The sequence below is a fragment of the Jannaschia sp. S6380 genome, from assembly GCF_023015695.1.
Lineage (GTDB): Bacteria > Pseudomonadota > Alphaproteobacteria > Rhodobacterales > Rhodobacteraceae > Jannaschia.
Genome location: NZ_JALKAS010000002.1, coordinates 782,188 through 838,107, shown reverse-complemented (window position 1 = coordinate 838,107; position 55,920 = coordinate 782,188). Strand labels below are relative to the sequence as shown.

Genomic DNA, 55,920 nt, shown 5'->3' with positions numbered 1-55,920 from the left:
ATGCGCCCCGACCGCATCATCGTCGGCGAGACGCGCGGCGAGGAAGTCATCGACATGCTTCAGGCCATGAACACCGGCCACGACGGTTCGATGACCACGATCCACGCCAACAACGCGCGCGACGGCATCAGCCGTCTGGAGAACATGATCGCCATGGCCGGGATCGAGATGCCGCTGAAGGCGGTGCGCGCCCAGATCTCCTCGGCCGTGAACCTGATCGTGCAGGCCTCGCGCCTGCAAGACGGCTCACGCCGGATGGTGTCGATCACCGAGGTGACGGGGATGGAGGGCGAGGTCATCACCCTGCAGGAAGTGTTCCGCTACGAGCGTCTGGGGCTGGAGCCCGACGGCACGATCATCGGACGCTTTACCGCGACAGGCATCCGCAGCCACTACTCCGACCGCTTCAAGGCCTGGGGCTACGACCTGCCGGCATCCATCTACGAACCGGCAGGGAGCCGCTGACATGGAACTGTCAATCGAGCCATTGATCTACATCGCCGTCTTCGGCGCGGTCTTCGTGTCGATCGGCGCCATCTACGGCCTGATCTTCGGCAAGTCGATCAAGCTGAACAACCGCGTGAACCGCCGCCTTGCGCTCCTGGAATCCGGGCAGACCCGCGACGAGGTGATGGCGCAGCTCCGCAAGGAGATGTCGCAGCACGACAGTGCCAAGAGGATTCCGCTCTATTCGCTTCTCGCCGAGAAGGCGCAGAAGGCAAACCTGGCCTTTACGCCCGGCATGCTGATGGGCGTGATGGCGTTGATGGTGGTCATGTCGTTCTTTCTGATGACTTTCCTGACCGGCGCGTCCCTGCCCATCCGGGTGGTCATGTCGCTCGCCATCGGCGTGGGCGGCGTCTATTTCTGGGTCAACAAGCAGGCCAAGAAGCGCCTCGCCCTGATGGAGGAGCAGCTGCCGGACGCGATCGAACTGATCGTGCGGTCGCTGCGCGTCGGCCATCCGCTGAACTCCGCCATCGGTATCGTCGCCAAGGAGGTCGCCGATCCGCTGGGATCGGAGATGGGCTTCATCGCCGACGAGGCCGCCTACGGGCGCGACGTGCCCGACGCGTTGCGCGCCCTGGCCGAACGGGTGGAATTGCAGGATCTCCGCTTCCTCGCCGTGGCCGTCGCCATCCAGCAGAAATCGGGGGGCAACCTGGCCGAGATCCTGGAAGGTCTGTCGAACGTCGTCCGCGCCCGGTTCAAGCTGTTCCGCAAGGTCAAGGCCATCACCGCCGAGGCGCGCTGGTCCGGCATCTTCCTGTCGGCCTTCCCGATCCTGGCGGCCGTGGGCATCAACGTGATGAAACCGGACTACTACTCCGAGGTCGTCGAGAGCCCGTATTTCATCCCCGCCGCCGCCGTGGTGGTCGTGTTCCTGATCGTGAACGTGATCTTCATGCGGATGATGGTCAACATTAAGGTCTGAGGCTCGACATGCTCGAAATGCTGAACACGCTGGTGGTCGACAACCTCGGACCGGACGGCTGGATCTACATCGCCGGCGGTGCCGGTCTGGTGATGATCCTGATGATGCTGCCCCTCGTGCTCAACAAGAAGGTCGAGCCGATGGACCGCATCGCCCGCGAGCGGAAGGGCGTCGCTCTCGAGGATGACAACCAGCGCCTGTCGCGCCACGGTGACCGAAACGAGCATCTGGCGAAATACGCCCAGTATCTCGACATCCAGGACGAGGAGGAGATGAGCAAGACGCGCACCCTTCTCATCCGCGCGGGCTATACGCACAAGGACGCGGTGCGCACGCTGGCCGCCGCCCAGATCCTGCTGGGCCTTGGCCTGCTGGTCCTGGGGGCGATCTACGGCTTCCTGCTGGCAGGCGACATCGCCTTCTTTCAGAAGATCGGCTACATGATCGTGCCCGGCGCGGTCGGCTACTACCTTCCCAAGTACTGGGTGGGCAAGCGCGTGGCCAAGCGCCAGCAGGAAATCCAGGACGGCTTTCCCGACGCGCTGGACCTGCTTCTGGTCTGCGTCGAGGCCGGGCAATCGCTCGACCAGTCCATCATCCGAATGGCCACCGAGATCGAGCCGTCCTACCCCGCGCTGGCTGGCGAATTCCTGATGGTCGCGCAGGAGATGAAGGCCGGCAAGGATAAGCCGGACGTGCTGCGTTCCATGGCGGACCGCTGCGACATCAACGACATCACCAGTTTCGTCACCGTGCTGATCCAGTCCGCGACCTTCGGTACCTCGATCGCCGATGCGCTGCGCGTCTATGCGTCCGAAATGCGCGACAAGCGCGTCATGCGTGCCGAGGAGAAGGCCAACGTGCTGCCCACGAAACTGACGGTCGGAACCATGATGTTTTGCGTGCCGCCGCTTCTCATCATCCTGATCGGGCCTTCGCTGCACGGCATAGCGGGTGCGCTTTCGGGCACGGGGCAGTTCTGATGCGGGCCCCGGCATTCCTTCTCCTGGCCGCCGTGGCCCTCGCCGGATGCGCCGGCGACGTGGCGGAGCGTGGCCTGGTCGCCGACGACCCGCTCGCCGCGCCGGGCAGCGCCGGGGGCACCGATCTGGTCGATCCGCTGATCGTGGGAGACCGGTTGCTCGACGCAGGCGAGCCGGAACTGGCGCTGGCCAGCTATCTGCGCGCAGCCGGCGGAACCGAGGGAATGACACCGACGGTGATGCACGCCATGGCGCGCGCCAACATCGCGATGGGTCGTCTGCACCAAGCCGAGCGCCTTCTGCGCGATGTGGTCGAGGCGGAGCCGCGGAACGCGCGCGCGCTCAACAATCTCGGGGTCGTCCTGCTGGAGCTCGACCGCACCGGCGAAGCGCATCGCGTGTTCCGGACTGCGTTCGCGCTGCAACCATCGCCTGAAATTCGCGACAATCTTCGCGTTTCGGGTGCAAAGATGGAAAACGCCATCTACCCTGAGCCCGCAGATGACGCCTTTACGCTGACGCGGCGCACCAACGGCTCCTACGGCCTGCACGCGCCCGAACAGTTTCCGTGAGAGAAGAGGCACCGAGCAGAAAAGGACGCAAAATGCGCCAACCTGTCTTCAAGATCCTCCTGGTGGGGGGCATCTTCGCCCTGTCGGCCTGCGGCGAGGCCGGCAAGACCGACGTGACCCGCGCCGTCAGCAACGCCGCCGCCGCCGAGGCCGAGAGCATACGCGAGATCATGCTGACCGTCGCCGAGCCGCGGGAAGCCGTCGCCTATTTCCAGCGCCAGCAGGAGATCGAGCCCGACGAGATCGACCATCAGCGCGGCATCGCCACCAGCCTCGTCCGCGCCGGACGGCAAGCGGAATCCGTGCTCGCCTGGCAGAAGGTCGTCGATCACCCCGACAGCGGGAACGAGGATCTCGTCTTCCTGGCCGATGCCATGATCCGCAGTTCGGACTGGGCCGCCGCCAAGATCGTGCTGGATACGATCCCCCCCACCCACGAGACCTTCGCCCGCTACCGGCTGGAGGCGATGGTCGCCGACAGCAACCGGCAGTGGGATCGCGCCGACAGCTTCTACGAGACCGCCGTCGACCTGACCACGACGCCCGCCGGCGTCATGAACAACTGGGGCTATTCCAAGCTCACGCGCGGCGACACCGACGCCGCCGAGCGTCTGTTCACCGAGGCGATCACCTACGATCCCAAGATGTTCACGGCCAAGAACAACCTCGTCCTCGCCCGCGCGCAGCGTCGCAACTACGCGCTGCCCATCGTGCCGATGACGCAGGAGGAACGGGCACAGCTTCTGCACACCGCGGGGCTGGCGGCCGTCAAGCAGGGTGACCTGGACGTCGGGCGCAGCCTGCTGACCGACGCGATCGACACCCATCCGCGCCATTTCGAGGCGGCGGTGCGCGCGTTGCAGACGCTGGGCTGATCCGATGGAAGGCATCACGACCCAAGTCCTGGCCGCCACGCCGATGCAGGGCATCGTCTTCGGCCTGCTGTCGATTCCGGTCTGCCTCTGGGTGGCCTATACCGACCTGAGCGAGATGAAGATCCGCAACGAGGCCGTGCTGGCGCTGTTCGCGATCTTCGCGGTCGCGGGGCCCTTCCTGATGCCGTTCGACGTCTACCTGTCGCGCTATCTGCACCTGCTGGCGATCCTGATGCTGGGCTTCGGGCTGGCCACGATCGGTGCGATGGGCGCGGGCGACGCGAAGTTCGCCGCGGCGATGGCGCCCTTCGTGGCCTTCGGTGACGTGGCCGAGATCATGGTGCTGTTCGCGGTGCTGCTGGTGCTGACCTGGACGCTCCATCGCTCGGCGCGCATGGTCGAACCCGTTCGGAACCTCGCCCCCGGCTGGAAAAGCTGGGCCGAGCCCAAGGCCTTTCCGATGGGCATCACGCTGGCGTCGACGCAGCTGAGCTATCTGGCGATGGCGGCGCTGCTGTGACCGGCCCCGATTCAGGCTTTCTCAACTTTCCCGTGTCAGCACGGAGCAAACGGACGAGGACCGACAGATGAACATGCGTCTCGACCCGGCCGAGGTGGGCGTCCCCGCCCCAACCCAGCCGCGCACATTGATCGACACGGGCCTGAGTGGCGTCATGCTGCGCGACGTGCTGCTCAAGACGATCTTCCGCAAGTCGGTCGAGACCGCGCGCGAGATTTCCGAGGCGATCTGCCTAACCACCGGCCTGACGCAACAACTGATCGATCAGGCGCGCGATGCCGGGCTGCTACAGGCCACGGGCACGATGCATGCCGGTTCGTCGGGCGAGATGGGGTTCCAGCTGACCGATGCCGGCAAGTCCCGCGCCGCAGACGCGCTGGCACAGTCCGAATATTACGGCCCCATGCCCGTCCCGCTGGAACGGTACAAGGAACAGGTCAGGGCGCAGTCGGTCAAGAATATCCGCATCACCCGCGAGCGGCTGATGAAATCCATGGGCCATCTGATCCTGCCCGAAGGTCTGGTCGATCAGCTCGGCCCTGCGGTCGGCTCCGGCCGTTCGGTCCTGCTCTACGGGCCGCCGGGCAACGGCAAGTCGTCCATCGCCGAGGGCATCCGCGCCGCGCTGGGCGACAACATCTGGATCCCGCATGCGATCGAATATGCAGGCCAGGTCATCACGCTCTATGATCCGATCGTGCACACCCGCGTGGCCCAGGCCGCCGACCCGAGCGAGCTGCGCAAGGCCAACAACCGTGTCGACCAGCGTTATCTGCTCTGCCAGCGACCGACCGTGATGACCGGCGGCGAACTCTCGCTGGAAATGCTGGACCTCAACTACAACGCGGTGGCCCGCACCTATCAGGCCTCGCTGCAACTGAAATCGTCGGGCGGCGTCTTCATCGTCGACGACCTTGGCCGTCAGGCGGAACCACCGCAGAAGATCATCAACCGCTGGATCGTTCCGATGGAGATGGGCTACGACATCCTGGCGCTGCAATCGGGCGAAAAGTTCGAGGTTCCGTTCGACACGCTGGTGGTTTTCTCGACCAACTTCCACCCCAATAAGATCTTCGACGTCGCGGCCCTGCGCCGGATCTTCTTCAAGGTGTTGATCGACGGTCCGACACAGGCCGAGTTCCTCAAGATCTTCGCACTCGTCGCCAAGAAGAAGAAGTTCGAGCTGGACGAGGCATCCCTGGTCCACCTCCTGAAGAACAAATACCCCGAGATCGACAACATCTACGCCAACTTCCACGGCGTATTCCTGATCGACCAGATGATCGCCGCCTGCAACTTTGAGAGCATCCCCTATCGCATGACGCCGGAACTGGTCGACCGTGCCTGGGCGAACCTGTTCGTGGAAGAGGCCGAGATCGTCCACTGACACCGGGCCGGCACGTCACCGGCAATGATACGTGAATCGATTGCGTGGCCGGGAAACCGGCTTCGCATGGACGCGGGAAATCCGTCGGATCCTCGCCCGGATTGTCGCGCAGATTGAACCGGTGGAAGGGCCAGCGCCCTGCCCCTCGCTTCGGGTCCTGTAGGAAACGAAGGCCAATCGGAATTCCGCGGCCGTCCGGCCAAAAGTCACCGCCATCGGCGCGACCATCGCCGCCACTGCCACCATCGCGGCATTCATCATGGCGGGCCCCGTGCCAAGACCGACCGCTTCGAAGGGGGCGAACGCGTCCTTGCCTGCCAAGACCGATTTCGTGCCGGTCGACTTCGCCGACATGACCGTGGCCGCCGCGATCACCAAGGCCCGCAGGACTGCGGGTTGTCGGATCAAGGATCTGCATCCGAGTGTCGTCGACCATGCCGTGTCGATGTCTCATGCGCAACGCGAAGCCGCGCGCCGGCCGCAGACGCGGCTGATCACTGAAAGGCTGCGCAAGCTCGAAGCTGCGTCCAAAGGGGCCGATGCCCCGTATCGTGCCGCCCTCGAACTCGCCGCGGCGTCCCGGATCGCGTATCTTTACGACACAAGGCTCAGGACGCTTGCGCAGGATTGAAACGATGCGGCGGGTGCGGCTCGTCGGTCGCACCCTGCCCGATTTGCGCCCGAATTGGGCCATAGGCTCGAACCACAAAAAGATGCGCGAAAAGCGTGGGCAGTGTACGAGGTCGATATGTCGGGATTCAGTGACGAAGCCGTCCGGTTGGGACGCGCCACGATGTTCGTGATCCCCGCCGCCGTGCTCGGCGGGGTGTTGGCGACGGCGGTGGTGGTTCTGGGCGACATGCGCCAGACCCCGACGATCTATCAAACGATCTCGCCCGACAGCATCCAGAATATCGAGTTCGTGATCCGCGCCACCGACGCGCTGGGTCCGTCGCTTCGAGATGCCTGCGACGTCACGGGATGCGACGCGGCCGACCTGCATCCGATGATCACCGCATCGGTCGCGGCGATGACCGAGGCGGAGCTGCAGGAGGCGCTGGACGCACAGGCACGGATCGTGATGGCCGGCCATGCAGGGTTTACCGCGGCCGACCCCAACTTCGCCGATCGTCGCAGCGCCGCGCTCGAGTTCGCGGCTGCCAACCGGTTGGCCGATTTCTATCGGGCGGAGCTGCTGGCCCGCTGACGCCCTTTCCCTTCCGCCGCGGGACGCTACCGTGGCGCGGATGGATCACGCCGCGCAACCCACCGACCTGCCGCCCGCGTTGGCCGACTTCTTCACGCGGCGGCACTGGTCGCTGCACCCGCATCAGACCCAGATGCTCGCGCGCAAGGACGCACCCGCGCTCCTGCTGATCGCGCCCACGGGCGGCGGCAAGACGCTGGCCGGGTTCCTGCCCACGCTTGTCGAGCTGTCGGACGGGGCGCATGATGGGCTGCACACGCTCTACGTCTCGCCGCTCAAGGCGCTTGCCAACGACATCAAGCGCAATCTGCGCACCCCGATCGAGGAAGCTGGCCTTCCCATTCGCGTCGAGGACCGCACAGGCGACACCGGCCAGACGCAACGCAAGCGCCAGCGCGCCGACCCGCCGCATATCCTGCTGACGACGCCGGAATCGCTCGCGCTGATGATCTCCTACCCCGATGCGGCACGCACCTTCGCCGGGCTGAAGCGCGTCGTCCTCGACGAGATCCACGCGCTCGCCGAGAACAAGCGCGGCGATCAACTGATGCTCGCCCTCTCCCGCCTGCAGACGCTCGCCCCCGGCCTGCGCCGCGTCGGCCTGTCGGCCACCGTCGACGACCCCGCCGTCATCGCGCATTACCTCGCACGCCATCCCGACCCCTGCCCCATCCTGCATGCCGATCCCGGCCCCGCCCCCGACATCGCGATCCTGCCGACGACCGAGGCCCCGCCCTGGGCCGGCGCGGGCGGGCGCTACGCCATCCCCGACGTCCTGGCCGAGGTCCGGCGCCACAACACCACGCTGATCTTCCACAACACCCGCGCCCAGGCGGAGATCTTCTTCCACAACCTCTGGCTCGCCAACGAGGACGACCTGCCCATCGGCATTCATCACGGCGCGCTGTCGAAGGAAGCCCGCCAACGGGTCGAGGCGGCCATGGTCGCGGGCGACCTCAAGGCCATCGTCGCCACCGGATCGCTCGATCTCGGCATCGACTGGGGCGACGTGGACCTCGTGATCCAGGTCGGCGCCCCGAAGAAGGTCAAGCAACTGGTCCAGCGGATCGGCCGCGCCAACCACCGCTACAACGCGCCCTCCAAGGCTCGCCTGATCCCCGCCAACCGGTTCGAGGTCATCGAATGCGTCGCGGCCCTCGACGCGGTGCGGGCGGGCGAACTCGACGGCGATCTGCGCCTCGACGGGCCGCGCGACGTCTTGTGCCAGCACATCGCCTGCGTGGCCTGCGCCGGCGATTTCCGGGCCGACACGCTCTTCGCCGAAGTGAAGACCGTCGGTCCCTACTCGACCCTGACCCGCGCGGCCTTCGACGAATGCCTCGAATTCGTGGCCACCGGCGGCTACGCCCTGCGCGCCTATGACCGGTATCAACGTTTGAAGGAACGCGAACCCGGCCTCTGGGGCCTGCGCGATCCGCGCGCGGCGCGTCAGATCCGAATGAACCTGGGCACGATCATCGACACCGACATGCTCAAGGTGCGCTTCAAGGGCCGCGGCGGTTTCCCCCTGGGCGAGATCGAGGAGGGGTTCGCCAACACCCTCTCCTCCGGCGACACCTTCCTGATGGCCGGTCAGGTCGTCCGCTTCGAGAACCTGCGCGAGATGATCGTCGAGGTCAGCCCCCGGCCCAACAAGGAACCAAGGATCGCGACCTATATCGGCTATAAGTGGGCGACCTCGGTGCAGCTCGCCGACCGGATCCAGCGGCTGTTGCACGACCGCGCGTTCGACGGCCTGCCCGACCACACCCGCGACTGGCTGGAATTGCAGGACGCGCGCTCCCGCATGCCCGAACCCGGCCGCCTGCTGGTCGAAACGTTCCCCCGCGACGGACGCCATCACCTTTGCTTCTACGGCTTCGCGGGCCGGAACGCGCACCAGACCCTGTCGCTCCTGATCACGAAGGGGATGGAGGAGGCGGGGTTGGAGCCGCTGACCTTCGTCTGCACCGACTACGCCGCGCTGATCACGGGGCTGAAGCCGGTCCGCGACATCCGCCCGTTCCTGCAACATGACGGCCTGCACGAGGCGCTCGAAAGCTGGCTGGCCGGCAATGCCGTGATGAAGCGCACCTTCCGCAACGCCGCGATCATCGCCGGCTTGATCGACCGCAATTTCCCCGGCAAGCGCAGCAGCGGCAAGCAGGCGACCTTCTCCTCCGACATCCTCTACGACACGCTGCACCGCTACGACCCCGGCCACCTGATGCTCAAGATCACGGAGGAGGAGGCGATGCGCGGCCATATCGACTTCGGCCGGGTGGACCTGCTGCTGGAAACGGTGGGCGACCGGATCGACCAGGTGCATCTGGATCGCGTGACCCCGCTCGCGGCACCCCTGTTCCTCGAACGGGGCATCGTGCCGATCAAGGGTCGCGCCGAATCCCGCCTGATCGAGGAGGAGGCCGCGAAGCTGCTGGCCGAGGCGGGCCTCGACCCCGAATGAGGCGCCTGCCCCATGCCGTCTTGCATCCGGCGGGCGGGCGTGATTCATCCGAACGCAACATGAACGGGCATGCCTTCACATTCGCCGGCGAACGGCTGGTCGCGCGGCCCTCGGGCGCGCTGCACTGGCCCGCCGCCGGGTTGCTGGTCGTCAGCGACCTGCATCTGGGCAAGTCCGAACGCATGGCGCGTCGCGGCGGCGCCCTTCTGCCGCCCTACGAGGTGCTGGACACGCTGACCCGGCTCGACGCCGACATCGCCGCGACCGAACCCGCCGCCGTGATCTCGCTGGGCGACGCCTTCGACGACATGGAGGCCGCCGCCGCGCTCGATCCGTCCTTCCGCGACTGGATCGCGCGGATGGTGGCCGGGCGCGACTGGACCTGGGTCACCGGCAACCACGACCCCGCGCCCACCGGCCTCGGCGGGCATGCGGCCGACGGTGTGACCTGCGGTGCGCTGACCTTCCGCCACATTGCCACCGACGACGGCACGTTCGAGGTGTCGGGCCACTACCATCCCAAGGCGTCGCTGTCGGTGCGCGGCCGCCCGGTTTCGCGCCCCTGCTTCCTGCGCGATCAACGGCGGCTGATCATGCCGGCCTACGGCACCTATACCGGGGGCCTGCGGTCGCGCGACCGCGCGCTGTCCGACCTCATGGGCGCCGGCGCGCGCGCGATCCTCGCCGGAATGCCGATGGTCGAGATCCCGATGCCGCGCTAGGGTTGCGCAATGCGCGTGCCGTTCATCCTGCTTTGTCTCGCCGCCTGCACCCAAGGCCCCGTGCCCGAGCCGGGTCGCACTTTCCGCGACCCGGCCGCCGTGATCGCATCCAAGGCCGATCTCGACCCCGCACGTCTCGCCGGCCCCTGGTACGAGGTCGCGCGCTTCCCCCCGGCCGCGCCCTGCACCACGCCGCGCGTCGCGATCCGGCCGAACGGCAAGGGCTTCGCCTTCGACGGACCCTGCGACGCCGGGTCGGTGGGTGCCACGATCACCGGGCCCGGGCGGCTGACCTTCGATGATGGGTCGGCCCGCTGGGTCCTGTGGACGGATGCCGGTTATCGCACCGCGATCTTGGCCGCCCCCGACGGGTCGGCGGGGCGAATTCTGAACCGGGATCCCGCCCTTCCGGTCGACCGGTTGCGCGCCGCGCTGGAGGTTCTCGACTTCAACGGCTTCCAGACCGATGCGCTAATTTTCGCCGGTCCTCCGTAACTGACAGATTTCTCTTACATTCGGAAAAAACTTTCCGTTTGGGCGAATCAGCTGTTGATCTGCGAATCACCTATGGGCTATCAAGTTCTCACGGTCTGGCAGTGACCGAAGATAAACAAAAACAATAACATATCTTGAGGTGGGCATGTTGGGGACATGTGCGGGGGCACAGGTCATTTCCACGGTTCAGGCGCGGGTGGATGGCGATATTCCGTCCACCCGCACGCCCTTTCCCACCGGTTCGATCTTCCGCTGGTTCGGTGCGCCGCTGCGTCTGGACGGCGCCCGCGCGGCCCTGCTGCTCAGCGACGTGCAGGGCCGAACGGCGCTTCGCACACGCCCGCCCCGCGCCGCCGGGCGCCTCAGGCGGGCCCGCAATGCCGTGCCACGACCGCACGTCGCATTCGCCGACGAAGACGACGAACACGACCCTTCCGCGCTCATCCTCGCATCCGGGCAGAACCGGTGGTCGGCGCGGGCCGTACGCACCGCGGCGGGCGAGGTGTTGCTGGTCTTCGACGCGGGCGTGCCGCCGCCGAATACCGAGCTCGAGGTCCTGCAATCGCCTGCGCTTCCTCCGGTGCGCACGGATCGCAAGACGGTCTGCTTCACCCAGGGCACGCGCATCGACACCCCCGAAGGGCCCCGCCCGGTCGAGGACCTGTCGCCCGGCGCCCATGTCCTGACCCGCGATGGCGCCGCGCAGGAGGTTCTCTGGACCGGCAGGCGCGCCATCTCGGGCGCGCGTCTGTTCGCGATGCCGTCGCTGCGCCCGGTTCGCCTGCGCGCGGGCACCGTGGGCAATGCGGTCGATCTGCGCGTCTCGCCGGGGCACCTGATCCTGTGGTCCGGCACGGGAGTCCGCGCCCTCTGGTCCGAGCCCGAGGTGCTGGTCCGCGCGCAGGACCTCGTCGACGACCGCAGCGTCACCATCGATCACGTCGCGACCGAGGTCACCTATCACCACATCCTGTTGCGCGATCACGGTCTGGTTCGCGCCGACGGGGCCTGGTGCGAGAGCTTTCATCCCGGCGACGCGGATCTCGACCATCTCGCGCCGGCCGACCTGCGTGCCCTACTCGGCCACGTGCCGGGCATCGACGCCGATCCAAGCGCCTACGGCCCGCATGCCCGCCGCTGCCTTTCGGCCGCCGAACTGGCCATCACCCGGCACCAGGGGGCGCCGCGCTACCTCGCTTGACACCCGCCCGGACGGCTTCTAGACGGCGGCTTCCATTGGTGTTGGTGGCCCCCGCAAGGGGATGCCTGTCGCGGCCCCGGCCGTAAGGACAACGCCCTTCACGGCCCTTCGGGGCATCCAAGAAGGAGATCAGACGGTGACCAAACGCACCTCTGCCAAGTACAAGCTCGACCGCCGCATGGGCGAGAACATCTGGGGCCGCTCGAAATCCCCGGTCAACCGCCGCGAATACGGCCCCGGCCAGCACGGTCAGCGCCGCAAGGGCAAGATGTCCGATTTCGGCCTGCAGCTGCGCGCCAAGCAAAAGCTGAAGGGCTACTACGGCGACCTGACCGAAAAGCAGTTCAAGCGCATCTTCGCCGAGGCCGCCCGCGTCAAGGGCGACACCGGCGAGAACCTGATCGGCCTGCTGGAGCGCCGCCTGGACGCCGTCGTCTATCGCGCGAAGTTCGTGCCGACCGTATTCGCCGCCCGCCAGTTCGTGAACCACGGCCACGTCACGGTGAACGGCCAGCGCGTGAACATCGCCTCCTACCGCGTTCGCGAGGGCGACGTGATCGCCGTCCGCGACAAGTCCAAGCAGCTTGCCATGGTGCTCGAAGCCTCGCAGATGGCCGAACGCGACGTCCCCGATTATCTCGACGTCGACCATTCCAAGATGACGGCCACCTTCGTGCGCACCCCGGGCCTATCCGACGTGCCCTACGCCGTGATGATGGAGCCGAACCTGGTCATCGAATACTACGCGCAGAACTGATCCGGTTCGCGCCGACATCAGGGGCCGTTCCGAAAGGGGCGGCCCCTTTCCTGTTTCTCAACCCGATCGCTTCCTGGCCAGATAACCCCGGCTCGTCCGCGAGGGCGGGCCGGACGGAAACGCGTAGCCATCCTCCAGGTCGAACCCGGCGGCGTCCAGCAGGCGCGCGACCCGGTCCGGGTCGTAGGTCCGGTGACGCCATTGCAGCCATATGATCGCGTTGCACCAATGGGGTTTCGATACGACCAGCCAGAGTTGCCCGCCGGGCCGGAGCAATGTCGCCATGTCCCGCAGCGCGGCGACCGGATCGGCGAAATGCTCGATCACGTGGGCGGCCAGGACCGCATCCTGCGGCGCCACCATCAACGGCGAGAGAGGCGCGGCGATGCGCCGGACCTCGATGCCGCGACGCCCGAGCGCGAAAGCCCCGCTCGCCAGCATCGAGGCGGATGGATCGATCAACGTCAGGTCGACATCCGGCCCGTTCACCGCCGTCCAGGCTTCCGCCATCGCACCCGTGCCAGCCCCCACATCCGCGACCGACCGGATATCGGCGGCGCGGCCCGCCCAGTGCGACAGGAATCCCAGATACGCGTCGTAATAGCCAAGTAGCCGCATCTTGTCGGCCCAGAGGGTCGAGGCCGCGTCATAGCGCAGCGTCAGCGGATCGGCGGGTTCGGTGGACATCGATGCAGGATGCCACGACCGCCTGCCCCCGACAACGTCTTGCACCCCGGCGACGCGTCGGGCATCCCCGACCGCGTCGCTCACCTACCGCGAGAACGTCCCCCATGTCCGACCACCCGATCCATGCAAGCATCTCCGGCGCCGTCGTGATGATCGGGTTCGGCTCCATCGGGCGCGGTACGCTGCCGCTGATCGAACGGCATTTCGATTTCGACCGCGACCGCCTGCTTGTCATCGACCCCGCCGACCGCGCCTGCGCCGAGTTGGAGGATCGCGGCATCCCCCACCGCCAGGTCGCGCTGACGCCCGAGAACTACCGCGACGTGCTGGGCGAGGTGCTGACCCCCGGCGAAGGGTTTTGCGTCAATCTCTCGGTCGACACCTCGTCGCTCGACCTGATGCGCTACTGCCGCGAGATCGGCGTGCCCTATATCGACACCGTCGTCGAACCCTGGGCGGGCTTCTATTTCGATACGGAATCCAATGCGCAGCGCACGAACTACGCCCTGCGCCAGGCGGTGCGGGACGAAAAGGCCCGCAACCCCGGCGGCACCACGGCCGTCTCCTGCTGCGGCGCCAATCCCGGCATGGTCAGCTGGTTCGTCAAGGCAGCACTCCTGCGTCTGGCGCAGGACACCGGCGGCCGCGTCGAGACGCCCACCACGCGCGAAGCCTGGGCCAAGCTGATGCAGCGCCTCGGGGTGAGGGGCATCCACATCGCCGAACGCGACACCCAGGCGCGTCGGGCGCCACGCCCCCGCGACGTCTTCGTCAACACCTGGTCGGTCGAGGGCTTTATCGCCGAAGGGTTCCAGCCGGCGGAGTTGGGCTGGGGCACGCATGAGACATGGTTCCCCGAGAACGCCCGCCGCCACGGCACCGGCTGTCAGGCCGCGATCTGGCTGAACCGCCCCGGCGCGATCACCCGGGTCCATTCCTGGTGCCCGACGCCGGGGCCGCAATTCGGCTTCCTCGTCACCCATAACGAGGCCATCAGCATCTCCGACTACTACACCGTCGGGTCCGGTCCCGGGCCAGCATACCGCCCCACCTGCCACTATGCCTACCATCCCTGCGACGACGCGGTCCTCTCGTTGCACGAGATGTTCGGCTCCGGCCAACAACAGGACACTCACCACATCCTGACCGAGGATGAGATCGTCACCGGTATCGACGAGTTGGGCGTGCTTCTCTTCGGCCACGAAAGGAACGCCCTCTGGTACGGCTCGCGCCTGTCGAACGAGGAGGCGAAGCGCCTCGCCCCCGACCAGAACGCGACCGCGCTACAGGTGTCGAGCGCGGTCCTGGCCGGGATGGTCTGGGCGCTGGAGAACCCCGGCGCCGGCATCGTCGAGACCGACGAGATGGACCATGCCCGCTGCCTCGAGATCCAGTCGCCCTATCTCGGCCCGGTCGAGGCGCATTACACCGACTGGACCCCCCTCCAGGATCGCTGGCAGCACTTCCCCGAGAACCTCGACGAAAGCGATCCCTGGCTGTTCCGGAACGTGCTGGCGACCTGACGCCATGCGCCTTCCTGTCATAGGCCCGACCCAAGACCTCGACCGGGCGCAGCTGCGCGACGCGGCCCGGCTGTCGCTACAGGCCGCGACGGGGGCGCTGCTGACCTGGCTGGCGTTGCGCGGATTCCTGGCCGACGAACTCTTCGTGGGCATCCTCGCGGCGGTGTTGATCGTTCAGCCCTCCATCGGCGGAACGATGGGCGCGGCGGGCACGCGACTGACGGCCTCGCTCGTGGGATGCGCGGTCGGGGCCGCCTGCATTGCCATCTTTCCACCGGGCTGGGCGACGGCGGCGGGCCTCGTCACGTCGATGGCAATCCTGAACGCGGTCGCCGTGTTCCGCCCGGCCTGGACCTACGGCATCGTCTGCGCCGTCGCCCTGTCGCTGACCGAGGGCGATGCGATCTGGTGGTCGGCGCTGGAACGCATGGCCGCGATCGGCATCGGCGCCGTCATCGGCGTCGCGGTCGTCTGGATCGTCTGGCCCGACAGCGCCGAGCATCGCTTCCGCCGGCACATGCGCAGCACGCTCGACGCGATGGCCGACCTGGTGGACGAAGTGGCCGCCAGGACCGCGCGCAGCGAGGCGCCGCAGAACCGCGTGGACGACCGCGAGGTTGCCCGCCGCCTCGCCCTGGCCGAGGAGGCGGCCGACGCGCTCAAACTCGCCGATCGCGACCCCCTGCAGACTCGCCTGTCCGCCGCACGCGAGATGCGCGACGCGATCCGATTCCTCGACCGGGCGGCGGCAGTGCCGCGCGACCTCGGGCAGGATGCCGATCTGGCCGAACTCCTCGACCGGTTCCGCGCCGCCGTGGCCGACCGCCTGCGCGCCTTCGCCCGCGACGCGCAGCCCGATTTCGACGGCACCGTGACCCAGGCCCAGCGCGACGTCACCCGGCGGATCGAGGAGGGCCGCACCGACGACCCGCGCAGCGGCACCGTCCTCGCCTTCGCCATGGACGAGATCGACCGCGCCCTGGCCGCCCTGCGCGACGCCGGCGACCGCGGCGACACCCCCGACCGCGAACGCGCCTGACGCCCGCCGCCATGGACAGCCGCCGCCGGCGGGCGTAGCCCTGACCGCATGCGAACGCTCCCCCTCGCCGACGCGTCCGGCCTGCCGGCCTGGCGGCGCCCCCCCGCGCTTCTGATGCTGATGGCCTGCGCGATGCCGATCGCCTTCGCGACCTGGTCGGCGCTTCTGAACAACTTCACGGTCGAGGTGGCGGGCTTCCAAGGGGACGATATCGGCCTTCTGCACACCATACGCGAGATCCCCGGCTTCCTCGCCGTCGGCGTCATCGCCATCATCGTCTTCGTCCGCGAACAGGTCCTCGCCCTGATCGCCCTCATCCTCCTCGGCGTGGCCACCGCGCTGACGGCCCAGGTCCCCAGCCTCACCGGCATCCTCACCCTCACGCTGCTCAGCTCCATCGGCTTTCACTACTACGAGACCGTGAACCAGAGCCTGCAATTGCAATGGCTGCCGAAGGACCGCGCCCCCCGCATGCTGGGCATCCTGCTGGCCATCGGCAACGGCGCCACGTTCGTGGCCTACGGCCTGCTGGTCCTGACCTGGCGCGCCTTCGATCTGTCCTACAACTTCGTCTACGCCGTGGCCGGCGGCACCACCGTCCTGCTCGCCCTCGCCGCCTTCGCGCTCTACCCGCAATTCGAAAGCCCGCACCCCCAGACCAAGCGCATGATCCTGCGCCGCCGCTACTGGCTCTATTATCTGCTCCAGTTCATGTCCGGCGCCCGGCGTCAGATCTTCATCGTCTTCGCCGCTTTCATGATGGTCGAACGCTACGGCCTCGACGTCCACCAGATCACCGCACTCTTCATGGGCACCCTCGCCATCAACATGGCCACCGCGCCGCTCATCGGCCGCGCCGTCGGCCATTTCGGCGAACGCGCCGCCCTCATCCTCGAATATGCCGGCCTCGCGATCATCTTCGTCCTCTATGCCGGGCTCTACCATTTCGACTGGGGCGTCTGGGTCGCGGGCGCGCTCTACATGGCGAACCACGTGTTCTTCTCGCTCGCCCTCGCCATCAAGACCTACTTCCAGAAGATCGCCGCCCCCGGCGACATCGCCCCCACCGCCGCCGTCGCCTTCACCATCAACCACATCGCGGCCGTGTTCCTGCCGGCCGCGCTCGGCCTCCTTTGGCTGACGTCGCCGATGGCGGTCTTCGTGCTGGCCGCGGGCATGGCGCTGGTCTCGCTCGGCCTCTCGACCCTCGTGCCGCGCCACCCCGTCCCGGGGCAGGAGACGATCCTCGCCCGCCCCCTCGCCGTGGCCGAGTAGGAACCCTACATATTGGCGAAAGGAGACCCGACATGATGTTCTTCCAACGCAAGAAGGCCGAGATGGTGCCCGAGGCCGACGCGCTGCCCGGCCGTGCCGCGCCGATCCCCACCGCCGAGACGCACCACGTCTACGGCACCAAGCTCTCGAACGACGTCCCCGAGGGGATGGGGGAAGCGATGTTCGGCATGGGCTGCTTCTGGGGGGTGGAGCGGATGTTCTGGCAGCTTCCCGGCGTCCACATGACCCTCGTCGGCTATGCCGCCGGCTACACCCCGAACCCCACCTACGAGGAGGTCTGCTCCGGCCGCACCGGCCATAACGAGGTCGTGCGCGTCATCTACGACCCCGAGCGCACCACCTATGAAGACCTGCTCCGCACCTTCTGGGAAGGCCACGATCCGACCCAGGGCATGCGCCAGGGCAACGACGCGGGCACGCAATACCGCTCCGGCATCTACACCTACACCGACGCCCAGAAACAGGCCGCCGAAGACACCCGCGCCGCCATGCAACCCCGCCTGCACGACGCCGGATATGGCGAAATCACCACCGAAATCCTCGACGCGCCCGTGTTCTACGCGGCCGAGGACTACCACCAGCAATACCTCTCGAAGAACCCCGGCGGCTATTGCGGTATCGGTGGGACGGGCGTCACCTGTCCCGTGGGTGTCGGGGTCTAGGTGGACGGCCCATCTTCAAAGGCCGTTGAACGGAAATCCGTCGGATCGTGAGAACTTCCCGGTCGTGCCATGACGTGGACAGAAAGCTGTCCTCTTTGGTCGCTGCGGCGTCAGAGAGGACGGAAATCCATGGAAATCATAATACCCGTCATTCTCGTCCTTCTCATCTTCATGGTGGTGAACTCCGGGACCGAAACGAATGCAAAGGCAAAACGCAGTTTGCCGAAAAAGGCGACCGAGCCTGAACCGCCGGGACAACCCCGCCCCGAGAGCAGCGTTCAGAAACTTCGGGAATGCACGGTCAAGATTCGTCCCCTGATGAGCAAGGAACAGGCCACGGTCCATACGTTCCTTGAACGATACGCAACCGAGAACGACCTACTCCTGTCTAGCGAAGTCAGCATGTCCGCCATCTTCAGCGTATCGAACAAGGCGGATAGAAAGCTGGCTTTTGCGGCTTTTGCGACAGTTCGGCAGAAGTATGTCGATTTCCTCCTCACAGACAGAGATCATTGGCCCCTCTGCGGTGTGGAATATCACGGCTCGGGGCATTGGTCCGGAAATGCGGTCGAGCGTGACGCCACCAAACGCACGGCATTTGAATTGGCCGATCTTCCCCTGATCCATATCAGGAAGGGCGAACTTCCGAGCACGCTGATTGCCAGAATCGACCTCGCACGGGGTGTCGTTGCGAATGACTGCGCCAATTCGGCTATACCACATCCCGCCCACGCACGAGAAGCCGACGCCCGAACCTAGGTAAGCGGGGAGCGCCGTCTCTCCGCCCCCGCCCGCCATCAATCATTGAACACTTCCGCCAGGATCCTCATCTCCGCCACATCCTCCGGCGTCAGCAGCATCTGCGTGCCGTCCTCCGACGTCGCCTTCGCCATCAGTTCCTCCACGCGCTGAACCTGCCGTTGCATCCGCGCGATCTTGAGCAGCTCTTCCGCCCGGGTCGGCCGCGGCTTGCCCATCCACTCCTGATGATACTTCTCCGCCAGGTCGCCATGACGGATCAGACCGGCCAGCCGCGCCAGCATGAACGACCGCAGCACCGCGTTCATCCGCGGCCCGTGCCCCGCACCCATCTTCTTGAAGAACCGCAGCACATCGTCATCCAACCGCAGCGTCACCCGCGTCTTGGACGCGCCGCGCCCCTCCCAGATCTCGCGCCATTCGTCCGGCAGCCGGCCCTCGCGGGCCACGGTGTCGTGCATGTCCCATTCGAACCGCCGCATTGCGGCGATCATCTCGTTTTGCTGTTCACGCTGGCGCGCGCCCTTCCCGGCCATGTCCCGTCCCCCGATCCAAAGTCACGACCCGCGACCCTCGGGGCGAGCGATTAACGGTCGGTAAAGGACGCCGATGCGGCTGTACGGGGGGTGCACAGGGGGTGCACATGGGGTGCCTGTGACAATTCCGCCTCTCGCCAGTGACTTGCCGGCCACATCCGCAAATCTCGGGGCGACCGGCAACGAAAAAGGGCGCCCCGTTCCCGAGGCGCCCTCTCAGGCCGTCGCAAGCCCCCCTTGGGGGGCGATCGCGAATCAGGCCAGTTGCAGGTTCGTCGCGCTTTCGCGGCCGTCACGGCCGGGCTCGATATCGAACGTCACCTTCTGGTTGTCAGCCAGACCGGTCAGGCCCGCACGCTCGACAGCCGAGATATGCACGAACACATCCTTGCTGCCGCCGTCGGGCGCGATGAAGCCGAAGCCTTTGGTGGCGTTGAACCATTTGACGGTGCCAGTGGCCATCGTCTGTCTCCTTCGTTTGCTGCCCGCGGGATGCGGCAGTTCGGCAAAGTCATAACAAGTATCGAGAGTGACTGAGCCGTGAGGAGCAGGATCATCAATAGAAATAACGTCGCCGCCCCGTCGTGTAAAATTTCGGGCGCCAATGCAAGGGGGTTGCCCGCGACATGCCCGCGCATGGCAACGGCCCGCCAGTCAGGCCCCGTCCCACCCCGCGCGGATCAGCGCCGCCGCCTCGGGCGCGAAATAGGTCAGCACGCCGTCGCAACCGGCCCGGCGAAACGCCATCAGGCTCTCCATCATGGCCTTCTCGCCGTCGATCCACCCGTTCCCCGCCGCCGCGCGGATCATCGCGTATTCGCCCGACACCTGATATGCGAAGGTGGGCACGCAAAACCGCTCCTTCACCCGCGTGCAGATATCCAGATACGGCATTCCGGGTTTGACCATCACCATGTCCGCCCCCTCCGCCAGGTCACGCGCGACACAGCGCAGTCCTTCCTCGGCGTTGAACGGGTCGAGCTGATAGGTCTTCTTGTCGCCCTTCAGCGCCCCCGACGCACCGACCGCGTCACGGAACGGCCCGTAAAAGGCGCTGGCGTATTTCGCGGCATAGGACATGATCGTCGTGTGGATGTGACCCGCCGCCTCCAGCGCGTCGCGTATCGCCCCGATGCGGCCATCCATCATGTCCGACGGACCCAGGATGTCGGCCCCCGCCTCCGCCTGCGCCAGCGCCATGCGCACCAGGGCCTCGACGCTCTCGTCGTTGACGATCTGGCCGTCGCGGACGATCCCGTCATGGCCTTGCGCATTGTATGGGTCCAGCGCGACATCCGTCATCACCGCAATGTCGGGCACCTCGGCCTTGATCGCGCGGATGGCGCGGTTCGACAGGTTCTCGGGGTTCCAGGCCTCCTCGCACAGGTCGGATTTATGCGCGGCGTCGGTGTAGGGAAACAGGCAGATCGCCCGGATACCCGCCTCATGCGCGTCGGCAGCAGCCTCCACCGTCAGGTCTACCGAGCGGCGCAGGACGCCTGGCATCGACGCGACCTCCTGCGTTGCGCCCTCGCCGTCACACAGGAAGACCGGCCAGATCAGGTCGTCCGCCGACAACCGGTCCTCGCGCACAAGGGAACGCAGGGCCGGGGTCCGGCGCAGGCGACGAAGACGTGGGGCGGGCGGTTTCGGCATGATGCACCTATGCGACACTCGCTACCGGTCGCATGCCTCACGCCTTCGTTCAACCACCCCCATCTTGCCATCCCCCCACCCACCGGGCGACATGGCGCGGACGTGCAATCGGATCGGGCCACCCTTGGATTTCTTCTTCCTGCAACTGGCGTTCGAGGCGATCGACATGCGGTCGTTCTCGAACCTGTGGTTCTGGATCGCCCTTGCCGTGATGTGGTCGACCGCCGCGCATTGGGTCGTAGGCGTGCCGTTCGATATGGTCCGCCGCGCCGCCAAGGGGCACGAACAGTCGATGTCGGACATGCAGGTGCTGGCCAGCATCCAGGCCCGCCGATTGCTGTTCATCGCCGATGCGACCGGCCTTCTGTCGACGGCGTTCAGCTTCTTCGCGATCACGGCGCTTTCGCTCCTCGGCTTCCTCTACGGGGTGGAATTCGCGCAGGCGATCCTGCTGCTGTTCCTGCCGATGACACTGGTCGCCTGGGTCACGCTGCGGGCCGCGCGACGGGTCGATGGGTCGTCCGCCGAGGAGCTGGGCAACCTTTTGTTCCGTACGCGGCGCGTGATCCAGGGCATTGGCATCGTGTCGATCTTCGTGACCTCGATGTGGGGCATGTGGGTGAACCTGAACGCGAACGTCCTGGGCGGCTGACGACGGTTGACACCGGCCCCGCCGCCGTTACCTGCACCATCCATGTCTGACGCCCCCAACCCGCTGCCCCCGGGCCATATCCGCGTCGGCGGCGCGCCCGAAGGGTTCGACGCCCGCGTCCTGTTGCGCGAGTTGGAGAAGGGTCAGCCGGTCGTCCATGTCGCGCGCGACGACAAGCGGGCCGAGGCGATGGCCGCCGCCCTGCGCGTCCATCAGGCCGGGATCACGGTGCTGCGCCTGCCGGCCTGGGACTGCCTGCCCTATGACCGCGTCTCGCCCGCCGCCGAGGTCTCGGCCACGCGGATGGCGACGCTGACGGCGTTGGCCCATGGCCTGTCCGGCAAGTTCATCCTTCTGACCACACTGTCGGCGATCACGCAGCGCATCCCGGCCCGGGCGACGTTGAAGGGCGCGGGTTTTGCCGCCCGCATCGACCAGCGGATCGACGAGGGCGCCCTGCGCGACTTCCTAGTCCGCATGGGGTTCACCCAGACCCCCACGGTGATGGAGCCGGGCGACTGGTCCCCCCGTGGCGGCATCATCGACATCTGGCCGCCGGGGCAGCCGCAGCCGGTACGGCTCGACCTTTTCGGCGACACGCTGGACGGGCTGCGTCGGTTCGATCCAGTCACGCAGCGCACGACCGAGCAGTTGAAGCTGATCGAACTGGCCCCCGTCTCCGAGGTCATCCTCGACGGGCCCGCCATCACTCGCTTTCGGCAGACCTACCGCATCGAATTCGGGGCCGCCGGCACCGACGATCCGCTCTACGAAGCGGTCAGCGCGGGCAAGAAGGCGCAGGGGATGGAGCACTGGCTGCCTTTCTTCCACGACACGCTCGAAACGCTGCCCGACTATCTGCCGGGCGCGACCTTCGTGATGGATGACGCGACCCCCGCGCATCACGCCGAACGCTGGACGCAAATCACCGACATGTACGACAACCGGCGCGAGGCGATGATGGCCAAGGGCCGCGTCGACAGCGTCTACAAGCCCGCCCGTCCCGACACGCTCTACCTTTCGCCCGATGCGTTCGAGGCGACGCTGGAGGGCCGACGCGTCCTGCACCTGTCGTCCCTGCCCGCGGCACCCGGCCCCGGCGTAATCGACGCGGGCGGCCGCATCGGCCGCAGCTTCGCGCCCGAACGTCAGCTCGAAGACATCAACCTGTTCGAGGTTCTGGCCAGCCACATCGCCGACAGGCGCGGCGACGGCGGCGTCGTCATCGCCTCCTATTCCGGCGGGGCGCGCGAGCGGCTTCAAGGCCTGCTGGAGGATCAGGACGTCGCGGGTCTGAAGGCCGTGAAGCGGCTGGAGGAGGTGGCCAGGGGCGAGGTCGGGCTGGCGATCTGGGCGCTTGATCGCGGGTGGGAGGGGCCGGTGGGCAAGGGCCGCCTGACCGTCATTTCCGAACAGGATGTGCTGGGCGAACGCCTGATCCGCGGCAAGAAGAAGAAGCGCCGCGCCGAGAACTTCCTGACCGAGGCGCAGGCCCTCTCGGTCGGGGACCTCGTCGTCCATGTGGACCACGGCGTCGGCCGGTTCGTCGGGTTCGAGACGGTGACGGCCGCCGGCGCGCCGCATGAATGCCTGACGCTCGAATATGCCGGGGGCGACCGCCTGTTCCTGCCGGTCGAGAACATCGAACTGCTCAGCCGCTACGGGCAGGAGGAGGGTTTGCTCGACAAGCTCGGCGGTGGCGCTTGGCAGGCCCGCAAAGCCCGCCTGAAGGAGCGTATCCGCCAGATCGCCGAACGCCTGATGCGCATCGCCGCCGAGCGTGCCCTGCGCCGCGCCCCCATCCTGGAGCCGCCCCGCGACATGTGGGAAAGCTTCGCCGCCCGCTTCCCCTACGAGGAGACGGACGACCAGTTGCAGGCGATCGAGGACGTGGCGAACGACCTCGCCTCCGGTCAGCCCATGGACCGGCTGATCGTGGGCGATGTCGGTTTCGGCAAGACCGAGGTGGCGATGCGCGCCGCCTTCATCGCCGCCACCTCCGGCAAGCAGGTCGCCGTCATCGCACCCACCACCCTGCTGGCGCGGCAACATGCGAAGTCGTTTCAGGACCGGTTCCGCGGCCTGCCGATCACCGTGCGCCAACTGTCCCGCTTCGTCCCGGCCAAGCAGGCGGCGGAGACGCGCGCGGGCATCGCGGACGGCACCGTCGACATCGCCATCGGAACCCATGCCCTGCTGGCAAAGCAGGTCAAGTTCCGCGAACTCGGCCTTCTGGTCATCGACGAGGAGCAACATTTCGGCGTCACCCACAAGGAACGCCTGAAGGAGATACGGTCCGACGTCCATGTCCTGACGCTCTCGGCCACGCCGATCCCGCGCACGCTGCAGATGTCGCTGACCGGCGTGCGCGACCTCAGCATCATCGGCACGCCGCCCGTCGACCGGCTGGCGATCCGCACCTATGTCAGCGAGTTCGACGCCGTGCAGGTGCGCGAGGCGCTGCTGCGGGAGCATTACCGCGGCGGTCAGTCCTTCGTCGTCGTGCCCCGTATCAGCGATCTGAGCGAGATGGAGGCGTTCCTGCGCGAGCAGCTGCCCGAACTCAGCTACGTCATCGCGCACGGGCAGCTTGCCGCGGGCGATCTCGACGAGCGGATGAACGCCTTCTACGACGGCAAGTACGACGTGCTTCTGTCGACGACGATCATCGAATCCGGCATCGACATTCCGACCGCGAACACGATGGTCATCTGGCGCGCCGACATGTTCGGCCTATCGCAACTCTACCAGATCCGGGGCCGTGTCGGACGCTCGAAAACCCGCGCCTACGCCTTCCTGACGACGAAGCCGCGCGCGAAGCTGACGCCGAATGCCGAACGACGGCTCAAGGCACTCGGCTCGATCGACGCGCTCGGGGCAGGGTTCAACATCGCCAGCCAGGATCTCGACCTGCGCGGCGGCGGCAACATCATCGGCGAGGAACAGTCGGGCCAGATGCGCGAGGTCGGCCTCGAACTCTACCAGTCCATGCTTCAGGAGACGATCGACAAGCTGAAATCCGGCAGCGCCGATCTGCCGGACGCGCTTTCCGACGATTGGTCGCCTCAGATCAACCTGGGCGTGCCGGTCCTCATCCCCGAGGATTACGTGACCGATCTCGACCTGCGGCTGGGCCTCTATCGCCGCCTGTCGGGGCTGGACCGCAAGGTCGAACTCGAAGGCTTCGCCGCCGAACTCATCGACCGCTTCGGCCCGCTGCCGCGCGAGGTGAACGTCCTGCTGCGGATCGTGCGGATCAAGTCGATGTGCAAGGCCGCCGGGATCGAGAAGCTGAATGTCGGCGCCAAGGGCGCGACGGTCGAGTTCCACGGCAACCGCTTCGCCCGGCCCGAGGGGCTGGTCGACTACATCAAGGCACAGAACGGCGCTGCGAAGATCAAGGGTGACAAGCTGGTCGTCCTGGGCGATTTCGCGTCCGAGGCGGACCGCATCAAGGGCGGCTTCGCCATCGCCCGCGACTTGGCCGTACATGCCGGCGCGGCCAAGGCACGGGCGACCCCGTCGTCGAAAACCCGCGACGTCGCGACCTGACGGGCTAGGTCCCCCCCGATGTGGGGAACGATCGACGGGCGCGACGTAATCTATACCATCGTGGGGCTGGCCCTGTTCGGGCTGACCCTGCAACCGGCGTTGCAACGCTACAAGGTCTTCAACCTGCCGCTGCTCTACGTACTGATCGGGGCGGCCTTGTCCGCGGCGGGGATGCTGCATATCGACCCCCTGCGCGGCGGCTGGCAGTCGGGCGTGGTCGAACATGCCGCGGAACTGATCGTCATCATCTCGCTGGCCGGCGCGGGCCTTGCCATCGACACGCCGGCAAGCTGGCGGCGATGGAACCCGACCTGGCGCCTGCTGGTGGTGACGATGCCGCTGACGATCGGGGCCGTCGCGTTTCTCGGGTCGTCCTGGCTTGGCCTGTCGCTGCCGGCGGCGCTTCTGCTGGCGGCGGCGCTTGCGCCCACCGATCCGGTGCTGGCCCGGTCGGTCCAGGTCTCTCCGCCGGGCAAGGGGGAAACCGCGATGGAGGTCGCGCTGACCGCCGAGGCGGGCCTGAACGACGGCCTGGCCTTTCCGTTCATCTATCTGGCCATCCATGCCGCGACGCTGGGTGTGTCGCAGATGGTCGGCGGCGAGGCATGGCTATGGTCGTGGATCGGGTTCGACGTCCTTTATCGGGTGGCCGCGGGGGTCGTGGTCGGCATCGCCGTGGGCTGGCTCATCAGTCGGATCATCTTCAGCCCCATCGGCGACGGATCGCAGGGAGCCTGGAACGCGGTCGTCGTCATCCTGTCTGCCACGCTGATCAGCTACGGCGTGACGGAGGCGATCGACGGCTACGGCTTCCTCGCGGTCTTCTGCGCGACGCGGAGCGGACGTTCCCGTACCCGCAACACCGATGACGAAGGATACGAGAAATATGCCCACCACGGGGCCGAACAGCTGGAGGCGATCCTGCTGGCCATACTGCTGCTGTGGCTGGGCACCTTCGTCGGGGCGGGCGCCCTGTCGGGCCTGACCTGGCAGGAGGTGGCCTTCGCCCTCCTCCTGATCTTCATCCTGCGGCCGCTGGCGGGTCTGCTGGCCCTGATCGGGTTCGACTGCCCACGGTTCCAACGCAACAGCGTGGCGTTCTTCGGCATCCGCGGAATGGGTTCCGTCTTCTACATCGCCTATGCCCAGAACCATGCCGATTTCGGCGATATCGACATGGTCTGGCGGATTGCGGTGGTCGTGATCCTCGTGTCGATCCTGGTGCATGGCTATGCCGCCAACATCTTCCTCGGCGGCGAGGACCTCGTCGAAACCCACCCCTACAAGGAGGACACGCAGGACGGCTAGCGCACCTTCTGGCCCACGAAGGGGTCCTCGATCTGAACCGGCTCCTCCTGCAGGCGCGCGGCAATGGCCAGGGCTACCAGCAGGCTCAACGCGACGCCGGCCATGAGCGGGAACGGCGTGCCATCGAAAGCGAGGCCGATCGGGGCGGCGACGGCGACCGCGAGGATCGTGCTGATGGCCGAGATGACGGAAGACGCCATGCCCGCCAGATGGCCCATCGGCTGCATCGCGATGGCGTTCAGGTTGCCGATGGTCAGCCCAGCGAGCGCGAAGCTGCCGACTTGCCAGACGAAGAACAGCGGAAAGCGCAGCGACATGGGCACCATGTCCGCGAACCAGAGCGCGGCCAGCACCACCGACAGGCACATATGGCCGGCAACCGCCCGCCGGATCAGCCAGACCATGCCAACCCGAACGACGAGGCGCGCGTTCAGGAACGAGGCCGACCCCGAAAGCAGGGCGATCACGCCGAACCAGACCGGAAAGCTCTCGCCCATGCCGAACGCGATGTCGTAGATCGGCTGGACGCTGGTGATCGTGGCGAAGAGCGTGCCGAAGGTCAGCGTCTGCACGATGATGGCCCGGCGCACGTTCGCATGACCCAGCACCTCGCGCAGGGCCGCGATCAAGCGCGTCAGCCGGAGCGTCCGGCGGGCCTCCGGGCGTAGGGTCTCGGGCTGGCGCAAGGCAAGCCAGAGGGCCGATACCGTCGAGAAAAGGACAAAGGCCCAGAAGACCCCGCGCCATCCGAAGCCCGCGATTATGAATGCGCCCATCAGCGGCGCGATCGCCGGGACGAGCGTGAAGACCATCATGATGAAGCTGGACACGCGCGCCATGCCCCGCCCGGCATAGAGATCCCGTATCATCGCCTGGGCCACCACGCGCGGGCCGCTGGCCCCCAGACCCTGCAGGACGCGCGCCGCCAGTATCGTCTTCAGATCCGGGGCGAGCGTGCAGAGGATCGCGGCCACGCAATACACCACGGCCCCCCCGATCATCACCGGCTTGCGCCCCACCGCGTCCGAGAGCGGGCCGGAGAACAGCGTTCCGATCCCCATGCCGAAGACGAAAGCCACGATGACCAGTTGCGCGGCATTCGGGTCCGCCGGCGAAAGTTCCCGCCCGATTTCAGGCAGGGCCGGCAGCATCGCATCGATCGAAAACGCGATCGTCGCGGACAGCATCGCCATCAGCGCGACGAATTCCGGCAGCGAAAGCGCGGGACGAACCGCGGGGGCGGCCTTGGTCACGCGTCGTCCGCGGCGATCTGCGCGAGGATGTCGTCGATCACCTTCGCCCACAGTTCCGGCGGCTGTGCGCCGCGCAGGACATGCTGGTTGGCCAGGATGAAGGTCGGCACGCCGGTCACGCCCCGTTCGCGGGCATGGGCGTCCCGGGCGCGGATGTCCCGGGCATCGGCGTCGGTGGCGAACAGGCGGGTCAGCATGTCGCCGTCCATCCCGATCTGCGTTCCGATCGCAATCAGGGTCGCGATGTCGCCGATGTCGCGTCCCTTTTCGAAATAGGCCTCGAACAGGGCCTGGACGGCATGGGTCTGCTTCTGCTCAAGGCGCGCCCAGTGGATCAGCCGGTGGGCGTCCAGCGTGCTGGGCGTGCGCGCAATGCGGTCCAGGGCGACATCCAGTCCCGCCGCCTCGACCGCCTCCACGACGGGCGCATAGGCGCGCATCGCCCCATCCTTGCCGCCGAATTTCGCCTCCAGATAGGCGCGGCGGTCCATCCCGTCCGCAGGCATATCGGGGTTCAACTGAAACGGATGCCATTCCAGGATGAACGGGTGATCGGGAAGTTTTTGCAGGGCCCGGAAAAGATGCGTCTTTCCGATGTAGCACCAGGGGCAGATCGGATCGGACAGGATGTCGAGCTTGACCATGATTGCGCCCCTTTGCGGATTTCGACGACCCTAGGATGACCGGCGGTCGGGCGAAACCCCGCCCCCAGTCATGCCATCAGCCGAACAGATCATCCTTCCGCGTGGGGGCGTCCAGACCCAGATGGACCCATCCCTTGGCGGCGAGGGCCCGGCCCCGGGGCGTGCGCGCGATCAACCCCTGCTGCAGCAGGTAGGGCTCGATCACCTCTTCCACCGCGTCGCGGCTCTCCGACAGGGCGGCGGCGATCGTCTCGATCCCGACCGGGCCGCCGCCGTAGTTCTCGGCGATCAACCGCAGATAGCGCCGGTCGGAGGCGTCGAGCCCGAGATGATCGACGCCCAGCCGCGTCAGCGCAGAATCCGCGATGTCCTGGGTCACCGTTCCGTCGCCCTCGACCACGGCGAAGTCGACCACCCGGCGCAGCAGTCGCCCGGCAATGCGCGGCGTGCCCCTTGCGCGTCGCGCGATCTCCTGCGCGCCGTCCTTCGTGGCCGGCGCGCCGAGAAGACGTGCGCCGCGCGTCACGATGTGATGCAGCTCCGGCACGGTATAGAACTCCAGCCGCGTCGGGATGCCGAAGCGGTCACGCAGCGGCGTCGTCAACAGCCCCAGACGGGTCGTGGCACCGACGAGCGTGAACGGCTGCAAGTCGATCCGCACGGTCCGCGCGGCCGGCCCCTCGCCGATCACGAGGTCGAGGGCGAAATCCTCCAGCGCCGGATACAGCACCTCCTCCACGGCCGGGTTCAAACGGTGGATCTCGTCGATGAAGAGAACGTCCCGCGCTTCGAGGTTCGTCAGGATCGCTGCCAGGTCCCCCGCCCGCGCCAGCACCGGGCCGGAGGTCATGCGGAACCCAACGCCCAGTTCGCGCGCCATGATCTGCGCAAGGGTCGTCTTGCCCAGGCCGGGCGGGCCGTGGAACAAGACGTGGTCCATCGCCTCCTCGCGCCGACGGGCGCTTTCGATGAAGACCTTCAGGTTGGACCGGGCCTCGGCCTGGCCGATGAACTCGTCCAGGGTCTGCGGGCGCAGGGCCCGGTCATCCGGCACATCCTCGGGGGTCGCAGGGTCGAGCAGGGGATCGCGCATCGCGGGTTCAGTCCTTCGGGGCCAGTTCACGCAGCGCGGCGCGGATCAGATCGCTCGTGTCCGTGGCATCGCCCGCGACCGACGCCACGGCGCGGGCGGCATCCACCGGGGAATAGCCGAGATTGGCCAAGGCCGACAGCGCCTCCGCCCGGCCGGCCTGCGGCCCGCGCGCGGATGGCGGCGGGGCTTCCCCGTCGGAGACAGGAACGATGCCCCCCCCGGCATCGCCTTCTTCCATCATCATCATCGCGGGCGCCTTGCCCTTCAGTTCGAGAACGACCCGTTGCGCGATCTTCGGCCCGACCCCCGGCGCCGCCTTGACCGCATTGGCATCCCCGAGCGCGATCGCCTGCGCCACGCCATCCACGCCGAGCGTGCCGAGTATCGCCAGCGACCCCTTTGCCCCGATTCCCTGCACTCCGGTCAGCAGCCGATGCCATTCCCGTTCCTGGACGGTCAGGAAGCCGAAGAGCTGCAGCAGATCCTCGCGCACCAGGAGTTCCGTCCAGAGGGCGCAGGGCGACTTGACCGGCGGCAGGGCCGAGATCGTGCGATCCGAGCAGTAGACCAGATAGCCGACGCCGTTCACGTCGAGCAGTACGTGATCCGATGCCTTGTGATCCAGCCGTCCGGTCAGCCTGCCGATCATGTCCGCCCCTCAGGCCCGCATCGCGGCCGCGAGCCGACCGGAGGATTGCAGATGGAACGCATGACAAAGCGCGATGGCAAGCGCATCCGCCGCATCGTCGCTGTCGGGGACGCATCCGGGCAGTTGCATGCGGACCATGTGCTGCACCTGCGCCTTGTCGGCGTGACCGACGCCGACCACGGACTTCTTGACGGCATTGGGCGCATATTCCCCCACGGCCAACCCCGCCTGCGCCGGAACCAGCATCGCCACCCCGCGCGCCTGACCCAGTTTCAGCGTGCCCTGCCCGTTCGCGTTCACAAAGGTCTGTTCGACCGCGGCCGCGTCCGGACCGTAAGCGGCGACCACGGCGCCGAGGTCGCCGTGCAGTGACAGAAGGCGTTCGGCAAGGTCGGCGCCGGCGGGCCGGCAGGTGCCGCTGGCCACGTAGCGCAGCCGGGACCCGTCGCTGTCGACCACACCCCAGCCGCAGGCGCGAAGCCCCGGATCGATCCCCAAAATGCGCATCCTGCCAAGGCCCCGATGTTCTCGCTTTGATCCTAGCTAGCACAAGGATTTCCGCTGGGCCAGCGCCGCACAGACGTAGGCGGAACGGAACCCGCCAACGCCCCACGCAATTCTGGAGCTGCGCAATCGGATTTCTGCCATGCAGAAATCACATGTCAGGCATGCTTGCTCGATATTTGTGCAGTCTGCGAACGTGTCCTATCTGCCGAATGTCCGAAGCAGCCGATCGGCTGCATCCATCGCAGCCCATCCGCCCCCCAAGGAACACATCATGGCTACCTTCGACCAATTCCGCCCTGCCCGCCCGGCACCCGCCTTCGGTTTCATCTCCAACGTTCTGGGCATGCTCATCGCCTGGAACGATCGCCGCGTGACGCTCAAGCTGCTGAACGGCCTGACCGAGCGCGAACTCAACGACATCGGCCTCGAGCGTGCCGACCTGGTGAATTGGTCGCGTCGATAGAGACGATGCTTCGGTCGGGCTGAACGCCCGATGCGGGTCGCTCCTTCGGAGCGGCCCGTTTTCGTTCAGCGCCGCCGCAGCGTCAGCGTTGTCCAGTCGCCCAGGCTGCGCTGCCGGAAAAGGTCGAACCCCGCGGCGTCATAGGCTGCCACGACGTCATCGGCCTGCGGGTTCAGGATGCCCGACAGGATGGCATACCCCCCCGCGGCGCAATGGTTGGCCATTTCGGGGGCCAGATCCACCAGCGGGCCCTTGAGGATGTTCGCGAAGATCAGGCCGAACGGCGCGTCGGCGGCCAGGTCGGGATGTGCGAAGCCTGCCGCCTCGATACAGGTCAGCCGACCCGCCAGATCGTTCACCGCCGCGTTGGCGCGCGCCACGTCCACCGCGACCTCGTCGATATCCGACGCGATGATGGGCACGTCGCGCCAGACCTTGGCCGCGGCCATGGCCAGCACGGCCGTGCCCGCACCGATATCGGCAACAGAAACCGGAGCCAGCCCGTCCGCGAGCAGCTCCTCGAAGGCGAGAAGACATCCCTGGGTCGTGCCGTGATGACCGGTGCCGAACGCCATCGCCGCCTCGATCAGAAGCGCGATCCGACCGGCGGGAACGCGGTCCGCATCGTGGCTGCCGTAGACGAAGAACCGCCCCGCCTCGACTGGCTGCAATTCGCGGCGCACATGGGCGACCCAATCGGTGGGCGGCACCTCGGACACGACGAACGGCCTGGCATCGAAGGCCGCCGCCAGCAGGGCAAGCGCGGTCTGGTCCGGCGCCTCGGCGAAGTAGGCGCCGACCTCCCATAGGCCGGATCCATCCTCCATCTCGAAGACGCCGACACCGTCGGGCTCCATCGTTTCCTCCAGTGCCCGGCCCAATCCTTCGGCGGCCTGCCTGTCGGTCAAGATCGTCAGCGCCGTCCAGCTGGCGGGGGTTATGTCGGACATTCGCGGACGCTCCGGTTCTGGTCGGGCCGGGTTACGCCGAAGGCCCGGCCGGGTCCAGACCGGCTGGACGACCGCGCATCGACATGGCACCCCACGGGAATGACGTCCCTCTCCCCCGAAGCCGTCGAGGCGTTGTTCACCCGCAGCGACCGCTCATACCTCTTCGCCCGCTGGGGCAGGCCGATCGTGCCGGTCGTGTTCGGCGTGACGGATGCGACCGTTTCGATCCTGAAGGGCGCGATCGAGGCGCTCTGCGTGCTGACCGACCACCGGCTGGCCGAGACCGACGCCGAACTGGGCGCGAACCTGATGGTTTTCTTCGTCGCCGATTGGGGCGAGCTGACGGATACGCCCAACCTCGACAGATTAATCCCCGAACTGGATGCGCTCGTCGTCCGGCTGCGCGCGGCGGACGCGAACCAGTACCGGATTTTCCGGTTCGACGACGACGGGGCGATCAAAGCGTGCTTCAGCTTCGTGCGGATGGACGATCAACTGGCCGACGTCCCGGCCGAAACGCTTGCCCTGAACCAGATGGTTCAGGCGCTCCTGCTGTGGTCGGACACGGCGTTCACCGACCATTCGCCGTTGGCGCTGGCGGACGGCCGCGCGATCCTGCGGCCCGAGATCGCGGACGTGATGCGCGTGGCCTACGACCCCGTCCTGCCCGCGATGGCGCAGGACCCGAGCCACGCGCTGCGACTCTACGCGCGGCTGGGGCGGGCCCAGTGAGCCATCTCTGGCAGGTGCGCGTCTACTACGAGGATGTCGACCTGGCCGGCATCGTCTACTACGCGAACTACCTCAGATTCATCGAACGGGCCCGGTCGGAAATGGTCCGCGCGGCGGGCATCGACCAGGACGCGATGCGCGCTGCGGGGCACGTCTTCGCGGTGTCGCATGTGTCCGCCGACTATCTCAGTCCGGCGCGCTACGACGACCTTCTGGATATCGAGACGAAAGTGGCGGAACGCTCGGCCGCGCGGTTCACCCTGCGGCAGACGGTCGCCCGCGGGGGAATCGACCTGTTCCGGGCCCGCGTGACCATCGTCTGCATGGATCTTTCGGGGCGCCCCCGCCGACTGCCCCCGGCCATCGCGGAACTGGGCCGCTAGGCGTGCCCACCGGGCGGCCCGGGCATGCAGCACGGGACATCGCGTGGCCGCGAAAAGACGCGCGACGATCCGCGCATTGGCCGAAGCATCTCGCCAAGGTCATTCCCTTCTGCTAGAATCCCGCGCAGCACAAAGCGGTCGATAAACGACCCAAATTAAGGACGGGCGGTCCACATGGAAACCGAAGTACTGGCAGCTGCCAGCGAGATCGACTTTTCGATCTGGGCGCTGTTTCTGCGCGCGACCTTCATCGTGAAGGTGGTGATGATCATGCTGTTCGCGGCCTCGATCTGGGTCTGGGCGATCCTGATCCAGAAGGTGATGCAGTTCCGGCGCGCGCGCGGCCACGCCGCCGCCTTCGACCGAGCCTTCTGGTCGGGCGAGCCGCTGGACGAACTCTACGACCAGATCGGCGACCGGCCGCGATCGGCCTCGGAACGCATCTTCGCGTCGGCCATGCAGGAATGGTCGCGCAGTCATCGCGACGATGGCGGCCTGATCGCCGGGGCGCAGTCGCGCATCGACCGCACGATGGACGTGGCCATCGCCAAGGAACGCGACCGCCTGACCAGCGGGCTGACCTTCCTGGCCACGGTCGGGTCGACCGGCCCGTTCGTGGGCCTGTTCGGAACGGTCTGGGGCATCAAGCACGCGTTCGAGCAGATCGCGATCAGCCAGAACACCAACCTGGCCGTCGTGGCACCCGGCATCGCCGAGGCGCTGCTGGCGACGGGCCTGGGCCTGCTGGCCGCGATCCCGGCGGTCGTGTTCTACAACAAGCTGAGCCGCGATGCCGACCGCATCACCGGCAACTACGAAGCCTTCGCGGACGAGTTCGCGACCATCCTGTCGCGCCAGCTGGACGCTGCCTGAATGGGCGGGGGCATGATCCAGCCCGGTGGGGGCGCGAACACGCGCCGTCGCCGGGGGGCGCGTGGCAGCGCGCCCATGTCCGAGATCAACGTGACGCCCTTCGTCGACGTGATGCTGGTGCTGCTGATCATCTTCATGGTCGCCGCGCCCCTTCTGACGGCGGGCGTGCCGATCGAATTGCCCGAGACGGCTGCCGCTCCCCTGCCGCAGGAGCAGGAGGAGCCGCTCGCGCTGACCGTCGCCGCAGACGGACGCGTCCTGATCGGATCGACCGAGGTGCCCCGCGACGAGTTGCTGCCCCGCCTGCGCGCGATCGCCGGCGAAAGACAGGGCGACAAGGTGTTCCTGCGCGCCGACGGATCGGTCCCCTATTCCGAGGTCATGGTGATCATGGGCGCGCTCAACGCAGGCGGCTTCCGCAACATCGGCCTGGTGACCGATGCCGGCGGCCCGACCCTGGACGGGGCCGACGAGGCAGGCCGATAGGATGGAACGCCGCACGGCAGTCGCGCTCTCGGGCACGGCCCATGCGGGCGTCGTGGTCTGGGCCCTGATCGGCGGACTGTTCAACCCGGTCGAGGACGAGGAACGGCTGAGCGTCGCTGCCGTCTCGGTCGTGTCGTCGGCGGAGTTCGACGCCCTCGTCTCGAACGCGCCGGTGACGCCCGAGGCGCCGGCCCCCGAGGCTCCGGCGGCGCCGCAGCCCTCCGAACCGGTCGACGTGCCCACGCCCACAGAAGAGGCGCCGCCGCCGCGTCCCGCGCCCCAGCCCGAGACGCCGGAGCCCACGACGCCCGACCCGACGCCAGATACGAGCCAGCTGACCCCGCCGCCGCAGACCGAGGTCGTGCCGGAGGTGCCCGATGCCCCCTCCGCGCCGGCCGAGGCGCCGGATGCCCCGGTCTCGGATCGCCCCGCGCCGCGGCAGGCCGACATCGTGACCGCCACGCCGACCCCCGCACCGCCCCCTTTGACCGAGACGGCCCCCGTGGCCGAAGCCCCGGCCACGCCCACGCCCGCCGAACCCGACGAGCCGCTGGAGGAGGCGCCCGAGCCCGCCGCGCCCGAGGAAACCGCCCCCGTCATCGTGACCGAGGCCGACACCCCGTCGGCCGCGCCCGAACGGTCCATCCGGCCATCGCGCAAGCCGACGCCGCCGCAACCGGCCGTCGCCGCGGTCGAGGAGCCCGACGAAACCCCCGCCCCGACACCGGCAGCGGACGCGCCTGAAAGCGCGCCCGCGACCGAAACCGTGGATGATGCGCCGGCCGAGGAGGCGCCCGCCTTCGACGTCATGGCCGCCTTGACCGAGGCCAACGAGGGCGAAGGCAGCGCACCCCCCGCCCCGTCCGGCCCGCCCCTGACCCAGGGCGAGCGCGATGGCCTTCGTGTCGCGGTCAGCCGGTGCTGGAACCTCGGAAGCCTGTCGACCGAGGCGATGCGCACGACGGTCACGATCTCCATGGAAGTCGGCCGCGACGGGGTCCCGCGGACCGACAGTATCCGTTTCGACGGGTTCGAGGGCGGGTCCGAGGCGGCGGCGCGCCAAGCTTACGAGGCGGGACGACGCGCGATCCTGCAATGCGGACGCGACGGGTTCGACCTGCCGCCCGAGAAATACGAACAGTGGAAGGAAATCGAGATGACCTTCAATCCGGAACAGATGCGACAGCGCTGATGCAAAACGTGATCGCGAACCTTCGCCCCGCAGCAAGGAACCTTCGGAGAGGCATTGAGAAAATCCGGCGCTTTGGCGATACCCGGACTGACCCACGGATGGAAACGACGAGGTTTCGGGTGACACGACTGCTCAAGGCGCTTTGCGCCGCCCTTCTGCTCGCGACGCCCGCGATGGCGCAGGACGCGCCCGGCCCGCTTCGGATCGAGATCACCGACGGCGTGATCGAGCCGCTGCCCTTCGCGGTGCCGACCTTCGTCGCGCGCAACGATGCGGCGACCGAACTGGCCGAGGACCTCACCCGCGTGATCTCGGCCGACCTGACCAATACCGGCCTGTTCCGCGAGATCCCGAAGGATGCGCATATCGCCCGCGTCGGCAGCTTCGACGCGCCGATCCAGTTTTCGGACTGGAAGGCGATCAACGCGCAGGCGCTCATCACCGGCTCCGTCCTGGCCGAGCCGGACGGGCGGATCGTGGTGCAGTTCCGTCTCTACGACGTCTTCTCGGAGGCGCAGTTGGGCGAGGGCCTGCAATTCGTCGGCACGGCCGAAGGCTGGCGCCGGATGGCCCACAAGGTCGCCGACGCCGCCTATAGCCGCATCACCGGCGAGGACCCCTATTTCGACAGCCGGGTCGTCTTCGTGTCCGAACAGGGGCCCAAGGACGCGCGGCAGAAGCGCTTGGCCGTGATGGATTACGACGGCGCGAACGTGTCTTACCTGACGTCGTCGGACGCGATCGTCCTGGCGCCGCGCTTTTCGCCCGACGGCAGCCGGATCATCTATACCGGCTACGAGTCCGGCTTTCCCAAGGTGACCGTCATCGACGTGGCCACCCTGCAGAAGACGACCGTGGGCGGCGTCGACCAGAACATGAGCTTCGCACCCAGGTTCAGTCCCGACGGCGGCCGCGTCGTCTATTCGGCCGAAGTGGCGGGCAATACCGACCTCTACGTCCTCGACCTGAACTCGGGGGCGACCACGCGCCTGACCACGGCGCCGTCGATCGAGACCGCCCCCAGCTTCAGCCCCGACGGCAACCGCATCGTGTTCGAGAGCGACCGATCCGGCGCGCCGCAACTCTATATCATGCCGGCCGCCGGCGGCGAGGGCAGCCGCGTCAGCTTCGGCGAGGGGCGCTACGGCACCCCGGTCTGGAGCCCCAAGGGCGACTATATCGCGTTCACAAAGCAGAATGCGGGGCGTTTTCACATCGGCGTCATGCGCACCGACGGCAGCGAGGAGCGCCTGCTGACCGGCGCGTTCCTGGACGAGGGTCCGACCTGGGCCCCCAATGGCCGGGTCGTCATGTTCACCCGCGAGACGGCCGGGGCGCAGGGGGCACCGGCGCTCTATACCGTGGATATCACGGGACGAAATCTTCAACGCGCCGCGACCCCTGCGGCGGCTTCGGACCCTTCCTGGGGTCCCCTTCTGAACTAGAGGCAATGACATGAAAACGACAGCGATCATCCTGATGACGGCCCTGGCGTTGACCGGCTGCGGAAATCGCCTCGGCGGGGCCGATGGCGGAGCGGTCGACCTGAACGCGGGGGCGGCGGGCGCGGGCGGCATCGTTCCGGGCAGCGCGAACGACCCCACCTCCATCGCCTATTTCCAGCAGAATGTCGGTGACCGCGTCCTCTTCGCGGTCGACCAGTCGACCCTGTCCTCCGATGCGCAGGCGGTGCTGACGGGCCAGGCGCAATGGCTGAACAGCAACCCCGAATACACCGCGCTCGTCGAGGGCCACGCCGACGAACAGGGAACGCGCGAATACAACCTCGCGCTGGGCGGCCGCCGGGCCAACGCCGCGCGCGACTACCTGATCAGCCAGGGGGTCGCCGCCAGCCGTCTGCGCACCATCAGCTATGGCAAGGAGCGTCCGCTGCAGGTCTGCTCGACCGAGGCGTGCTATAGCCAGAACCGCCGCGCTGTGACGGTGCTTGCGGCGGGGGCGGGTGTGTGATGCGGCTGGCGCTGGCACTGACCCTTGCCCTGGCTTGGCCCGCGGCCGCGCAGCAGGACGAAACGCTGGCCGACATCCGGCAACAGCTCTCGGTCCTTCAGGTCGAGATGCAGAAGTTGCGCGGCGAGTTGAACACGACCGGCGGGCCCTCGGTGAGCGTCGGCGGCTCGACCGTGCTGGACCGCGTCAACGCGATCGAGTCCGAGTTGCAGCGTCTGACACAAGCCGCCGAGCGCATGGAGTTCCGGATCGAGAGCGTCTCGCGCGACGGGTCCGCACGGATCGAGGATCTGCGCTTCCAGCTTTGCGAGCTGACCGAAGATTGCGATCTGGCCGAGCTGCCCAACCCCGGCCCGCTGGGCGCCGAGACGGCCACGGAGGGGGGCGAGACCACCGAGGGCGCCGACACCGACACGGCGGCCTCGGGCGCGATCACACCGGCCGCGCCCGCGCCCGAGGGTGACGGCGCGGAACTGGCCGTGGGCGAACAGGCGGATTTCGACCGCGCGAAGACACTTCTCGACGCGGGTGACAACGCCGCGGCGGCCGAGGCTTTCGGCAAATTCCTCTCAACCTATCCAACAGGTCCGCTCTCGACGGATGCACAGTTCCACCGCGCCCAGGCCCTGGCCCGCGCCGGCAAGAACGCGGACGCCGCCCGGGCCTATCTGGAGACGTTTTCGGGCACCCCCGAGGGACCCCGCGCGCCCGAGGCGCTGGTCGGGCTCGGCCAGGCGCTCGCTGCCCTGGACCAGACCGACGAAGCCTGCCTGACCCTTGCCGAGGTGGTGATACGTTTCCCCGACTCGCCGACCGTGGCGCAGGCGAACTCGGCGCGGGCCGGCCTGAACTGCCAGTGAAGGATGGGGTCGAGGGCCGGCTCGGGGCGGCCCTCGACACGCTCTTCGATCTGCATGACCCGCGGGGTGACGGCCCCGTCGCCATCGCGATCTCGGGTGGGGGCGACTCGACCGCGCTGCTGCTCGCGGCACAGGATTGGAGCAAGCGGCATGGGCGTGCGATCCTGGCCGCGACGGTCGATCACGGGCTGCGGCCCGCTTCGGTCGACGAAGCGGATCACGTCGCGCGTATGTGCCGGTCGCGCGGCATCCCGCACGAGACACTGCGCCTGAACGGCCTGCATGACGGCCCGAACCTCCAGGCCCGCGCCCGCGCGGCGCGCTACGACGCGCTCTCGGATTGGGCCATCCGGGTTCGCTGCGACGTGGTCCTTCTGGGCCACACGGCCGATGACGCGGCCGAGACGCTGATCCTGCGCCTGAGACGCGGCGCCGGGATCGACGGGCTGGCGCGCATGTCGGAGTGGTTCGGCGACCGGCCGGCCTTCGCCCGCCCCTTCCTGGACGTGCCGCGCGCGATGTTGCACGAGATGCTGTCCGCCCGGGGTGTCACTCCGTTGCAGGATCCATCGAACGACGACCGACGCTTCGACCGCGTGGCCGTCCGTCAGGCAATCGCGGAACTGAGCCTGGACATCGGAAACCTGACCAAATCCGCCGAACGCCTCCGCGAAGCGCGGCAGAGCCTGGAGCGGCGCGCCTGCGACATCGCGGCCGCGATCGCTCGGGAGGATCGGGGGGACCTGCTGCTGGACTGGCGCGCCCTTTCCGATCTGATCGACCGGGAGCGGGAGCAGGCGCGGCGGATTTTGCTGGGCGCACTCCGCTGGGTCGGCGGCGATGCCTATCCGCCAAGGGGGTCGGAACTGATGACGCTGCTCCAATCCGTTCGACAGGGGCGGGACGGCACCTTGGCCGGTTGCCTGTTCCGCCACGAAGGCGACCGGTTGCGGATCGCCCGCGAACTCGCCGCAGCCGGCCCGCCCTGTGCCACGGACGCGCTCTGGGACGGTCGCTGGCGCGTCGCCGGCCCAGGCGGGCCCGGCCTTTCCGTCGGGGCGCTGGGTCACGACATCCGGCACACACCCTGGCGGAATTCCGGGCTGCCGCGCGCATCCGTCATGGCATCTCCGTCAATTCGCGGTAAGGAGGGGGAACTGATCGCCGCGCCCCTGGCCGGAATGCCCGCCGGATGGTCCGCAGAACCCTGCGTCCCGTTCACGCAGGTTCTGATCGACCGTTGAACCCCCTGCCGGGATGACTATCTTCCCGGTCAATGCCATGCGCGGCGGCTGATCGCGCCATTCGGAGGAACTTTCTTGGGAAACGCGCGCAACATCGCCTTCTGGGTGGTTCTCTTCGTCCTGGTGATGGCCCTGTTCCAGCTGTTTTCGAACGGCAGTTCGACGATGGCCGCGCGTGAGGTTCCCTATTCCGAGTTCATCGACCAGGTCGAGAACGGCGCCGTCTCGAACGTGACGCTCGACGGCGAGCGCATCATCTTCCAGGGCAGCGGCGGCGCCGAACAGGTGACGATCAAGCCGTCCGATGTCGATGTGACCGAGACGCTTCTCAACAATGACGTGACCATTGCCGCCGAGAGCCAGGAACAATCCGGGTTCTTCAGCGCACTGACGCTCTGGCTGCCGTTCCTGGTGCTGATCGGCATCTGGATCTTCTTCATGAACCGGATGCAGGGCGGCGGTAAGGGCGGTGCCATGGGCTTCGGCAAGTCCAAGGCCAAGATGCTGACCGAAAAGCACGGTCGCGTGACCTTCGACGATGTTGCGGGCATCGACGAAGCCAAGGAAGACCTCGAGGAGATCGTGGAGTTCCTGCGCAACCCGCAGAAGTTCTCGCGCCTCGGCGGCAAGATCCCCAAGGGCGCGCTGCTGGTCGGTCCTCCGGGCACCGGCAAGACGCTGCTGGCGCGGGCCGTGGCCGGCGAGGCGGGCGTGCCGTTCTTCACGATTTCCGGCTCCGACTTCGTGGAGATGTTCGTGGGCGTCGGCGCGTCGCGCGTGCGCGACATGTTCGAGCAGGCAAAGAAGAACGCGCCCTGCATCGTATTCATCGACGAGATCGACGCCGTGGGCCGGTCGCGCGGCGTGGGCTATGGCGGCGGCAACGACGAGCGCGAGCAGACGCTGAACCAGCTCCTGGTCGAGATGGACGGCTTCGAGGCGAACGAAGGCATCATCATCGTCGCGGCGACGAACCGCCCCGACGTACTCGACCCCGCGCTGCTGCGCCCGGGCCGCTTCGATCGGCAGGTCCAGGTGCCCAATCCCGACATCAAGGGCCGCGAAAAGATCCTGGGCGTCCATGCCCGCAAGGTGCCGCTGGGCGCCGATGTCGACCTGCGCATCATCGCGCGCGGCACGCCAGGCTTCTCGGGCGCGGACCTCGCCAACCTGGTCAACGAGGCCGCACTGATGGCCGCGCGGATCGGGCGCCGCGTGGTCACAATGGACGATTTCGAAAGCGCCAAGGACAAGGTCATGATGGGTGCCGAGCGTCGGTCCATGGTCATGACCGAGGATGAGAAGAAGCTGACCGCCTATCACGAGGCCGGGCATGCGATCGTCGGGCTGAACGTCCCGCAGCACGACCCGATCCACAAGGCGACGATCATTCCGCGTGGGCGCGCCCTGGGGCTGGTCCTGTCCCTGCCGGAGCGCGATCAACTGTCTGTCAGCTATCAGAAATACACGTCCAAGATCGCCATGGCGATGGGCGGGCGCGTGGCCGAGGAACTGATCTTCGGAGAAGAGAACGTGACCAGCGGCGCCGCGTCGGACATCCAGCAGGTCACGCGCATCGCCCGCGCGATGGTCACGCAGTTCGGGTACGACAAGGATCTAGGCTATATCGACTATGCCAACGAACAGCAGTCCCATCTGGGCGCCTACGGTGGCGGCACGACCCATTCGGGCATCACGCAGAAGACCATCGACGACAAGGTCAAGGCCTTGGTCGACGAGGGCTACGACACCGCCAAGCGCATCCTGACGGAGAAGCGTGACGACCTGGAACGTCTGGCGCAGGGCCTTCTGGAATACGAGACGCTGACCGGGCCGGAAATCATGAAGGTCATCAACGGCGAGCCTTTGGGCCGCGATGACGACGACAACTATCCCGATACCGGCGGCAGCAGCCTGACGGCCGTGCCGAAGACCAAGCCGCGCAAACCCAAAGCGCCCGATGTCGGGCCCGCGCCCGAACCCACGTCCTGATCCCGCGGGGTCCGTCCTTCGCGGGCGGACCCGTTGGCGGCGGTATGCATCGGCGTTCGATGGCGAAATCCCCCTATGTCCTGGCGACCCTGCTTTTCGCCCCCGCGCTTGTCGGGGCCACCATCGGTGCCCTGCTTCCGGTGACGCTCCTGAAAGAAGGCGGCCCGGTCGAAAGCGCGACCGCTATCCTTCTGTTCGGCCTTGCGATCGCTTTTGCGTTGCGTTGGCCCCGCGCCACGTTCGGCGCGCAGTGGCACCTGCCGATGATCCTGCTTCTGATGTGCGCGCGGGAGCTTGATTTCGACAAACGGTTCCTCGCGGAAGGCATGCTTCAACTGCGGCTCTATAGCGGTGACGCCCCCCCCTCGCACAAGGTTTTGGGCGGCCTTGTGGTCGTTCTGATCCTCTGGTGCGGTTGGCGGCTGCTGCGGCGCGACGGCCCGGTCTGGCTGACGGCGATCCGCGCCCGTGCCGGTTGGGCCTGGTGGGTGCTGGGTGGCGGTATGGCCGTCGTGCTGGCAAAGACGATCGACGGCGCCGGACGCAAGCTGGAGCCATTGGGCATCGACCTGCCGGCGGCAGTCAACGATGGTCTGGGGCAGTTGGAGGAGGGTATGGAACTCGGTTTCGCCTCGGCGCTCGCCATCGCGATGATCCTATTTCATTGCCGGGAAAGAACGCCATGCCGGCCCTGAGACCGACTTCGATCCGGGGCCGCATCGAATGGCTGGGAACGGTCAGGGATCGGGAGAGTGCATTGGCGTCCCAGCCCCTGACCGAACTGGCTCTGGGCTTCGCGGGCCCGGAGGGCGAAACGCATGGCGGTTTGACGCGGCCATCTTGCAGCCGCGTCCTGTCCCAGCACAGACGCGGCACTGAGATCCGAAACACGCGCCAGCTATCCGTCGTCTCCGCCGAGGAACTGGCACTGATCGCCGCAAGTATGCGCCTGAGTACCCTGGATCCGTCCTGGCTCGGTGCGACGCTGGTTCTGTCGGGAATCCCAGATCTGAGCCATTTGCCCCCTTCGTCCCGGCTTCAGGCCGAGGATGGCGCAACCATCGTCGTGGACATGGCGAACCGCCCTTGCAACCTGCCGGCCGCCGTGATCGCCGAGGCCTCGCCTCAGGCAGCCCGCCGGTTCAAACCGGCCGCCAAGGGCCGTCGCGGCGTCACGGCCTGGGTGGAACGGCCGGGCCGTTTGAAACTGGGGATGTGGATGACCCTGCACGTCCCGGATCAACGCCCGTGGAGCGTCGACCCGTTCGGCGATCGCGAGGTGTCAGGCCAGGGCCAGCCCGGTCAGGAGGGCGAGGGCGAGGCCGGACACGAAACCGGCGTGAATCAGGAGGCTGGAAGTGGTCATGCGGATCTCCGATAGTTGGATCGGCATCAATTTGCCGAGGGTGTAGGACGCTCTTGCCACCCCAACGATTAATCTGCGGTTACGGTTCCCCGATTCGGAATGACGTCGCGGCGCAAGCCGTCCGACCAACCGCCCTCCTGCCGCGCAGCGAACCCGGAATGTCGGTTTTCGCGGATGCCGCGCCCGTCGGGCCGATAGCAGTAGCACGGTAAGCCCCGCGACCCGAGGAGACCCGCGATGACCCACAAGACCGATATCGAGATCGCGCGGGCGGCCAGCAAGCGGCCCATTCAGGAGATCGGCGCGGGCATCGGGATCGGGTCCGACGACCTGCTGCCCTACGGCCACGACAAGGCCAAGGTGTCGCAATCCTTCATCGACGGGCTGCGCGACCGTCCGAACGGCAAGCTGATCCTCGTGACGGCCATCAACCCCACCCCGGCGGGCGAAGGCAAGACGACCACGACCGTGGGTCTGGGCGACGGGCTGAACGCCATCGGCAAGAAGGCGATGATCTGCATCCGCGAGGCGTCACTCGGGCCCAATTTCGGGATGAAGGGCGGCGCGGCCGGCGGGGGATATGCCCAGGTCGTCCCGATGGAGGAAATGAACCTCCATTTCACCGGCGACTTCCACGCCATCACCAGCGCGCACAGCCTGCTGTCGGCGATGATCGACAACCACATCTACTGGGGCAACGAGCTGGAGATCGACGTGCGCCGGGTCGTTTGGCGCCGGGTCGTCGACATGAACGACCGGGCCCTGCGCCAGATCACGGCCAGCCTGGGCGGTGTCAGCAACGGCTTCCCGCGCGAGGCCGGGTTCGACATCACCGTGGCATCGGAAGTCATGGCCTGCCTCTGCCTCGCGCGCGACCTGACCGATCTGGAGCGGCGTCTGGGCGACATGATCGTGGCCTATCGCCGCGACCGCACGCCGGTCCATTGCCGGGACATCAAGGCCGACGGGGCGATGACGGTGCTTCTGAAGGACGCGATGCAGCCGAACCTGGTGCAGACGCTGGAAAACAACCCGGCCTTCGTGCATGGCGGCCCCTTCGCCAACATCGCGCATGGCTGCAACTCGGTTATCGCAACCACGACCGCGCTGAAGCTGGCCGATTTCGTCGTGACGGAGGCCGGGTTCGGCGCCGATCTGGGCGCCGAGAAATTCATGAACATCAAGTGCCGCAAGGCCGGGATCGCGCCCGACTGCGTGGTGCTGGTGGCGACGGTGCGGGCGATGAAGATGAACGGCGGCGTGGCCAAGGCGGACCTGGGCGCCGAGAACGTGGACGCCGTGAAGGCCGGCTGCGCGAACCTCGGCCGGCACATCGGCAACGTCAAGAGCTTCGGCGTGCCGGTGGTGGTCGCCGTCAACCACTTCACCGGCGATACCGAGGCCGAGGTGCAGGCGGTGCAGGATTACGTGACCAGCCAGGGGTCGGAGGCGATCGTGTCGAAGCACTGGGCCGACGGATCCAAGGGATCGGAGGCGCTGGCACGGCGCGTGGCCGAAATCGCCGAGGGCGGGTCGGCCAATTTCGCGCCGATCTATCCCGACGAGATGCCGCTGTTCCAGAAGATCGAGACCATCGCAAAGCGCATCTACCACGCCGACGAGGTGCTGGCCGACCAGAAGATCCGCGACCAGCTTCGTACCTGGGAGGATCAGGGCTACGGCAATTTGCCGGTCTGCATGGCCAAGACGCAATATTCGTTCAGCACGGATCCCAGCCTCCGCGGCGCGCCCACCGGCCATTCGGTGCCGGTGCGCGAGGTTCGGCTGTCAGCCGGGGCCGGTTTCATCGTCGTCATCTGCGGTGAGATCATGACGATGCCGGGCCTGCCACGCGTCCCGTCCGCCGAGAACATCCGACTGAACGAGGCGGGCGAGGTCGAGGGATTGTTCTAGGTCGCGGGAGCACAGCGCGGCATCGATCGTCGTCGACGCCGCATTCCCGTCGGACATTTTCAGCCGCGGCCATTGACCCGGCAGTCCACGAAACCGCTGTATTCGCGGCGTGCGAAGGAAGTAGCACATGAACCATGCACCCGCCCTGCGGCGGGCGGACCATCCGGGGGGAACGACATGAGCGCCACGATCATCGACGGCAAGGCCTTCGCCGCCCGGATCCGGGAACAGGTGGCGCACGAAGTGTCACGCCTGACGGCGGAGGGCGTGACGCCGGGCCTGGCCGTGGTGCTGGTGGGCGCGGATCCGGCAAGCGAGGTCTATGTCAGCCACAAGCACAAGGCGACGGTCGAGGCGGGCATGAACTCCTTCGAGCATCGGTTGCCGGCGGAGACGTCGGAAGCCGACCTATTTACGCTGATCGACCGGCTCAACGCGGATCCGGAGGTGCACGGCATCCTGTGCCAGTTTCCGGTGCCCGCCCATCTGGACGAACGCCGGACGGTCGCCCGGATCGACCCGTCCAAGGATGTGGATGGTCTGAGCGTGACCAATGCCGGATTGCTGGCGACCGGAGGGGATGCGCTGGTGAGTTGCACGCCGCTGGGCTGCCTGATGCTGCTGCGTGACCGGCTGGGCGACCTGACCGGACGCGAGGCGGTGGTGATCGGCCGGTCGAACCTGTTCGGCAAGCCGATGGCGCAACTTCTGCTGCGGGAAAGCTGCACGGTGACGGTCGCCCATTCCCGCACCAAGAACCTGCCAGAGGTCTGTCGACGGGCGGACATCCTGGTGGCGGCGGTCGGGCGCGCCGAGATGGTCAAGGGCGACTGGGTCAAGCCCGGCGCGACGGTGATCGACGTGGGCATCACCCGCGTGCCGCATCCCGACAAGCCGGGCAAGACACGGCTGATCGGGGACGTGGCGTTTGCCGAGGCCCGGGAGACGGCGGGCGCGATCACGCCGGTGCCGGGGGGCGTGGGGCCGATGACGATCGCCTGCCTTCTGGCCAACACGCTGACGGCGTGCTGCCGTGCGCATGGGTTGGCCGAGCCGGAGGGCCTGACGGCCTAGTCCGCGTCGAGGAAGGCGCGGACCGATGCTTCGAACGCGCGGGGCTCCTCGGCATGCAGCCAGTGATGTGCACCGGGGATCTTGGCGAAGCGCGCCTTCGGGAACAGCGCCTTGATCGTGTCCCGGTGTTCGGGGCGAACATAGTCGCTCTCGCCACCCGACAGGAAGAAAGCCGGGCCGTCGAAACGCGTATCGAGACCGGGGAAACCCATGATCTTCGGCATCTCCGCCTCCAGCACGTCGAGGTTCAGGGTCCAGCGTTTCGCGGCCACGTCGAGCGATTGCAGAAGAAAACTGCGCGTGCCGTCGTCGGGGACCTGGGCCAGTTGTTCCGCTGCCTCAGACCGGCGGGTCACATGGGAGAGGTCGACGGCACGCATCGCGTCGATCAGGTGGACCTGGCTATGACCATATTCAACCGGCGCGATATCGGCGACGACCAGGCGACGCAGGCGCGCGGGGTCGGTCAGGGCCAGCACCATCGCCGCCTTGCCGCCCATCGAATGGCCCAGCACGTCATGCGGCCGCTCGCCGATCACATTCGCCAGGTCGGCGGCGAGGTCGTCGTAGCCGTGACTGTCCCGCCACGCGCTGCCGGCATGGTTGCGCATGTCGACGGCGACGACCTCGCGGTCCGCCGACAGGCGCTTGGCCACCACGCCCCAGTTGCGTGCCGAACCGAACAGGCCGTGCGCGATCAACAGCGGGGTGCGGTCGGTCGACGTGCCGTGGCGGATCGTATTCAGCATGGCGTCCGATTATCCCCACCCCGACGAGATTGCCAGCCTGCGCATCTCGCCGCGGTGGACGCATGATCGCCGTTGTGCCCGCCCCGGCGGGGGGCTAGGCCGGGCGTATGAGCGAGCCGCTTCATATCCTGCGTCCTTCAACTCCGCGTCGTGTCCTGGGCTTCGCGATCCAAATCTGTCTCGGGGTGCTGCTGCTTTGGCTCGCCATCGCCCACCCGCCCGCCGCGATGGGGTGGCGTCTGCTGCTGATCGCGCTGGGGATCGGCGCGCTGATGCTGGGACAGCGGGGCTGGCGCGGATCGTCGGTCGCCATCGTTCTGGACGAGACAGGCCTGCGCGAGGAAGACGGCACGCCCATCGCGCCGCTGGACGAAATCGCCTCGGTCGACCGGGCGCTCTTCACGTTCAAGCCGTCGAACGGGTTCCTGATCCGCCTGCGGTCGCCGTTGGGCCGGGCCTGGGTCCCCGGCATGTGGTGGCGCGTCGGCCGGCGCGTGGGCATCGGCGGGGTGACGGGCGGGGCCGACACCAAGATCGTGGCCGACGCCCTGTCGTTCCTGGTGGCCGAGCGGGACGCCCGCCAGGGCTAGCCGCCCGAGACGGCCGCTTCCGCGAAGGTGGCCATGCCGGAATGGCAAGCCAGCGCGCCGCGCAGCACCTGAAGTGCCAGCGCCGCGCCCGACCCCTCGCCCAGCCGCAGGCCCAGCGACAGGAGCGGCTCCATCCCCAGCGCGTCGAGCATCCGGCCATGCGCCCCTTCGGCCGACAGGTGACCGGCCAGGCAATGGTCCAGCGCGGATGGGTCCTCGGCCCAGAGGCAGAGCGCGGCGGCCGTGCAGATGAACCCGTCGAGGATGATCGGAATGCGCCGGGCGCGGGCGCCGGCGATGGCCCCGGCCATGGCGGCCAGCTCGCGCCCGCCCAGCGCCGCAAGGACGGCGAGGCCCGTTCGGTCCGGATTGGCGGCCAGGCCCGCGGCAACGGCGCGCTCCTTCCGGTCCAGACCCGCATCGTCGACGCCGGTGCCCCGGCCGGCCCAGCCGTCGCCACCAAGGATGGCGCTCGCGATGGCGGCGGCCGAGGTTGTGTTGGCGATCCCCATCTCGCCGGGCACGACGACATCGGCATCCGCGTCGACGGCGTTCCAGCCCGTGGCGAAGGCGGCGCACATCTCGGCCTCGGTCATGGCGGGGCCTTGGGTGAAATCGGCGGTCGGACGGTCGAGGTCGATGGCATGGACCTGCATCCGTGCCCCGGCCAGGTTCGAGAGCTGGTTGATGGCAGCGCCGCCGGCCTCGAAATTGCCGACCATCTGTGCCGTGACCTCGGCCGGGAAGGCACTGACGCCCTGGGCGGCGACACCGTGATTGCCCGCGAAGACGAGGACCTGCGCCGTATCCAGCACGGGGCGCGGATCACCGGCCCAGCCCGCATACCAGATGGCCAGCGTCTCCAGTCGGCCCAGTGCGCCGGGCGGCTTGGTCAGCTGCGAGTTACGCTCCGTCGCGGCCTTGGCGGCCTGCGCGTCCAGGCCGGGGAAATTCGCGATGGCTGCGCGAATGGTCTGGATGTCGGGGAAATCTGTCATTGGCCCTCCTGTCGCTGGGGATGTCTTTACCGCCCCTTCGGCGAGCGATAAGCGACGGGGCGTCTCTTCACCAGCCGGACACGACATGCGCCTGAAATCCGATCTCGTCTCGGCCATGATGCTGCTGACGCGGTTGCCCGTCCGGGGCGCACCGACCGACCCGGCGGCGCGAGCCGCCTGGGCCTGGCCTCTCGTCGGGCTGGCGGTCGGGTTGTTGGCCGCGGCGGCGGGCGGAGCAGCGCATGCGCTGGGGGCGACGCCGGCCGTCGCCTCGGCCCTGACGCTGGTCGTGTTGATCGCGGCCACGGGTGCGCTGCATGAGGACGGATTGGCCGATGTCGCGGACGGGATCTGGGGCGGGTTCGCCCCCACACGGCGGCTGGAGATCATGCGCGACAGCCGGATCGGCACCTATGGCGTCGTCGCGCTGGTCCTGTCGCTGACGCTGCGTTGGTCGCTGATCGCGACCGCGTTGATCCAGGGGCAGTTCCTGGCCGTCGTGATCACCGCCGCGATCGTCAGCCGGGCGCCGATGGCCATCGCGATGCGTTGGCTTCCGGCGGCACGGACGGATGGCCTGTCGCGCAGGGTCGGGATGCCGGCTGCGGGCAGGGCGCAGGCAGGGCTGGCGCTGGCCGTGCTGGCGCTTTTGCCGCACGGGGTCCACGGGGTTGCGGCGGGGGTGCTGGCGACCGGTGTATTGTTGGTCGTGGGACGCCTGGCACGGGCCAAGATCGGCGGGCAGACGGGGGACGTGCTGGGCGCGATCCAGCAACTGACGGAGATCGCCGTTCTCGTCGCGCTGACAAGCCGGTAGGGTGGCGGCATGAGCCTCTGGTCCCGCATCCTCGACGCGTTGGCGAGCCTCGCCCCGGGCGAGGCCCTGTCGGGCCTGTTCGAACGTCTGCGCGCCCCGCCGGAGCGGTCGGTGGCCTTCACCATTGCGGTGATCGCGCTATCGGCCAAGATGGCCAAGGCGGACGGCCTCGTCACGCGCGACGAGGTCGCGGCCTTCCGCGAGGTCTTCACCATCCCGCCCGACGAGGAGGCGAACGCCGCGCGCGTCTTCGACATGGCGCGGACCGACGTCGCCGGGTTCGAGGAATACGCCCGGCGCATCGCACGCATGTTCGACGGCGATACCGACACGCTCTCCGACTTGATGGAGGGTCTGTTCCACATCGCCATGGCCGACGGCACCTATCATCCGGCCGAGAACGACTTCCTGCACCGGGTCGCCGCGATCTTCGGGCTCGGCGAGCGGGAGTTCCGATCGCTGCGCGCGCGGTTCGCCCCGGGCCAGCCATCGGATTGCTACGAGGTGTTGGGCGTCACGCCCGACACGCCCCTGAAGGAGATCCGCGCCGCCTGGCGTGCCGCCGTCCGTGACAGCCATCCCGACCGTCTGATGGCGCGCGGCCTGCCGGAGGAGGCGATCAAGCTGGCCGAAAAGCGCCTGATCGCCGTCAATCGCGCGTGGGAGAACATCCAGGCCGGAACCGCGTGACGTTTCGCCTGGCGACGTGGAACATCGAGTGGTTCGACCGGTTGTTCGACGACGACGGCCAGCCCCAACACAGCGAAGGCTGGTCGGCGCGATACCAGGTGACCAAGGCCCGGCAGCTGGAAGCGATCGCCACGGTTCTGCGCCATGTCGATGCCGATGCCGTGCTGGTGGTCGAGGCGCCCGATGACAGCCACCGCCGGTCGACGCGCGTGGCACTGGAAATCTTCGCCGAGGAGGCGGGGCTGCGTCAGGCGTGGGCGATGATCGGCTTCGCCAACGCTACGCGGCAGGAACTGGCCCTGCTCTACGATCCGGCACAGGTCACGCCCCGGCATGCGCCCGGCACCACGGCGGAAGCGCCACGGTTCGACGGCACGCTGGGTTTCGACCTCGACAGCGACCTGCGCGCCGAGAGCCTGGTCTGGTCGAAGCCTCCGCTGGAGCTGGATCTGCAGACACCGGTCGGGCCGCTGCACATGATCGGGGTGCATGCCAAGTCGAAGGCCGCCCACGGGGCGGTCGACCCGGCGGACGAGTTGCGCCTGAACATCCTGAACCGGCGCAAGCAACTTGCGCAATGCATCTGGCTGCGTCGCCGCGTCGATCAGCGGTTGGCCGAGGGACGACAACTGATCGTTGCGGGCGATTTCAACGACGGGCCCGGACTGGATCGGTTCGAGACGCTGTTCGGCCGCTCCGGCGTCGAGATCGTGCTGGGCGACGGGCCCACCGCACTGACGGACCCGCATGCGATCACGCCCCGGCTGGGCGCCGCGATCCCGTCGACCGCGCGGTTCTGGGACAATGCGAACCGACGATACCTGAACGCGCTGCTGGATTTCGCCATGGTCAGCCCCGGGCTGGCGCCGCGGGCGCGGTGGCGCATCCTGCATCCGTTCGACGACCCCGACGCAGCGGGAAATCGCGTGCTTCAGGCGGCGCTGCTGGATGCGTCGGACCATTTTCCGGTGGTTCTTGACCTGGACGCCCCGCCGCCCCAACTGTGAAACATGAGACGCCTGTTGACCGCCATCTCGCTGGCCGCGCCACTGGCCGCCCCGATCTCGCTGCCCGTTCAGGCGCAAGAGGCGGAGCCGCCGACGGTGATGGAGCGCGGGCTGCGCCTGTTCCTCGACGGTCTGATGGACGAGATGGAGCCGGCGCTCCGCGATCTGGAGGGGCTGGCGCAGGACGCCGCGCCCTTCCTGCAGGAACTGCAGCGCAATCTGGGCGAGGTGGTCGAGGATATCGACGCCTATGAGGCGCCCGAGATCCTGCCCAACGGCGACATCCTGATCCGGCGGAAGGAGCCGCTGGTGCCCGGCGAGCCGGTGGTCCCGAACCCCGACGGCTCCATCGACCTCTAGACGGTCAGGCCGCGCGGCGTTCCATCGCCTGTTGCACCAGGCCCGCGAAGAGTAGATAGACGCTGCAGACTCCGAACAGCCAGCCCAGCACCTCGCCCAGTCCGAACTCGCCCCAGGCCGCCGTCAGCGCCAGGATCATCCACAGCGCCGTAATCGCCAGGGTCAGCGGCCGCCAGCGCGCGGTGCGCACGGGGTGCACGAAACGCAGCGGCAGGAACATCGCGGCCGACAGCAGGATGGACAGGATCAGCGTGATCCAGGGGTTCGGCTCCAGCACGAAGACAACGAGGGCGACCATGTTCCAGCAGCCCGGAAAACCCTCGAAACTCGCGTCCTCGGTCTTCATCTGCGTGTCGCAGAAGTAGAGCGCGCTCGCGAAAGGCACCACGATCAGGATGCCCCACCCCGCCCAGCCGGGCACCAGGCCGGACGCATAGAGCGCATAGACCGGGATGAACACGTAGGTCAGGTAGTCGATGATCAGGTCCAGCAGCACGCCGTCGAACCGCGCGGCGTGCAGGGTCACGTCCCATCGGCGCGCCAGCGGCCCATCGATACCGTCGACGATCAGCGCCATCAGCAGCCACAGGAACATGCCCGACCATGCCCCTTCGACCGCCGCCAGAAGCGAGAGCATCGCGAAGACCGCACCGGTGGCGGTCAGCAGATGGACGGACAGGGCGCGGGTTCGGGGCCACATGCCCAAGCCATGCCCTGTCACGCCCCGCTTGTCGAGGGACGGGCCGGCCGGTCCGGCGTCACTCGGCCGAGACGCGAACCTCCTCGACCGGATAGCCCATGCTGTCCTGATGGTCGAAGGCGCCGTGGCAGTCGTGGCAGAATTTCTGACTGATCTTCAATTCCTTGCCGTTCGGCTGCACCCCGGCATAGAGCCAGTTGTCGAAGTCGGGGGCGTCATCGACCTTGGTCATGATGAAAAGCGGCCCGACGCGCGCGTTGCCGTCCTTGCCGCCGATCGACTCCTTGACCAGGACGGACCCCACGGGCATTTCGAACTCGCCGTCCTCGAAGGCCAGGTATTGCTCGGCGCCGGTCTCGTTGACGAAGGTCAGCAGGAACCGGTTCTGATGCGGACCGGCCACGGCCGGCCGCGTCGCGGAGACCGTCCAGTCGCGATAGGCCTGCGCGATCTCGTTCCCTTCGGCGGTATAGGCCTCCAGCATCCGGTCCGACATGCAATCGTAGAGTGCGTCGACGACGGCGGCGTCCATCCCGAAACGGTCTTCGGCGATGGAACAGGCGTCCTGCGCGGATGCGGACCCGGCCGCGGCCAATGCGGCGCCGACCGCCGCGGCTGTCAGGATCGTGGCTTTCATGGTGGTCTCCCTTCGATGTCGTCCCCCTTTGGTGTCAAGCAGCTTGGCCGATCACACACACCCAACGATGGCGTGATCGCCCGAATTGACAGGCCAGTGGATTTCCGCCACGCCGGACGCCTGTGAAAACTTGCCCCGAAGGAACCCGGCCATGATCCCCGCCGTCCTGCCCACCTACAACCGCGCCGACCTGAGCTTCGTCTCGGGCGAGGGCTCGTGGCTGCGGGAAGCGGACGGGCGACGTTTTCTCGACCTCGGCGCGGGCATCGCGGTCAACGTGCTGGGCCATGCCCATCCCGCCCTGACCAAGGCCTTGACGGACCAGGCCCAGGCGCTCTGGCACACGTCGAACCTGTACCGCATCCCCCAGCAGGAGGCGTTGGCCGAACGGCTCGTCGACGCCACCTTTGCCGACAGTTGCTTCTTTACCAACTCGGGGACCGAGGCCTGCGAGCTGGCCGTCAAGATGGCGCGAAAGTACTGGACCGAGAAGGGCCAACCCGATCGCAACGTGATCCTGGCCTTCAACGGCAGCTTTCACGGCCGGTCGAGTGCGGGCATCGCCGCCGCCGGGTCCGAGAAGATGACGAAGGGGTTCGGCCCCCTGCTGCCCGGTTTTCGTCACTTGCCCTTCGGCGACCATGACGCCCTCGCGCAGGCGATGAAGGCCCCCGACGTCGCCGCGGTCATCCTGGAGCCGGTCCAGGGCGAAGGCGGGATCGTCCCCGTGCCCGACCAGTGCCTGAAGGGCCTGCGCGATGCCTGCGACGAGACCGGCGCCCTGATGATCCTCGACGAGGTGCAATGCGGCATGGGCCGGACCGGACGCCTGTTCGCGCATGAATGGGCCGGCGTCGCGCCGGATATCATGATGGTGGCCAAGGGCATCGGCGGGGGCTTTCCGCTGGGTGCGCTGCTGGCGACCGAAGCGGCGGCCGGCTGCATGACCGCCGGCACGCATGGTTCGACCTATGGCGGCAATCCGTTGGCCTGCGCCGTGGGCAACGCGGTGATGGACATCGTGGCCGACGATGCCTTCCTGGCCGAGGTCCGCCGCAAGGCCGGGCTGTTTCGTCAGGGGTTGGAAGGGCTGGTTCCCAGCCACCCGCAGGTGTTCGAGGCCGTGCGCGGATCGGGCCTGATGCTTGGTCTGAAGTGCCGTGTGCCGAACGGCGACGTCGTACAGGCCGCATACGGACAGGAAACCTGCGTCGTACCGGCCGCCGACAACGTCATCCGCCTGTTGCCGGCCCTCAATATCCCCGACGAGGACATTCGCGCGGCCCTGGCACGATTGGACAAGGCCGCCGCCGCGCTCGTCCCCGCCTGATCCTCATCTTGCATGAAATACCTCGGGGGGCCCCGGGGGGCTGGCCCCCCGGCGCTCTCCTCCAGGAAAGACCGCATGACCAATTTTCTCGACATCCACCGCACCGATCCCGCCCAGCTGCGCGCCATCCTCGACCGGGCGAACGCCATGAAGGCGGCACGCGGCGAACGCCCAAAGGGGACGCCCGACGACGAGTTGCCGTTGGCGGGCCGGGTCGTCGCGCTGATCTTCGAGAAACCCTCGACCCGCACCCGCGTCAGCTTCGACGTGGGCGTGCGCCAGATGGGCGGCACTTCGATGGTCCTGTCAGGCGCCGAGATGCAACTGGGCCATGGCGAGACCATCGCCGATACCGCGCGGGTGCTGTCGCGCTATGTCGACCTGATCATGATCCGCACCTTCGGCGAGGACATCCTGCACGAGATGGCGGAACATGCCACGGTGCCTGTCATCAACGGGCTGACGGACACGTCGCATCCCTGCCAGATCATGGCCGACGTCATGACCTACGAGGAGCATCGCGGCCCGATCTCGGGCAGGCGCGTGGCCTGGATGGGCGACGGCAACAACGTGGCGCAGAGCTTCCTGCACGCCGCGGCCAGCTTCGGCTTCGACTTCACCTTCTCGGGCCCCGCGCAGCTCGACCCGCGCGACGAACTGATCGGCGCGGCCCGCAACGCCGGATGCGACGTGCGGATCGAACGCGACCCCGCCGCCGCCGTGGCCGATGCCGACCTGATCGTGACCGATACCTGGGTCAGCATGGGCGACGCCGAAAGTTCGCGCCAGCGGCGGCACAACCTGCTGCGCCCCTACCAGGTGAACGAGCGGCTGATCGACGCGGCCCCGGCCGACGCGCTGGTCATGCATTGCCTGCCGGCCCATCGCGGCGAGGAGATCACCGATGCCGTACTCGACGGCCCGCGCTCGGTCGTGTTCGACGAGGCCGAGAACAGGTTGCACGCGCAGAAGGCGATCATGCGTTGGTGCCTGGGCGTGTGACGCCCGCCCCCGACAACCGCAAGGCCGCGGCCTTCATGGTCGCCGCCACGGCGCTGATCGCGGTGACGACACTTCTGGCCAAGGCCCTCGGCACCGAAGTGCTGGGGTCACCGCTGCCCCCCGTTCAGGTCACGTTCGGCCGCTACCTGTTCGGGGCGGTCACGATCCTCGCGATCGCCGCCCATCTTCGCCCGCGATTGAATCCGGCCAACGCGCCCTGGCACGCGCTGCGCGTGGTCTGCGGCTGGTCCGGCGTGACGTTGCTGTTCGCCGCCGCCGCCGCGATCCCGCTGGCGGAGGCGACGGCCATCACCTTTCTGAACCCGGTGCTGGCAATGTTCCTGGCCATCCCGCTGCTGGGCGAGCGGCCCGGCCCGGTGCGGTGGGGCGCGGCCGCGATCGCGCTGGCGGGGGCGGTGCTGCTCCTCAGGCCGGGTGCGGGGATCGTGGCGCCCGGCGCGTTGCTGGCGCTGGCGGCGGCCTGCTTCCTGGCCTGCGAGGTGATGGTCATCAAGCGCCTGACCCGGAACGAGGCGCTGCTCGCAACGCTGATTTGGGCGAACGTCCTGGGCCTTGTCCTGTCCTGCGCGGCCGCGCTGCCCGGCTGGCAGCCGCCCACGGGTTCGCAGTGGTGGGCATTGGCGGCGTTGGGGGTCACGATGGCCCTGGCGCAGATCCTGTATGTCAACGCGTTGGCGCGCGGGGATGCGAGCTTCGTGACCCCGTTCAGCTACCTCGTGCTGGTCTTCGCCGGCCTCTACGACGCGGCGCTGTTCGGCGTGATCCCGGACGCGGTGGGCTTCGCCGGCGCGGCGCTGATCCTCATGGGCGCGGCGCTGTTGGCGTGGCGGGAGGGGCGGCTTCGGCAAGGCGCATCAGCACCCGCTCCGTTTCCAACTTCGCCGCCTCGCCGCCCGCGTTGACGGCCACGAAGACGGCCCGCCCCTCGCCGATCCACATCTGGGCCATCCAGGCCGTGTTGCTGCCGAAATGCGCCAGCCCGTCACCGGCCCTCCGCCAGCCCATCGCGTATCGACCCACGGGCCCGTGCAGCCGGTCCCAGGCGTCGGGCGGCAGGAACGCGGGATCCTCGGCCGCGTGGA

General features: G+C 67.7%; 60 protein-coding genes (2 of these 60 cut by a window edge). 45 read left to right on the top strand and 15 right to left on the bottom strand.

What is annotated here, in order from left to right; genetic code table 11:
• The 14 genes from MWU52_RS17200 to rpsD form a co-directional block, all read left to right on the top strand.
• Positions 1-465: the end of a CpaF family protein gene (locus MWU52_RS17200; RefSeq protein WP_246954348.1), read on the top strand. It extends 987 nt beyond the left edge of the window; 465 of the gene's 1,452 nt are visible here — the last part of the coding sequence; the start codon falls outside the window, past its left edge; its stop codon occupies positions 463-465.
• Position 466: 1 nt separating this feature from the next.
• Positions 467-1,435 carry a type II secretion system F family protein gene (locus MWU52_RS17195; RefSeq protein ID WP_246954347.1) on the top strand — a complete coding sequence of 323 codons (969 nt, stop codon included), beginning with the start codon at positions 467-469 and terminating at the stop codon, positions 1,433-1,435.
• An 8-nt stretch (positions 1,436-1,443) separates the two neighbouring features.
• Positions 1,444-2,418 (top strand): type II secretion system F family protein, encoded by a 975-nt coding sequence (locus MWU52_RS17190; protein WP_246954346.1) that lies wholly within the window; start codon positions 1,444-1,446, stop codon positions 2,416-2,418.
• A gap of 32 nt (positions 2,419-2,450) precedes the next feature.
• Positions 2,451-2,990 (top strand): tetratricopeptide repeat protein, encoded by a 540-nt coding sequence (locus MWU52_RS17185; protein ID WP_246954344.1) that lies wholly within the window; start codon positions 2,451-2,453, stop codon positions 2,988-2,990.
• Positions 2,991-3,022: 32 nt separating this feature from the next.
• On the top strand, positions 3,023-3,865 hold the full coding sequence (locus tag MWU52_RS17180; protein ID WP_246954342.1) for a tetratricopeptide repeat protein: 843 nt from the start codon (positions 3,023-3,025) through the stop codon (positions 3,863-3,865).
• A gap of 4 nt (positions 3,866-3,869) precedes the next feature.
• Positions 3,870-4,385 carry a prepilin peptidase gene (locus tag MWU52_RS17175; RefSeq protein ID WP_246954340.1) on the top strand — a complete coding sequence of 172 codons (516 nt, stop codon included), beginning with the start codon at positions 3,870-3,872 and terminating at the stop codon, positions 4,383-4,385.
• Between the two features lie 67 nt (positions 4,386-4,452).
• Positions 4,453-5,772, top strand: coding sequence for an ATPase (locus tag MWU52_RS17170; RefSeq protein ID WP_246954338.1), 1,320 nt, complete (start codon positions 4,453-4,455; stop codon positions 5,770-5,772).
• A gap of 310 nt (positions 5,773-6,082) precedes the next feature.
• Positions 6,083-6,403: a hypothetical protein gene (locus MWU52_RS17165; RefSeq protein WP_246954336.1), complete on the top strand. Its 321-nt coding sequence runs from the start codon at positions 6,083-6,085 to the stop codon at positions 6,401-6,403.
• A 117-nt stretch (positions 6,404-6,520) separates the two neighbouring features.
• Positions 6,521-6,979, top strand: a complete 459-nt coding sequence (locus MWU52_RS17160; RefSeq protein ID WP_246954334.1) for a hypothetical protein — start codon at positions 6,521-6,523, stop codon at positions 6,977-6,979.
• A 40-nt stretch (positions 6,980-7,019) separates the two neighbouring features.
• Entirely contained in the window at positions 7,020-9,446 is a 2,427-nt protein-coding gene (locus MWU52_RS17155; RefSeq protein ID WP_246954332.1) for a ligase-associated DNA damage response DEXH box helicase, read from the top strand.
• Positions 9,447-9,505: 59 nt separating this feature from the next.
• The gene (gene pdeM / locus MWU52_RS17150; RefSeq protein ID WP_246954330.1) at positions 9,506-10,168 is read left to right on the top strand and encodes a ligase-associated DNA damage response endonuclease PdeM; all 663 of its coding nucleotides are present in this window, start codon (positions 9,506-9,508) and stop codon (positions 10,166-10,168) included.
• Between the two features lie 9 nt (positions 10,169-10,177).
• Positions 10,178-10,663 (top strand): lipocalin family protein, encoded by a 486-nt coding sequence (locus tag MWU52_RS17145; protein ID WP_246954328.1) that lies wholly within the window; start codon positions 10,178-10,180, stop codon positions 10,661-10,663.
• A 145-nt stretch (positions 10,664-10,808) separates the two neighbouring features.
• Positions 10,809-11,864 (top strand): Hint domain-containing protein, encoded by a 1,056-nt coding sequence (locus tag MWU52_RS17140; RefSeq protein WP_246954326.1) that lies wholly within the window; start codon positions 10,809-10,811, stop codon positions 11,862-11,864.
• A gap of 136 nt (positions 11,865-12,000) precedes the next feature.
• Positions 12,001-12,621 (top strand): 30S ribosomal protein S4, encoded by a 621-nt coding sequence (gene rpsD / locus MWU52_RS17135; protein ID WP_246954324.1) that lies wholly within the window; start codon positions 12,001-12,003, stop codon positions 12,619-12,621.
• A gap of 57 nt (positions 12,622-12,678) precedes the next feature.
• On the opposite strand, the gene MWU52_RS17130 is transcribed toward rpsD, so the two are convergent.
• On the bottom strand, positions 12,679-13,308 hold the full coding sequence (locus MWU52_RS17130) for a class I SAM-dependent methyltransferase (RefSeq protein ID WP_246954322.1): 630 nt from the start codon (positions 13,306-13,308) through the stop codon (positions 12,679-12,681).
• Positions 13,309-13,412: 104 nt separating this feature from the next.
• Between MWU52_RS17130 and MWU52_RS17125 the strand changes: the two genes are divergently transcribed.
• From MWU52_RS17125 to MWU52_RS17105, 5 genes are all read left to right on the top strand, one after another.
• Complete coding sequence (locus MWU52_RS17125) at positions 13,413-14,831, top strand: saccharopine dehydrogenase NADP-binding domain-containing protein (RefSeq protein ID WP_246954321.1); 1,419 nt, start codon at positions 13,413-13,415, stop codon at positions 14,829-14,831.
• Between the two features lie 4 nt (positions 14,832-14,835).
• Complete coding sequence (locus MWU52_RS17120) at positions 14,836-15,870, top strand: FUSC family protein (RefSeq protein WP_246954320.1); 1,035 nt, start codon at positions 14,836-14,838, stop codon at positions 15,868-15,870.
• A gap of 48 nt (positions 15,871-15,918) precedes the next feature.
• On the top strand, positions 15,919-17,145 hold the full coding sequence (locus tag MWU52_RS17115; protein WP_246954319.1) for an MFS transporter: 1,227 nt from the start codon (positions 15,919-15,921) through the stop codon (positions 17,143-17,145).
• Positions 17,146-17,177: 32 nt separating this feature from the next.
• Positions 17,178-17,828: a peptide-methionine (S)-S-oxide reductase MsrA gene (gene msrA / locus MWU52_RS17110; protein WP_246954318.1), complete on the top strand. Its 651-nt coding sequence runs from the start codon at positions 17,178-17,180 to the stop codon at positions 17,826-17,828.
• Positions 17,829-17,957: 129 nt separating this feature from the next.
• Complete coding sequence (locus MWU52_RS17105; protein ID WP_246954317.1) at positions 17,958-18,587, top strand: DUF2726 domain-containing protein; 630 nt, start codon at positions 17,958-17,960, stop codon at positions 18,585-18,587.
• A gap of 38 nt (positions 18,588-18,625) precedes the next feature.
• On the opposite strand, the gene MWU52_RS17100 is transcribed toward MWU52_RS17105, so the two are convergent.
• The 3 genes from MWU52_RS17100 to hemB form a co-directional block, all read right to left on the bottom strand.
• The gene (locus tag MWU52_RS17100) at positions 18,626-19,123 is read right to left on the bottom strand and encodes a BrnA antitoxin family protein (RefSeq protein WP_246954316.1); all 498 of its coding nucleotides are present in this window, start codon (positions 19,121-19,123) and stop codon (positions 18,626-18,628) included.
• A 255-nt stretch (positions 19,124-19,378) separates the two neighbouring features.
• Entirely contained in the window at positions 19,379-19,585 is a 207-nt protein-coding gene (locus MWU52_RS17095; RefSeq protein ID WP_246954315.1) for a cold-shock protein, read from the bottom strand.
• A 192-nt stretch (positions 19,586-19,777) separates the two neighbouring features.
• Positions 19,778-20,779 (bottom strand): porphobilinogen synthase, encoded by a 1,002-nt coding sequence (gene hemB, locus MWU52_RS17090; protein WP_246954313.1) that lies wholly within the window; start codon positions 20,777-20,779, stop codon positions 19,778-19,780.
• Positions 20,780-20,903: 124 nt separating this feature from the next.
• Here hemB and MWU52_RS17085 point away from each other — a divergent pair, with 124 nt between their 5' ends.
• From MWU52_RS17085 to MWU52_RS17075, 3 genes are read left to right on the top strand one after another with little or no spacing between them, the layout of a single operon-like run.
• On the top strand, positions 20,904-21,431 hold the full coding sequence (locus MWU52_RS17085) for a component of SufBCD complex (protein WP_246954311.1): 528 nt from the start codon (positions 20,904-20,906) through the stop codon (positions 21,429-21,431).
• A gap of 42 nt (positions 21,432-21,473) precedes the next feature.
• Positions 21,474-24,983, top strand: a complete 3,510-nt coding sequence (gene mfd / locus MWU52_RS17080) for a transcription-repair coupling factor (protein ID WP_246954309.1) — start codon at positions 21,474-21,476, stop codon at positions 24,981-24,983.
• A gap of 18 nt (positions 24,984-25,001) precedes the next feature.
• Positions 25,002-26,291, top strand: a complete 1,290-nt coding sequence (locus MWU52_RS17075) for a cation:proton antiporter (RefSeq protein ID WP_246954307.1) — start codon at positions 25,002-25,004, stop codon at positions 26,289-26,291.
• Here MWU52_RS17075 and MWU52_RS17070 read toward each other — a convergent pair.
• From MWU52_RS17070 to ruvC, 5 genes are all read right to left on the bottom strand, one after another.
• Complete coding sequence (locus tag MWU52_RS17070; protein WP_246954656.1) at positions 26,288-27,484, bottom strand: multidrug effflux MFS transporter; 1,197 nt, start codon at positions 27,482-27,484, stop codon at positions 26,288-26,290. The genes MWU52_RS17075 and MWU52_RS17070 overlap by 4 nt on opposite strands.
• A 56-nt stretch (positions 27,485-27,540) precedes the next feature.
• Positions 27,541-28,188, bottom strand: coding sequence for a DsbA family oxidoreductase (locus tag MWU52_RS17065; RefSeq protein WP_246954305.1), 648 nt, complete (start codon positions 28,186-28,188; stop codon positions 27,541-27,543).
• Positions 28,189-28,264: 76 nt separating this feature from the next.
• Positions 28,265-29,281, bottom strand: a complete 1,017-nt coding sequence (gene ruvB / locus MWU52_RS17060) for a Holliday junction branch migration DNA helicase RuvB (protein WP_246954304.1) — start codon at positions 29,279-29,281, stop codon at positions 28,265-28,267.
• A gap of 7 nt (positions 29,282-29,288) precedes the next feature.
• Positions 29,289-29,930 carry a Holliday junction branch migration protein RuvA gene (ruvA, locus tag MWU52_RS17055; RefSeq protein WP_246954303.1) on the bottom strand — a complete coding sequence of 214 codons (642 nt, stop codon included), beginning with the start codon at positions 29,928-29,930 and terminating at the stop codon, positions 29,289-29,291.
• Between the two features lie 9 nt (positions 29,931-29,939).
• Positions 29,940-30,437, bottom strand: coding sequence for a crossover junction endodeoxyribonuclease RuvC (gene ruvC / locus MWU52_RS17050; protein ID WP_246954302.1), 498 nt, complete (start codon positions 30,435-30,437; stop codon positions 29,940-29,942).
• A gap of 271 nt (positions 30,438-30,708) precedes the next feature.
• On the opposite strand from ruvC, the gene MWU52_RS17045 reads away from it, so the two are divergent.
• The gene (locus MWU52_RS17045; protein ID WP_246954301.1) at positions 30,709-30,900 is read left to right on the top strand and encodes a DUF1127 domain-containing protein; all 192 of its coding nucleotides are present in this window, start codon (positions 30,709-30,711) and stop codon (positions 30,898-30,900) included.
• 65 nt (positions 30,901-30,965) lie between these two features.
• Here MWU52_RS17045 and MWU52_RS17040 read toward each other — a convergent pair whose 3' ends face one another.
• Positions 30,966-31,850, bottom strand: a complete 885-nt coding sequence (locus tag MWU52_RS17040) for a 50S ribosomal protein L11 methyltransferase (RefSeq protein ID WP_246954299.1) — start codon at positions 31,848-31,850, stop codon at positions 30,966-30,968.
• Positions 31,851-31,949: 99 nt separating this feature from the next.
• Between MWU52_RS17040 and MWU52_RS17035 the strand changes: the two genes are divergently transcribed.
• From MWU52_RS17035 to folD, 14 genes are all read left to right on the top strand, one after another.
• Positions 31,950-32,582, top strand: a complete 633-nt coding sequence (locus MWU52_RS17035; RefSeq protein ID WP_246954297.1) for a hypothetical protein — start codon at positions 31,950-31,952, stop codon at positions 32,580-32,582.
• Positions 32,579-32,965 carry a tol-pal system-associated acyl-CoA thioesterase gene (gene ybgC / locus MWU52_RS17030; RefSeq protein WP_246954296.1) on the top strand — a complete coding sequence of 129 codons (387 nt, stop codon included), beginning with the start codon at positions 32,579-32,581 and terminating at the stop codon, positions 32,963-32,965. Before MWU52_RS17035 ends, ybgC begins: the two co-directional genes overlap by 4 nt.
• Positions 32,966-33,139: 174 nt before the next feature.
• Positions 33,140-33,838 carry a protein TolQ gene (gene tolQ / locus MWU52_RS17025; RefSeq protein ID WP_246954295.1) on the top strand — a complete coding sequence of 233 codons (699 nt, stop codon included), beginning with the start codon at positions 33,140-33,142 and terminating at the stop codon, positions 33,836-33,838.
• Positions 33,839-34,324: an ExbD/TolR family protein gene (locus MWU52_RS17020; RefSeq protein ID WP_246954294.1), complete on the top strand. Its 486-nt coding sequence runs from the start codon at positions 33,839-33,841 to the stop codon at positions 34,322-34,324.
• A gap of 1 nt (position 34,325) precedes the next feature.
• Positions 34,326-35,516: a hypothetical protein gene (locus MWU52_RS17015; protein WP_246954293.1), complete on the top strand. Its 1,191-nt coding sequence runs from the start codon at positions 34,326-34,328 to the stop codon at positions 35,514-35,516.
• A gap of 173 nt (positions 35,517-35,689) precedes the next feature.
• Positions 35,690-36,961, top strand: a complete 1,272-nt coding sequence (tolB, locus tag MWU52_RS17010; RefSeq protein ID WP_246954654.1) for a Tol-Pal system beta propeller repeat protein TolB — start codon at positions 35,690-35,692, stop codon at positions 36,959-36,961.
• Between the two features lie 10 nt (positions 36,962-36,971).
• Positions 36,972-37,487, top strand: coding sequence for a peptidoglycan-associated lipoprotein Pal (gene pal / locus MWU52_RS17005; RefSeq protein WP_246954292.1), 516 nt, complete (start codon positions 36,972-36,974; stop codon positions 37,485-37,487).
• On the top strand, positions 37,487-38,347 hold the full coding sequence (gene ybgF / locus MWU52_RS17000) for a tol-pal system protein YbgF (RefSeq protein WP_246954290.1): 861 nt from the start codon (positions 37,487-37,489) through the stop codon (positions 38,345-38,347). The genes pal and ybgF overlap by 1 nt, the downstream gene beginning before the upstream one ends.
• Positions 38,344-39,591, top strand: coding sequence for a tRNA lysidine(34) synthetase TilS (gene tilS, locus MWU52_RS16995; RefSeq protein WP_246954289.1), 1,248 nt, complete (start codon positions 38,344-38,346; stop codon positions 39,589-39,591). The genes ybgF and tilS overlap by 4 nt, the downstream gene beginning before the upstream one ends.
• A 75-nt stretch (positions 39,592-39,666) precedes the next feature.
• Positions 39,667-41,583: an ATP-dependent zinc metalloprotease FtsH gene (gene ftsH, locus MWU52_RS16990; protein WP_281494158.1), complete on the top strand. Its 1,917-nt coding sequence runs from the start codon at positions 39,667-39,669 to the stop codon at positions 41,581-41,583.
• 59 nt (positions 41,584-41,642) lie between these two features.
• Positions 41,643-42,278, top strand: coding sequence for a hypothetical protein (locus MWU52_RS16985; RefSeq protein WP_246954288.1), 636 nt, complete (start codon positions 41,643-41,645; stop codon positions 42,276-42,278).
• A 62-nt stretch (positions 42,279-42,340) separates the two neighbouring features.
• Positions 42,341-42,964, top strand: coding sequence for an MOSC domain-containing protein (locus tag MWU52_RS16980; RefSeq protein WP_348645530.1), 624 nt, complete (start codon positions 42,341-42,343; stop codon positions 42,962-42,964).
• A 222-nt stretch (positions 42,965-43,186) separates the two neighbouring features.
• Entirely contained in the window at positions 43,187-44,863 is a 1,677-nt protein-coding gene (locus MWU52_RS16975) for a formate--tetrahydrofolate ligase (protein ID WP_246954287.1), read from the top strand.
• Positions 44,864-45,040: 177 nt separating this feature from the next.
• Positions 45,041-45,937 (top strand): bifunctional methylenetetrahydrofolate dehydrogenase/methenyltetrahydrofolate cyclohydrolase FolD, encoded by an 897-nt coding sequence (gene folD / locus MWU52_RS16970; RefSeq protein WP_246954286.1) that lies wholly within the window; start codon positions 45,041-45,043, stop codon positions 45,935-45,937.
• Here folD and MWU52_RS16965 read toward each other — a convergent pair.
• Positions 45,934-46,686 (bottom strand): alpha/beta fold hydrolase, encoded by a 753-nt coding sequence (locus tag MWU52_RS16965; protein WP_246954285.1) that lies wholly within the window; start codon positions 46,684-46,686, stop codon positions 45,934-45,936. The genes folD and MWU52_RS16965 overlap by 4 nt on opposite strands.
• Before the next feature lie 107 nt (positions 46,687-46,793).
• Between MWU52_RS16965 and MWU52_RS16960 the strand changes: the two genes are divergently transcribed.
• A complete protein-coding gene (locus MWU52_RS16960) occupies positions 46,794-47,276 on the top strand; it encodes a hypothetical protein (protein WP_246954284.1) in 483 nt (160 codons plus the stop codon).
• On the opposite strand, the gene cobT is transcribed toward MWU52_RS16960, so the two are convergent.
• On the bottom strand, positions 47,273-48,274 hold the full coding sequence (gene cobT, locus MWU52_RS16955) for a nicotinate-nucleotide--dimethylbenzimidazole phosphoribosyltransferase (protein ID WP_246954282.1): 1,002 nt from the start codon (positions 48,272-48,274) through the stop codon (positions 47,273-47,275). The genes MWU52_RS16960 and cobT overlap by 4 nt on opposite strands.
• Before the next feature lie 85 nt (positions 48,275-48,359).
• Here cobT and cobS point away from each other — a divergent pair, with 85 nt between their 5' ends.
• Genes cobS through MWU52_RS16935 form a run of 4 tightly spaced genes read left to right on the top strand, consistent with a single transcriptional unit; the run spans position 48,360 to position 51,148 of the window.
• On the top strand, positions 48,360-49,091 hold the full coding sequence (gene cobS / locus MWU52_RS16950; protein WP_246954281.1) for an adenosylcobinamide-GDP ribazoletransferase: 732 nt from the start codon (positions 48,360-48,362) through the stop codon (positions 49,089-49,091).
• A 9-nt stretch (positions 49,092-49,100) separates the two neighbouring features.
• The gene (locus tag MWU52_RS16945; protein WP_246954280.1) at positions 49,101-49,781 is read left to right on the top strand and encodes a TerB family tellurite resistance protein; all 681 of its coding nucleotides are present in this window, start codon (positions 49,101-49,103) and stop codon (positions 49,779-49,781) included.
• On the top strand, positions 49,778-50,788 hold the full coding sequence (locus MWU52_RS16940; protein ID WP_246954279.1) for an endonuclease/exonuclease/phosphatase family protein: 1,011 nt from the start codon (positions 49,778-49,780) through the stop codon (positions 50,786-50,788). The genes MWU52_RS16945 and MWU52_RS16940 overlap by 4 nt, the downstream gene beginning before the upstream one ends.
• Before the next feature lie 3 nt (positions 50,789-50,791).
• Positions 50,792-51,148 carry a hypothetical protein gene (locus tag MWU52_RS16935; protein ID WP_246954278.1) on the top strand — a complete coding sequence of 119 codons (357 nt, stop codon included), beginning with the start codon at positions 50,792-50,794 and terminating at the stop codon, positions 51,146-51,148.
• A gap of 4 nt (positions 51,149-51,152) precedes the next feature.
• Here MWU52_RS16935 and MWU52_RS16930 read toward each other — a convergent pair whose 3' ends face one another.
• A complete protein-coding gene (locus MWU52_RS16930; protein ID WP_246954276.1) occupies positions 51,153-51,848 on the bottom strand; it encodes a phosphatidylcholine synthase in 696 nt (231 codons plus the stop codon).
• Positions 51,849-51,906: 58 nt separating this feature from the next.
• On the bottom strand, positions 51,907-52,485 hold the full coding sequence (locus MWU52_RS16925) for a cytochrome P460 family protein (RefSeq protein WP_246954275.1): 579 nt from the start codon (positions 52,483-52,485) through the stop codon (positions 51,907-51,909).
• 151 nt (positions 52,486-52,636) lie between these two features.
• Here MWU52_RS16925 and MWU52_RS16920 point away from each other — a divergent pair, with 151 nt between their 5' ends.
• From MWU52_RS16920 to MWU52_RS16910, 3 genes are all read left to right on the top strand, one after another.
• Positions 52,637-53,815, top strand: a complete 1,179-nt coding sequence (locus MWU52_RS16920) for an aspartate aminotransferase family protein (RefSeq protein ID WP_246954274.1) — start codon at positions 52,637-52,639, stop codon at positions 53,813-53,815.
• Between the two features lie 75 nt (positions 53,816-53,890).
• Entirely contained in the window at positions 53,891-54,817 is a 927-nt protein-coding gene (gene argF / locus MWU52_RS16915) for an ornithine carbamoyltransferase (RefSeq protein WP_246954273.1), read from the top strand.
• Positions 54,802-55,740 (top strand): DMT family transporter, encoded by a 939-nt coding sequence (locus MWU52_RS16910; RefSeq protein WP_246954272.1) that lies wholly within the window; start codon positions 54,802-54,804, stop codon positions 55,738-55,740. The genes argF and MWU52_RS16910 overlap by 16 nt, the downstream gene beginning before the upstream one ends.
• On the opposite strand, the gene MWU52_RS16905 is transcribed toward MWU52_RS16910, so the two are convergent.
• Positions 55,640-55,920 carry the 3' portion of a hypothetical protein gene (locus tag MWU52_RS16905; protein ID WP_246954271.1) on the bottom strand. Its footprint extends 58 nt past the window's final position, so the window shows 281 of its 339 coding nt (coding positions 59-339); its start codon lies beyond the right edge, outside the window; the stop codon is at positions 55,640-55,642. The genes MWU52_RS16910 and MWU52_RS16905 overlap by 101 nt on opposite strands.

Coding starts and splice junctions, on each gene's coding strand:
- MWU52_RS17195 (WP_246954347.1), top strand. CDS start 467: ATGGAACTGTCAATCGAGCCATTGATCTACATCGCCGTCTTCGGCGCG.
- MWU52_RS17190 (WP_246954346.1), top strand. CDS start 1,444: ATGCTCGAAATGCTGAACACGCTGGTGGTCGACAACCTCGGACCGGAC.
- MWU52_RS17180 (WP_246954342.1), top strand. CDS start 3,023: ATGCGCCAACCTGTCTTCAAGATCCTCCTGGTGGGGGGCATCTTCGCC.
- MWU52_RS17175 (WP_246954340.1), top strand. CDS start 3,870: ATGGAAGGCATCACGACCCAAGTCCTGGCCGCCACGCCGATGCAGGGC.
- MWU52_RS17170 (WP_246954338.1), top strand. CDS start 4,453: ATGAACATGCGTCTCGACCCGGCCGAGGTGGGCGTCCCCGCCCCAACC.
- MWU52_RS17160 (WP_246954334.1), top strand. CDS start 6,521: ATGTCGGGATTCAGTGACGAAGCCGTCCGGTTGGGACGCGCCACGATG.
- MWU52_RS17155 (WP_246954332.1), top strand. CDS start 7,020: ATGGATCACGCCGCGCAACCCACCGACCTGCCGCCCGCGTTGGCCGAC.
- pdeM (WP_246954330.1), top strand. CDS start 9,506: ATGAACGGGCATGCCTTCACATTCGCCGGCGAACGGCTGGTCGCGCGG.
- MWU52_RS17145 (WP_246954328.1), top strand. CDS start 10,178: ATGCGCGTGCCGTTCATCCTGCTTTGTCTCGCCGCCTGCACCCAAGGC.
- MWU52_RS17140 (WP_246954326.1), top strand. CDS start 10,809: ATGTTGGGGACATGTGCGGGGGCACAGGTCATTTCCACGGTTCAGGCG.
- MWU52_RS17130 (WP_246954322.1), bottom strand. CDS start 13,308: ATGTCCACCGAACCCGCCGATCCGCTGACGCTGCGCTATGACGCGGCC.
- MWU52_RS17125 (WP_246954321.1), top strand. CDS start 13,413: ATGTCCGACCACCCGATCCATGCAAGCATCTCCGGCGCCGTCGTGATG.
- MWU52_RS17120 (WP_246954320.1), top strand. CDS start 14,836: ATGCGCCTTCCTGTCATAGGCCCGACCCAAGACCTCGACCGGGCGCAG.
- MWU52_RS17115 (WP_246954319.1), top strand. CDS start 15,919: ATGCGAACGCTCCCCCTCGCCGACGCGTCCGGCCTGCCGGCCTGGCGG.
- msrA (WP_246954318.1), top strand. CDS start 17,178: ATGATGTTCTTCCAACGCAAGAAGGCCGAGATGGTGCCCGAGGCCGAC.
- MWU52_RS17105 (WP_246954317.1), top strand. CDS start 17,958: ATGGAAATCATAATACCCGTCATTCTCGTCCTTCTCATCTTCATGGTG.
- MWU52_RS17100 (WP_246954316.1), bottom strand. CDS start 19,123: ATGGCCGGGAAGGGCGCGCGCCAGCGTGAACAGCAAAACGAGATGATC.
- MWU52_RS17095 (WP_246954315.1), bottom strand. CDS start 19,585: ATGGCCACTGGCACCGTCAAATGGTTCAACGCCACCAAAGGCTTCGGC.
- hemB (WP_246954313.1), bottom strand. CDS start 20,779: ATGCCGAAACCGCCCGCCCCACGTCTTCGTCGCCTGCGCCGGACCCCG.
- mfd (WP_246954309.1), top strand. CDS start 21,474: ATGTCTGACGCCCCCAACCCGCTGCCCCCGGGCCATATCCGCGTCGGC.
- MWU52_RS17075 (WP_246954307.1), top strand. CDS start 25,002: ATGTGGGGAACGATCGACGGGCGCGACGTAATCTATACCATCGTGGGG.
- MWU52_RS17070 (WP_246954656.1), bottom strand. CDS start 27,484: ATGGCGATGCTGTCCGCGACGATCGCGTTTTCGATCGATGCGATGCTG.
- MWU52_RS17065 (WP_246954305.1), bottom strand. CDS start 28,188: ATGGTCAAGCTCGACATCCTGTCCGATCCGATCTGCCCCTGGTGCTAC.
- ruvB (WP_246954304.1), bottom strand. CDS start 29,281: ATGCGCGATCCCCTGCTCGACCCTGCGACCCCCGAGGATGTGCCGGAT.
- ruvA (WP_246954303.1), bottom strand. CDS start 29,930: ATGATCGGCAGGCTGACCGGACGGCTGGATCACAAGGCATCGGATCAC.
- ruvC (WP_246954302.1), bottom strand. CDS start 30,437: ATGCGCATTTTGGGGATCGATCCGGGGCTTCGCGCCTGCGGCTGGGGT.
- MWU52_RS17045 (WP_246954301.1), top strand. CDS start 30,709: ATGGCTACCTTCGACCAATTCCGCCCTGCCCGCCCGGCACCCGCCTTC.
- MWU52_RS17040 (WP_246954299.1), bottom strand. CDS start 31,850: ATGTCCGACATAACCCCCGCCAGCTGGACGGCGCTGACGATCTTGACC.
- MWU52_RS17035 (WP_246954297.1), top strand. CDS start 31,950: ATGACGTCCCTCTCCCCCGAAGCCGTCGAGGCGTTGTTCACCCGCAGC.
- tolQ (WP_246954295.1), top strand. CDS start 33,140: ATGGAAACCGAAGTACTGGCAGCTGCCAGCGAGATCGACTTTTCGATC.
- MWU52_RS17020 (WP_246954294.1), top strand. CDS start 33,839: ATGGGCGGGGGCATGATCCAGCCCGGTGGGGGCGCGAACACGCGCCGT.
- MWU52_RS17015 (WP_246954293.1), top strand. CDS start 34,326: ATGGAACGCCGCACGGCAGTCGCGCTCTCGGGCACGGCCCATGCGGGC.
- tolB (WP_246954654.1), top strand. CDS start 35,690: ATGGCGCAGGACGCGCCCGGCCCGCTTCGGATCGAGATCACCGACGGC.
- pal (WP_246954292.1), top strand. CDS start 36,972: ATGAAAACGACAGCGATCATCCTGATGACGGCCCTGGCGTTGACCGGC.
- ybgF (WP_246954290.1), top strand. CDS start 37,487: ATGCGGCTGGCGCTGGCACTGACCCTTGCCCTGGCTTGGCCCGCGGCC.
- MWU52_RS16985 (WP_246954288.1), top strand. CDS start 41,643: ATGGCGAAATCCCCCTATGTCCTGGCGACCCTGCTTTTCGCCCCCGCG.
- MWU52_RS16975 (WP_246954287.1), top strand. CDS start 43,187: ATGACCCACAAGACCGATATCGAGATCGCGCGGGCGGCCAGCAAGCGG.
- folD (WP_246954286.1), top strand. CDS start 45,041: ATGAGCGCCACGATCATCGACGGCAAGGCCTTCGCCGCCCGGATCCGG.
- MWU52_RS16965 (WP_246954285.1), bottom strand. CDS start 46,686: ATGCTGAATACGATCCGCCACGGCACGTCGACCGACCGCACCCCGCTG.
- MWU52_RS16960 (WP_246954284.1), top strand. CDS start 46,794: ATGAGCGAGCCGCTTCATATCCTGCGTCCTTCAACTCCGCGTCGTGTC.
- cobT (WP_246954282.1), bottom strand. CDS start 48,274: ATGACAGATTTCCCCGACATCCAGACCATTCGCGCAGCCATCGCGAAT.
- cobS (WP_246954281.1), top strand. CDS start 48,360: ATGCGCCTGAAATCCGATCTCGTCTCGGCCATGATGCTGCTGACGCGG.
- MWU52_RS16945 (WP_246954280.1), top strand. CDS start 49,101: ATGAGCCTCTGGTCCCGCATCCTCGACGCGTTGGCGAGCCTCGCCCCG.
- MWU52_RS16935 (WP_246954278.1), top strand. CDS start 50,792: ATGAGACGCCTGTTGACCGCCATCTCGCTGGCCGCGCCACTGGCCGCC.
- MWU52_RS16930 (WP_246954276.1), bottom strand. CDS start 51,848: ATGTGGCCCCGAACCCGCGCCCTGTCCGTCCATCTGCTGACCGCCACC.
- MWU52_RS16925 (WP_246954275.1), bottom strand. CDS start 52,485: ATGAAAGCCACGATCCTGACAGCCGCGGCGGTCGGCGCCGCATTGGCC.
- MWU52_RS16920 (WP_246954274.1), top strand. CDS start 52,637: ATGATCCCCGCCGTCCTGCCCACCTACAACCGCGCCGACCTGAGCTTC.
- argF (WP_246954273.1), top strand. CDS start 53,891: ATGACCAATTTTCTCGACATCCACCGCACCGATCCCGCCCAGCTGCGC.